This is a genomic window from Bradyrhizobium sp. B120 (genome assembly GCF_049075665.1).
Classification (GTDB): Bacteria; Pseudomonadota; Alphaproteobacteria; order Rhizobiales; family Xanthobacteraceae; genus Bradyrhizobium.
The window spans coordinates 4,320,263-4,371,478 of the sequence record NZ_CP185242.1; the positions used below are offsets into that span (position 1 = coordinate 4,320,263).

Here is a 51,216-nt window from a genome sequence, read left to right on the forward strand (position 1 = left end):
CGCATGCCCGGATCGGCACCTGCGGCTTCGAACGCACCGGTATGCAGGTCTCGATCCAGGGCGACGACGGAAGCGAGCTGAAAGCACGCGAGACCGGCGAGATCTGTGTGATCGGCCCCGGCGTGTTCGCCGGCTATTACGACAACCCCGAGGCCAATGCGAAGGCCTTCCGTGACGGCTGGTTTCGCACCGGCGACCTCGGCCACATGGACGAGGAGGGTTTTGTCTACATCACCGGCCGCGCCTCCGACATGTACATCTCCGGTGGCTCCAACATCTATCCGCGCGAGATCGAGGAGAAGCTTCTGACCCATCCCGCGGTCGGCGAGGTCGCCGTGCTCGGCGTGCCCGATCCGTTCTGGGGCGAGGTCGGTGTCGCCGTCTGCGTCGCGCGCGAGGGCACCGAGGCGGTCGCGGAGGCGGAGCTTGCGGCGTACCTCGCGCCGAAGGTGCCGCGCTACAAGATGCCAAAGCGCTTCTTCTTCTGGGAGGCGCTGCCGAAGTCCGGATACGGCAAGGTGCCGAAGCGGTTGATCCGCGACGAGCTCGAGGCGCGCGGGCTGCTCGAGGTGATTGCCAAATCGACGGGCGCCTGAGGCGATGCGCAGCATCGCCCAGCCCGGCGCTCCCATACCCGAGCGCATCCAATGGGTCGCCGCGCGCGGCCGCGCCTTTTCATTCATGCTGGAGGCCGGCATTCCCTTGCTCGAAGCCGCGCGCCGCGGCTTTGCGGCGGAGGGATTTTCCGGTGGCGTGCTCAGCGCCACGGGCGGCGCGCTCGGGCCGTTCGCCTATGTGATGCCGGCGCTGTCGAAGGACGGCGTCAACGCTGCATTCTACAGCGACACGTTCCGTCCCGATGGCGTGACACTGCTCAAGCTCGCGGCGCTGACCTTTGGCGAACGCGACGGCGCGCCGTTCTTCCATTGCCATGGGTTGTGGACCGAGGCTGACGGCCGCTTCAACGGCGGACACATGCTGCCGGACGAGACCATCGTCGCCGAGCCGTTCGAGGTCAGCGCGTTCGGCGTCGACGGTGCGACGTTCGTCGCCGAGCCCGACAGCGAGACCAATTTCAAGCTGTTCGGTCCGGTCGCCAGCGCGCCGCGCGGGGCGAAGACCACGAGCCATGCCTTCGCGTTGCGGCTGCGGCCGAACCAGGATTTCGCCTGTGCGTTAGAAGGCTTCTGTCGCCAGCACGGTATCCTGCGCGCGCGGCTGCATGGCGGCGTCGGCTCGACCGTCGGCGCGGTTTTCAGCGATGGCCACAGCGTGGTGCCGTTCGCGACCGAGCTTGCGGTGACCGCGGGGCAGATCGCGCCCGACGCCAATCGTCGGGTGCGCGCCAGTCTCGACGTCGCGCTGGTCGACTATCTCGGCGGCATCGCCGAGGGACGCCTGGTGCGCGGCGACAATCCCGTGCTGATGACGATGGAGCTGGTGCTGGAAGTGTTGGAGGAGGCAGAGCGGCCGTAGGGGCGGGCTCGCAGTCTCTCTGAGCGTCGTCCCGGCGTTCGCTGGAGTCGATATCGCGCCGCATCCTCCGCTGTCGTCCCGGCGAAGGCCGGGACCCATAACCACAGGACGTATGGATGGAGCGAGCTGGGGCCACACCGTCGCGCAACAACGGCCTTTTGGGGTAATGGGTCCCGGCCTTCGCCGGGACGACGGGGAGTGTGTAGTGCCGCCCGTGGGGCACACATCCGCATACTGGCGACAGGTAACGGCCGCTCACCGCCGCTTGCGGACATGGATGTTGATGTCGAGGTCGATCGCGCTGACACAGGTCTGCTCGGTGCGGTGCGAGCCGCCCTCGTGCCAGCGGCCCTTGCGCAAGCTGATCGCGCTGACCTGGGCAAGCCGCAGGCAGCGCCATTGCGGCAGCTTGCCCGAACTCTCGCCGGCGAACTGCCACGCCAGCACGACCTCTTCACCGCTTTTGTTGTGGCCGATGATATGCGGGCAGAGCTCACGCGGCCGATCGTCATAGCTGCAGACCACTTGCTGCTCGGTGAGGATCGCCTGGCGGAAAAGCATGTAGCTGCGGCTTGGCATCCGCTCCGCTCATTCGTCGAAGACGCGGAAAACCGCTGCGGCCGTCACCAGCAGCTTGTCGTCGGCGAAGGCTTCCGCATCGACGAAAGCGAAAGTCCGCGTCACCTTCTTCAAGGTCGTGCGGCCGATGATCCAGGGACCCGGCGCGGCGCCGCCGACGAAGCGGGTGTCCAGCGAAACGGTCGCGCATTTGCGTTTGGTTGCCATGAACACCGCACTGCCGAGGGCGGTATCGAGAAAGCCGAGGATCGCCCCGCCATGAATGTAGCCGTAGGGATTGCCGTGCCGATCGTCGCTCTGAAAGCCCCATTCGGGCGCGGCGTCGCCGGTCTCGCGCCAGTAGTAGGGGCCATTGTGGTCGATGAACCCTGGGCGGCTCGGCAGGAGCTTGAACCCTTCCGGAGGCGAGGTTGTCATTTCGGGGATCCCAACAAAGCTTGCTGATTCCGCGTTGTATGCGCGGAAGTTGAACCTAGCATTGTGCGCTGACGTGCGCGCCAGGCCAGTCCGTTTGTTCCCGTTGTGTTCTTGACGGGTTCACCTCTATCTGGGATCGTACTTGGCGCCGCCGCGGCGTGCCGGAAGCAGGACGAATGGCCAGAGGACGACACCGCCCGATCAACATGCCCGCGCCGTATCTCCGGCGCGTCTGGCTCGATCCTGAGCGCATTCCCAATCGCGATGCCTATCCGTTCGTGCTGCCGCTGCTGCGCGACGAATTCGAACTCAGCTTCGATAAGGCGATCACCATCATCGTCGGCGAGAACGGCACCGGCAAGTCGACGCTGCTGGAAGGTATCGCCGTAATGGCCGGCTATGACGATGCCGGCGGCGGCAACGGTTATCGTGCGGTCGACCATGGCAGGGCGCTGGAGAAAATGGGCGGTTCGCTTGCCTCGGCGTTGCGTGCGAGCTGGTTGCCCAAGATCACCAATGGCTGGTTCTTCCGCGCCGAAAGCTTCTTCTCGGTTGCACGATATCTGGACGAGGCAGCGCAGGACGTCGGCGCGTTGCCGCCGGACTTCCTGTCGCATTCCCACGGCGAGGGCTTCCTGCGCTTCTTCGAGGAGCGCTGCCAACGGCAGGGCATCTTCATCTTCGACGAGCCGGAATCCGCGCTGTCGCCGGCACGGCAGATCGAATTTCTCAAGCTGCTGCACCGAATGAACGGCACCGGCCACTGCCAGGTGATCATGGCGACGCATGCGCCGGTCCTGATGGCCTATCCCGACGCGACGCTGCTGCGGCTGAGCAAATACGGGCTCGAGCCGGTCAGCCTGCGGGAGACCGACCACTACCGGCTGATGCGCGAGTTTTGCGACGACCCGAAGGGGTTCGTCGAGGCGGCGATCGAGGAGTGACGCTGATGCCAAGGAGACTTGCCTCCCGGGGAAGCCCGCGGCCGCGACTTCGCTCTGGTGCAAGAATCCAGCCCCCGATCTAGTCTAGAACCTCGAACCATAAACTGCGGCATGCGCCAGGCGGCGCATGACCGACAGACATCGGGAGAGACCAGGGATGAGGTTGACGATCGCGAAGGCCGGCGTGGTGGTGGTGGCATTGGCCGTCTTGGGGGCCGCCTGGGCCCATGGGCCGACCCGCCAGAAGGTACGGGAATCCATCGAGATCGACGCGCCGCAGGCCAAGGTGTGGGCGGTGATCGGCAATTTCCAGGACATGAGCTGGCTTGCCGGTATCGCCAAGACCGAGGGCGAGAAGGGCAACGAGATCGGCGCCACGCGACGGCTGACACTGGCGCCCGGCATTACCATCGACGAGGAGCTCTACAAATACGAGCCCGAGATGATGAGCTATTCGTACCGGATCACGGCTGTCGACGTGAAGGTGCTGCCCGTCACCAATTACTCCTCGACGCTGTCGGTGTCGCCGGCCCCCGGCGGCAAGGCGAAGCTGGAATGGGCCGGCGCGTTCTATCGCGGCTTTCCGAACAACGATCCGCCGCCGGAGCTGAACGACGAGGCCGCGGTGAAGGCGGTGAGCGAGCTCTACCGGGGCGGGCTGGCGGCGCTGAAGAAGAAGATCGAGAGCGGAAGCTGAGAGGGCGTGAACCCTTACCGGTCCGTCCTTGCGAGGAGCGTCAGCGACGAAGCAATCCATGTTTCCGTTCTGCGGCGCTGTGGATTGCTTCGCTTCGCTCGCAATGACGTTGATCCAGTCGCTTGTGTGGGGCCCCTGAGCATGCGCGCGATCGCGCTGCTGGCGCTGCTCGCCGGTCTCAGTGGCGCGCGCGCCGAGGAGGCCTTTGTCACCAACCAGCTCAGCGACGATCTCACGGTGGTCGATCTTTCGACCTCGAACCCGGTTGCGACCATCGCGATCGGCGGCAAGCCCGCGGGTGTTGCCGTCAGCAACGACGGCCGCTTCGCCTATGTGACGAGCCCCGATGCCAAGGCGGTCACGGTGGTCGACGCGTCGGCGCGAAAGGTGGTCGGCCGGGTCGACGTCGGCGGCGGGCCGCTCGGCATCGCGGTGGCGCCCGACGGCGCAACCGTCTATGTCGCCGACTGGTACGCTGCCGCGGTGCGGGAGATCGATACCAAAGAGCAGCGTGTCGTCGCCAGTCTCGCGGTCGGTGCCTCGCCGTCGGGGCTTGCCGTGACGCCGGACGGGCGGCTGCTGCTCTCCGCCGACCGCGACGACGACAGCGTGTCGATCACAGACATTTCCGCGCACGAGCGGCGAGGGATCGTCAAGGTCGGGACCCGTCCGTTCGGTGTCACCATCGATGCCGAAGGCAAGCGCGCCTACACTGCCAATGTCGGCTCCAACGACGTCTCGGTAATCGACATTGCGACCGCGCGCGAGATCGGCCGCGTCCAGGTCGGCCTGCGCCCCTATGCCGTGGCGCTGGCGCAGGGCCGCGGCTTCGTCACCGACCAGTATGACGGCAAGGTCAGCGTGTTCGACCTCGCGACCTTGCAGCCCGTGAAGCGGATCACCGTCGGCGATTACCCCGAGGGCATCGAGGCGACCGCCGACGGCAAGCGGATCGTGGTCGCCAACTGGGAGAGCAACACGCTGAGCGTGATCGATGCCAGCGAGTTGAAAGTGATCGGCGAGGTCAAGGTCGGCGACGGCCCGCGGGCGTTCGGGGCGTTTCTGAGACGGACGGAGTAGGTGCGAGGCAAGGTGCGCAGGGTGGGCTGGCCACCCTACGATTGCTTCGCTTGCCGGGTGACTTGCTCGTCACGATTGGCCTTGGGTATAAGGCAGCCGGACAGGAACCCACCCGATGCCGGTCGATCAAATCCAGCTCAGCAAGTTCTTGAGCTTCGTGCTGCGGCACAAGCCCGATGAGATCGGCTTGACGCTCAGTGCTGACGGCTGGGTCAACATCGATGAGCTGGTTGAAAAAGCCAACGCGGCCGGAACGAGGTTTAGCCGCGCCGACCTGCTCGATGTCGTCGCGACCAGCGACAAGAAGCGGTTTTCGATCTCGGCCGATGGCCGCGATATCCGCGCCGCGCAGGGGCATTCGATATCAGTGGAGCTTGGCTTGCCGCCGCAACAGCCGCTGTCGATCCTGTATCACGGGACCGCGACGCGGTTTGTCGACGCGATCCTGGTGGAAGGCCTGAAGCCGCAGGCACGCCAGCAAGTGCATCTGTCCGCTGATGAAGCGACAGCCCTGCGCGTCGGTCAACGTCACGGCAAGCCCCATATTTTCAAGGTCGATGCAGGCGCGATGCACGGGAAGGGATTCAAGTTTTACCGGGCGGACAATGGCGTATGGCTGACCGACCACGTGCCGCCGCAGTTTCTCGGGCAGTGACGGAGGGCGGATGACGCTTCGCCAATCCGCACGACGACCTCTGCACATCGGCATGCGCCGGTGCTATAATCTCAGCGAACAAGGGAAGACAGGGAGGATGCCATGCATCACACCTTGGTGCCCAGCGACCGCGTCGAGCATGTCTGCGTGTTCGGGCGCGATGGCTCAAAGCTCGGATCGATCGAGCGGCTGATGCTCGACAAGGTGAGCGGAACGGTAGCCTACGCCGTGATCAAGACCGGTGGCGTGCTCAGCAGCCACCACCACTATCCGGTCAAATGGACGGCCTTGAAATTCGATCCCGTGCGCCAGGCCTTCGAGGCCGAGGTGACGCTGGACGATCTGCGCACCGGCCCATCCGAGTTCGACGGCGACGAATTCGACTGGGGCGACCGCTCGCACGCCTATACGCACCCGAATTATTGGGCGGTGTAGCGCGGAGGTGAAGGGGACAGTTGTTGTAGCCCGCATGAGCGAAGCGACATGCGGGAGCCATCCACTTGTTCTGCCCACAGTCCCGGATATCGCTTCGCTCATCCGGGCTACTTGCTCCTGCATTTCTGGTAGCTTTCATCAGCGGCGTATCATCGTTGCTTAGTCAAGGCAGACCCATGCCCCAATTCAAGCCCGCCGGCTGGCCTTCCGTCATACCGCGTATTGTTACGCGCGACCTCACCGGCCTGGCCGAATTCCTGAGAGACGTTTTTGATGCGAAAGGCGAAGTCCGGTCGGGAGCGCCAACGGAAATTCGCATCGGAGACTCGATCATCCTGATCAGCGACGGCGGAGGCGTCCGCGAGGCCATGCCGGCCTTTCTCTATGTGTATGTCGAGAACACGGACGAGACCTATCGGCGGGCGCTCGCGGCCGGCGCCGAATCGATCGAGGCCCCTGCGGATACGCCTTATAGCGACAGGCGCGCGATGGTCCGGGATTCCTGGGCAAACGTCTGGCAGATCGCCACCTACGGCGGGAGATAGGACGTGAGCTGGGCTCGGATTTGGTTTCGACCGCGTGCACGACCATCTCGTGATCGCCTACCTTAAAGCTGATCCGCCATACCCGCGATAATTCCGGCATCTGCTCCCACTCGCCCCAAGCCTTGGCCAAGTCTTTTCGTATGGCTGGGGTCAGCCCTGGAAGCGCACCATCCGGAATCTGCGCAAGCGCCTGTGGTGCAAAGCCCTTGTAGTTGCTGTAGCTGCCCTGCACGGCACACGTCGACCCTCGGTAGCTCGCGACATATGTGTACAGAGGCACTCCTGCTACTCCGCCGCCTCGCTCGCTGAGCTCTTCCGCGGCTTGCTGTTCGCCTTCTTGAGCACCGGCGCCAAAAACTTGCCTGTATAGCTCCTCGGCGCTTTCACGATGTCCTCCGGCGGGCCCCAGGCGACGATCTCGCCGCCGCCGTCGCCGCCTTCGGGGCCGAGGTCGATCACCCAGTCGGCGGTCTTGATGACTTCGAGATTGTGCTCGATCACCACCACCGTGTTGCCCTGGGCGACCAACTCGTGCAGCACCTCGAGCAGCTTGGCGACGTCGTGGAAGTGCAGGCCGGTGGTCGGCTCGTCCAGGATGTAGAGCGTGCGGCCGGTGGCGCGCTTTGACAGCTCCTTGGCGAGCTTGACGCGCTGGGCCTCGCCGCCGGACAGCGTGGTGGCCTGCTGGCCGACATGGATGTAGTCGAGGCCGACGCGGTGCAGGGTCTGGAAGGTCTCGCGCACGCGCGGCACCGCCTTGAAGAACTCGGCGGCTTCCTCGACGGTCATGTCGAGCACGTCGGCGATGCTCTTGCCCTTGAACAGCACCTCGAGGGTCTCGCGGTTGTAGCGCTTGCCCTTGCAGGTGTCGCAGGTGACGTAGACGTCGGGCAGGAAGTGCATCTCGATCTTGATGACGCCGTCGCCCTGGCAGGCCTCGCAGCGGCCGCCCTTGACGTTGAAGGAGAAGCGCCCGGGCTCGTAGCCGCGCGCCTTCGCCTCGGGCAGGCCTGCGAACCATTCGCGGATCGGCGTGAAGGCGCCTGTATAGGTCGCGGGGTTCGAACGCGGGGTGCGGCCGATCGGCGACTGGTCGATGTCGATGATCTTGTCGATGTGCTCGAGGCCCTCGATGCGGTCGTGCGGGGCGGCGCCTTCGCTGGCATTGTTCAGCTTGCGCGCGATCGACTTGTAGAGCGTGTCGATCAGCAAGGTCGACTTGCCGCCACCGGAGACGCCGGTCACGCAGGTGAACAGGCCGAGCGGGATCTCAGCCGAGACGTTCTTCAGATTGTTGCCACGGGCGTTGATGACCTTGATGGTGCGCCGGTGGTTCGGCGGCCGCCGGTCGGGCACCGGGACCGAAAGCTCGCCGGTCAGGTATTTGCCGGTCAGCGAGTTCGGGTTGCGCATGATCTGGTCGGGCGTGCCCTCGGCGACGATGTGGCCGCCATGCATGCCGGCGCCGGGACCGATATCGAGCACGTAGTCGGCGAGGCGGATGGCGTCCTCGTCATGCTCGACCACGACCACGGTATTGCCGAGGTCGCGAAGCCGCTTCAGCGTGTCGAGCAGGCGGGCGTTGTCGCGCTGGTGCAGGCCGATCGACGGCTCGTCCAGCACGTAGAGCACGCCGGTCAGGCCCGAGCCGATCTGCGAGGCCAGGCGGATGCGCTGGCTCTCGCCGCCGGACAGCGTGCCCGACGATCGCGACAGCGTCAGGTAGTTGAGGCCGACGTCGAGCAGGAAGGTCAGGCGCTCGCGGATTTCCTTCAGGATGCGCGCGGCGATCTCGTTCTGCTGCGCATTCAGCGCTTCCGGCACGGTCTCGAACCACTCGCCGGCGCGCCTCACCGAGAGCTCGGAGATCTCGCCGATATGCTTGCCGCCGATCTTGACGCACAGCGCCTCCGGCTTCAGCCGATAGCCGTTGCAGCCGGCGCAGGGCACGTCGGAGAAATACTTGCCGAGCTCCTCGCGCGCCCATTCGCTCTCGGTCTCGCGGTAGCGGCGGTTGATGTTGGTGACGACGCCCTCGAACGGTTTCTTGGTGTCGTAGGAGCGGACGCCGTCCTCATAGGAGAACTTGATCTCGTCGTCGCCGGAGCCGTGCAGCAGCGCGGCCTGCACCTTCTTGGTGAGGTCCTTCCACTTGGTATCGAGCGTGAATTTGTAGTGCTTGCCGAGCGCCGTCAGTGTCTGGATGTAATAGGGCGAGGACGACTTCGCCCAGGGTGCGATCGCGCCCTTGCGCAAGGTCAGCTCCTTGTCGGGGATGACCAGGTCTTCGTCGATATGCTGCTCGACGCCGAGGCCGCCGCAGGCCGGGCACGCGCCATAGGGGTTGTTGAACGAGAACAGGCGCGGCTCGATCTCGGGGATCGTGAAGCCGGAGACCGGGCAGGCGAACTTTTCCGAGAACAGGATGCGCTCGGGGCCGCTCTTGTCGTGGATCTTCGCGGTCTTCTTCTTGTCCTCGGCCGGTGCCGCCGTCGGCGCATCGGCATACTCGATCACCGCGAGGCCCTCGGCGAGCTTCAGCGCAGTCTCAAAGCTTTCCGCGAGGCGCTGGGAGAGGTCGGGGCGCACCACGATGCGGTCGACCACGACGTCGATGTCGTGCGGGAATTTCTTGTCGAGCGCGGGCACCTCCGATAGCTCATGGAAGGTGCCGTCGATCTTGACGCGCTGAAAGCCCTTCTTGAGGTACTCGGCGAGCTCCTTCTTGTACTCGCCCTTGCGGCCACGCACGACCGGCGCCAGCAGATAGAGGCGGGTGCCTTCCGGCAGCGCCAGCACGCGGTCGACCATCTGCGAGACGATCTGGCTCTCGATCGGAAGGCCCGTGGCCGGCGAATAGGGCACGCCGACGCGCGCCCACAGCAGGCGCATGTAGTCGTAGATCTCGGTGACGGTGCCCACGGTGGAGCGCGGGTTCTTCGACGTCGTCTTCTGCTCGATCGAGATCGCCGGCGACAGGCCGTCGATCTGGTCGACATCGGGCTTTTGCATCATCTCAAGGAACTGGCGCGCATAGGCCGACAGCGACTCGACGTAGCGGCGCTGACCCTCGGCGTAGATGGTGTCGAACGCGAGCGACGACTTGCCGGAGCCGGACAGGCCGGTGAACACCACGAGCTTGTCGCGCGGAATCTCGACGTCGATGTTCTTCAGATTGTGTTCGCGCGCGCCGCGGATCGTGATGGCGCGCGATGAGGAGCCGGCGGTCTGTTGGCGCTTCGCCTTGAGCACTTCATCCATAGCGACATTTCCGGGCGCATGATCGGGCGCCTTTTGGGCGCGCATCGCCGGTGCTGCCGGGACCTTGCGCCGATGGGTGAGAAGACTGGAACGTAGGAAGAACGGCCGACAATTTCCAGTGCTGAGTCGCGTCCATCAACGGATAGTTTGCCTGTTGGCAGCAGCCGTCAGCAGGATGCGGTTCCCAGACGCAAAAAGGCCGGCGCGAGGCCGGCCTTTCCGAGACCCTGAGGTCTGTTTTTCGCTCAGTACTTGGCGACGATCGGGCCGCCGAAGTGATAGTTCACGCCGAACTGCACGGTGTGCAGGTTGATGTCGGCAGACGGAATGCCGAAGTAGGTCTCGCCGCCGAGGCTGCGATACAGGTACTCGCCCTTGATCGACCACTGCGGCGCGATGAACGCCTCGATGCCGGCGCCGACCGTCCAGCCGGAGTGGAAGTTGCTCTGCGAGACGCTCACGCCGCCAGCGCTGAGGGTGAGCTTGTTGTCGGCCCAGGCGTAGCCGCCGGTGCCGTAGAACAGCACCTTGTCGACGGCGAAGCCGATGCGGCCGCGCGCGGTGCCGAGCGAGTCGATCTTGCTCGTCGCGGTGATGCCGAAAGCGGTTGCGGACGCATTGACGTCAGCCCAGGCGCCGTCAGCCTCGAGGCCGTACACGATGTTGCCGGCCTGCCAATTGTAGCCGATGGTGCCGCCGCCGAAGCCGCCTTCCATCTTCGGGTTGCCGGAGTCCTCGCTGGCATAGCCACCGAAGCCGCCGATGTAGAAGCCGGTCCAGTTGTAGATCGCGGCCGGCGGCGGAGCCTTCACGTAAGGCGCGCGTGCCGCCATATCGGCGGCCATTGCCGGTGCAATTGCGCTGAGGGCAAACATGCCGGCCGATGCCAGCAAAACATTCCTGATTTTCAAAGTCCCAGTCCCATTTTCTTGTTGTCCCTTCAAACATTGAAGGGAACGTCACAGCAGTGTCGTGTGACGCTCGCGCGTTTCTACATAGAAATCTCGGAAGTTGTGTATCCGTGAAACCACAATGCACGGAAAATGGCTCGGCGAGCGCGCGCTTGCCCGCAAGAAAAAAGCCGGCGCAGGGCCGGCTCTTGTGTTCGCTGTGCAGGTGCGGCGTGCGACCGCCGGTAGCTCAGTATTTCGCTGATACGACCGGGCTCGGCGGGTTGAAGTGGTAATTGATGCCGAGCTTGACGGTGTGGAACGTGTCCTTCCACTCCGAGCGATCGTTGATCGCGGGCGTGTACTGGATCGGCGCGACCTTGCCGAGATCGATGTAGTTGTACTCGAGCTTGGCCGACCAGTTGGCGGCGAACATGTATTCGACCCCGGCGCCGACGGTCCATCCCCAGCGCGTGTCGCTGGCCGAGACCGAGGGCGGCGCGAGCCCGGCATTGTAACGATGCAGGATATCGCCGACCGCGGCGCCGCCGCTCGCGAACCACAGCGTGGCACCGTCGGCGTAGCCGAGCCGGCCCTTGATGTCGCCGAAGCTGCGCAGCTCGGTGGTGTAGCTGTCGAGCACGCTCGGCGGTCCGACATTGATCACGCTGGAGCGGCCGTTGACGGCGGACCAGTGGTAATCGCCTTCGACGCCGAACACGACGGGGCCGGTCTGGACATTGTAGCCGATCACGCCGCCGAAAAAGCCGCCGCTGGTGTTGTAGGTTTGGGTGCCGATGAACGCCGCATCGTTCGGTGCGCCGAGATAGGTCTCGTTGCTGGTGCCCCAGCCGCCGCCGCCCTGGGCGCCGAGATAGAAGCCGTTCCAGCTGGTCGCGGGCGTCACAACCTGCGGCGTTGGGGAATGTGCGGCGAGGTCAGCCGCCGATACGGACGAAACGCTCAGCGCGGCGAGGCCGGCTGCGGCAACACAAAGCTGCTTCATGGAATCCATCCCGCTTCGAATCGATCAAGTGCGGGACAAGGCTACCATTCCAGGTTGCAATCGAGCGTGTTGCGCCCGCAACACCAGTAGCATTTTGATTTTATTGCATATTTTACGATTTATTAAGATTTAACCACGTTTGATTCGTGGCGGTGACCCGGCGCGCTCGGCTGCGCAACAAGGCGGCCACGCAAACAAAAAGGCCGGCGTGAAGCCGGCCTTTCGTCTGGATCAAATCCGTGTCGCGCGATCAGTAGCGCGCAACCACCGGGCCACCCCACTTGTAGTTCACGCGGACGGTGACGAGGTCGACGTCCTGGCGATCGCGGATGCTGCTGAACAGCGCGCCGGTCGGGGTGGTGAGGTTGTAGGTCTTGTCCTGCATGAACAGGTGGTCGTACTCGACACCAGCGGTCCAGTTCGGCGCGAAGCCGACTTCGATGCCGGCGCCGATGGTGCCGCCCCAGCGGGTGTCGCTCGTGCGGCCGGCAAGCACGCCGGTCGGCGTGAAGTAGGTGCTGAAGCGGTTGTCGGTCAGCGCCGCACCGCCCTTGGCGTAGAGCAGCACGTTGTTGACGGCGTAGCCGATCTGGCCGGTGAACAGGCCGAACGCGTCGATCTTGGTCTGGTTGGTGAACAGGCCCGGGAAGATCGCGCTGTTGTTGCTGCCCTTCAGGTCAGCCCAGTCGCCCTGCGCTTCGAGGCCGAACACCCAGGTGCCCGACTGCCAGCGATAGCCGATCTGGCCACCGGCAACGCCGCCGGTCGCATCATGGCAACCATCCGAGCCGAGCAGGATGCCGCCCGGGATCTGGTCCCAGCAATTGTGGCTCGAGCCCCAGCCGCCGTTGGCGCCGATGTAGAAGCCGCTCCAGTCATAGACGGCGGCGATCATCGGCGGCGGCGCCTTGGTGTAGGGGCGCGCAGCAAGATCGGCGGCCGCGGCCGGCGCAGCGAACGCAATCAGGACAACCGTAGCGAGCAAAAACTTCTTCATAATCAAACCCCCAGCTTCCCCATCGGCTTCCAAAGGTCCCGAAGCGCGATCTCAGACGCGAGCGCCCGTCTGATGGCTGGTACCTATATCCTGATTCAACCGGAAGCGCCGTCTCCCAAATGCAACACTCGGGGAAGAAGTGTCGACAAAGCAAGGCGTTGATTTAACTTACATTTTCATAAGGCGTCGGAGCCCGCTGGTGACCGGCAGCGAAATCGGCGGCCGCGCCATCGCCATCGGCCGCTTCTACGGCTGGTTGTGGCGAACAAAACTGGAACGGTGTCGGCTTCAATGCTATATCTTGAATATCGTGGATAACCGCGCGACGGCGAGGGCATCGAGCCGGCACCGGCCGTATAGGTCATTCGCGACGCCTGCAAGTAAGTGGCGATGGTTGAGAGTGGCGGCCGATGTCCGGCGCCCGGTTTTTGAGTGGAGATGATGCGATGGCGGGAAGCGTGAACAAGGTGATCCTGGTTGGAAACCTCGGCAAGGATCCGGAGATCCGGCGGACGCAGGACGGCCGTCCGATCGCCAATCTTTCCATCGCCACCTCGGAAACCTGGCGCGACAAGGGCACCGGCGAGCGCAAGGAAAAGACCGAGTGGCACCGCGTCGTGATCTTCAACGAGGGCCTCTGCAAGGTCGCCGAGCAGTACCTGAAGAAGGGCGCCAAGGTGTACATCGAGGGTCAGTTGCAGACCCGCAAATGGACCGACCAGAGCGGCGTCGAGAAGTACTCGACCGAGGTGGTGCTGCAGGGCTTCAACTCCAACCTCACCATGCTCGACGGGCGGGGCGGCGGAGGCGGCAGCTTCGCCGATGATGGCGGCGGCAGCGATTTCGGCTCGTCCGGTCCGGTCAGCTCGGCACCGCGCCGTGCGGTCGCCGCCGGCGGCGGCAGCCGCAACAGCGACATGGACGACGACATCCCGTTCTGACCGCCAGCCGCGGTTTCGACGATTCCGTCAGGCGCCGTTCCGGTGAAGATTCATTTCCCGGAGCGGCGGTATAATGCGGCAAGGGTGGGTTCTTGTGTGGATTATGAGGATAACCTCATATCCATCTGATCATATTTCACTAACATCCGGTGGATCGCGCGAGTTCCTCAGACTTTGACACAGGCTAATGTGAATGATATTTACATTGGCCTGCGGCGAGTGACGCCTCGCCGTGAGCTTCACTCGAGGGCTGCCATCATGAGCCTCGCGCCATTGCTCGACGCTGCGCCTGCGATCCCGCTCCATGCCTTTGCCGCGATGGCTGCGTTCGTGCTCGGCTCCATCCAGCTCGCCGCACCGAAGGGCACGCTGCCGCACCGGACGCTGGGCTGGATCTGGGTGATCCTGATGCTGGTCGTCGCCGGGAGCTCGTTCTGGATCCACCAGATCCAGCTGGTGGGCCCGTGGAGTCCGATCCACCTGCTGTCGATCTTCTCGCTGGTCATGCTGGTGCTCGGCGTGACGGCCGCGCGGAGCCACAACGTCCGCCGTCACAAGTTCACGATGATCGGCATTTTCTTCGGCGCGCTGGTGATTGCCGGCCTGTTCACCTTCGTGCCCGGGCGGATCATGCACGCAGTGGTGTTCGGGCACTGAGGGAAGCGAAATCGCGAATGGTGAGCGGCGAATAACGTACCGGGAACCCGTGTTCCATGCGCAATTCGCCGCTCACGATTCGCTTCCCGGGCCAAGCCGCGGCCGAAGCCGCAAACAAGCCCGTAAGTACATGAAAAAACGAAGGGAAAAACGGCTTGCCGGAGCCGCGCAAGGGTGGTTATCAGGCCCCTGATGGTCTATATGATTCCCTAGCAGAACTGACCGGATTTCCCCTTTGTCCGAACCCGAAGACGACAAGCCCGGCGAGCCGCCGGTGCCCTCAGATATTCGTCCCGTTTCCATTCTCGACGAGATGAAGAAGTCCTACCTCGATTACGCGATGAGCGTGATCGTGTCCCGTGCGTTGCCCGATGCGCGCGACGGGCTCAAGCCGGTGCACCGGCGCATCCTCTATTCGATGCATGAGCAGGGACACACGCCGGACAAGAAATACGTGAAGTCCGCGCGCGTCGTCGGCGACGTGATCGGTAAATATCATCCGCATGGCGACCAGTCGATTTACGACGCGATGGTCCGCATGGCGCAGGACTTCTCGCTGCGCGTGCCGCTGATCGACGGCCAGGGCAATTTCGGCTCGGTCGACGGCGACCCGCCGGCGGCCTATCGATATACCGAGGCACGGCTGACCAAGGCGGCGCTTGCCGTTCTGGCCGACATCGACATGGACACCGTCGATTTCCAGCCGAACTACGACAACTCGGAGAAGGAGCCGGCGGTTCTGCCGGCCCGCTTCCCGAACCTCCTGGTCAATGGCGCCGGCGGCATCGCCGTCGGCATGGCGACCAACATCCCGCCGCACAATCTCGGCGAGGTCGTCGACGCCTGCGTGGCGCTGATCGACAATCCGGCGCTCACGATCGACGAGTTGATCGACATCATTCCCGGACCGGACTTCCCGACCGGCGGCATCATCCTGGGCCGCCAGGGCATCCGCTCGGCCTACCATCTCGGCCGCGGCTCGATCGTGATGCGCGGCAAGGTGGCGATCGACACCATCAGGAAGGATCGCGAAGCGATCATCATCACCGAGATTCCCTATCAGGTGAACAAGGCGACGATGGTCGAGCGCATCGCCGATCTCGTCAAAGAGAAGAAGATCGAGGGCATCGGCGACCTGCGCGACGAGTCCGATCGTGACGGCTATCGCGTCGTCATCGAGCTGAAGCGCGAAGCGGTGCCCGACGTGGTGCTGAACCAGCTCTACCGGTTCACGCCGCTGCAGACGAATTTCCCAGCCAACATCCTGGCGCTGGATTCCGGCCGTCCGCAGACGATGAATCTGAAGGACCTGCTCACCATCTTCGTCGCGTTCCGCGAGCAGGTGGTGACCCGGCGGACCAAGTTCCTGCTCGGCAAGGCCCGTGATCGCGCCCACATTTTGGTCGGCCTTGCGATCGCCGTCGCCAACATCGATGAGATGATCCGTGTCATCCGAACCTCGCCCGATCCGAACACCGCGCGCGAGGCCCTGATGTCGCGCGACTGGCCGGCGCGCGACGTCGAGGCGATGATCACGCTGATCGACGATCCCCGGCATCGCATCAACGATGACGGCACGCTCCGGCTGTCGATGGAGCAGGCCAGGGCCATCCTCGATCTCCGGCTGCAGCGCCTGACCGCACTGGGGCGGGACGAAATATCCGAGGAGCTCGACAAGCTCGCGGCCGAGATCGCCGACTATCTCGACATCCTGCGCTCGCGTGCCCGCGTGCAGGGCATCGTCAAGACCGAGCTCGCCGAGGTGAAGCAGCAGTTCGCCACCCCGCGCAAGACCGTGATCATCGAGCAGGAAGGCGAGGTCGAGGACGAGGACCTGATCCAGCGCGAGGACATGGTCGTCACCGTGTCGCATGCGGGCTACGTCAAGCGCGTGCCGCTGTCGACCTACCGGGCGCAGCGCCGCGGCGGCAAGGGCCGCGCCGGCATGCAGACCCGCGACGAGGATTTCGTCTCGCGGCTGTTCGTGGCCTCGACCCACACGCCGGTGCTGTTCTTCTCGTCGCGCGGCCAGGTCTACAAGGAGAAGGTCTGGCGGCTGCCGATGGCGGCTCCCAACGCGCGCGGCAAGGCGCTGATCAACATCCTGCCGCTGGAGCAGGGCGAGCGCATCACCACCATCATGCCGCTGCCGGAGGATGAATCCTCCTGGGGCAATCTCGACGTGATGTTCGCGACCACCAGCGGCACCGTTCGCCGCAACAAGCTGTCCGATTTCGTCGACGTCCGCCGCTCCGGCATCATCGCCATGAAGCTCGGCGAGGGCGAGGCGATCGTCGACGTGCAGATCTGCACCGAGCGCGACGACGTGCTGCTGACCGCCGCCGGCGGGCAGTGCATCCGCTTCCCGGTCACCGATGTGCGCGTCTTCACCGGCCGCACCTCGATGGGCGTGCGCGGCATCGCGCTGGCCGAGGCCGACAAGCTGATCTCGCTGGCGATCCTGCGCCATGTCGAGACCACCTCGGACGAGCGCTCAGCCTACCTGAAGATGCGCCGTGCGGTGGCCGGCGAGGCGACGGCCGAGGAGCCCACGGATGCCGAGGGCGAGGAGATGACGAACGCGATCCAGCTGTCGCAGGAGCGCTACGCCGAGCTGTCGGCGGCCGAGCAGGTGGTGCTCACCGTCTCCGTCAACGGCTTCGGCAAGCGGACCTCGTCCTACGAGTACCGCACCACCGGCCGCGGCGGCAAAGGCATCGTCGCGATGAGCGTCAACAACCGCAACGGCAACCTGGTGGCGTCGTTCCCGGTCGAGGACGCCGACCAGATCATGCTGGTCACCGACAAGGGGCAGCTGATCCGTTGCCCGGTGGCCGACATCCGCGTCGCCGGCCGCTCGACCCAGGGCGTGATCGTGTTCGATACCGCCGAGGACGAGCATGTGGTCTCGGTCGAGCACATTCCGGAGGAAGAGAACGGCGCGAACGGGAACGGCGAGTAGGGCCGTTCCCGAACGTGGTTCGTTGCATGCGGCTCGAGGTTGGGGCCCCACCAGGTTGATGCCTGATTGCCTGTGCGTTTCGGGCCGCGCCTTCGCGTCGTTTGGCCGAGATTCGAGAACGTGCGTCTCTGTTCGAAGGGCGCCCCGTTCAGGGCGCCTGGGGGGCAGACAGCATTTTGAACAGAACGCTATCGCCGTCTCGTTGCGCTGTTTCGCGTGACGTCGCGTAGCCGTGCACGAGCTCCAAATCGCCTTCGGAAACATGCCATTTCCAGCGAGTGGGCTCTTTCTGCGCACTCACGATAACCTCCAGGAGGCGAACGCGGGTTTGTTTGGCCATCTTGCCGACATGCGTCTTGGTTGGCTCGCTTGCGAGCGCGCCCAATCTGGTCGCGCAGGAGTTATTTCTTCTTCCTCGGCGGGGGAGGATTGATCTCGGCGATCTTGCGCAGGCAATCGGCTTCGGTGTCGTGCGGGCCGGTCACGAATGTTCCGCTGACTTTTGTGGAATACCAACCTGACGTCACGCCGAGGCGCACGGACTCTTCAATCTTGACGTGACGAGGCGAGAGATTTTGCATGAAGGTCTTTCGGTGAGTGCGTTTGAGTCTGTCTCGAACGCACGGGGGAGGCTTTCAACCATCCGACTGGAACATTCGTCGGGTTCGCCTCGCGCTGGCAAGCCGCGCCAGCCGGCAAGCGTCGTCGTTCCTGCGCGCGATTGCTGCAAATAGCCAGCACTTTCTCGCGCTATACGGGTATTTGTCCGATCAGGCAGATCGTACCTTGTATTCGACCGCATCGTCGCCATGTCGATAGGACAAACAGGGAATGTATTTCGAATGAAGCTTCGCGTCGGATTCGAAATGCACTACGAGTTCCCCCAGCCGACGCCCATGATCATGGTGCTGGGCACGCATTTCACGCGCGCGTCCGATATCATCGTCCCCGACCACCTGACCACCACCCCCGCGGTGCCGATCACGCCGTATCGCGACGGGTTCGGCAATTGGTGCAGCCGTATCGTTGCGCCGGCCGGTCCGATGCGCCTGGCGGCCGACGGCGTCGTGCGCGACAGCGGCGCGCCTGATCCGGTGTTTGCTTCGGCCGGCCAGCACGCGGTCGAGGACTTGCCGGCGGACACGCTGGTCTATCTGCTGGGCAGCCGCTATTGCGAGACCGACCGGCTTTCAGAAATCGCGTGGAAGCTGTTCGAGGGCACGCCGCCGGGCTGGCCGCGGGTCCAGGCCATTTGCGACTTCGTCCATCGCCACATCGCTTTCGGCTACGAGCACGCCCGGGCCACCAAGACGGCGCGGGAGGTGTTCGACGAAGGCAAGGGCGTGTGCCGCGACTACGCGCATCTCGCGATTGCCTTCTGCCGCTGCATGAACATTCCGGCGCGCTATTGCACCGGCTATCTCAGCGACATCGGCACCCCGCTGCCTTGGGCGGCTGGCGATTTCGCCGGCTGGTTCGAGGCCTATCTCGGCGGCCGCTGGCATATGTTCGATCCGCGCAACAACGTGCCGAGGATCGGCCGGGTTCTGATCGCACAGGGACGGGATGCCTCCGACGTTCCGATTACCCAGACGTTTGGGCCAAACACGCTGATCTCGTTCAAGGTCTGGACCGACGAGGCCGCTTCATGACGGATGATCCCCAAGTCCTCAGCTCGCAAGAGTTCGCCTCCCTGGTCGAGGTCGGCAAGGGCGAAGCGCAACGGGAGATTCCCCAGTTGCACGGGGAGCGCCTTGTCGGTCTCGGCTACGCAGTCAGACGGCTCGGTGAACTCGGCCTGACCGCATCCGGCGTTCGTCGTCTCGCGGCGGGCGAATAGACCGGTCCAGGCCCTCGGAGGTCCGTGTCCGACTGGGGGTCCCGGATTGTGCTTCGCTGCATCCGGGCTACGCGAGCCGCTCGATCAAATCTCGATCTCGGTGCCGAACTCCACGACCTGACCGGTCGGCACGCCGAAGAACGCCGCGGAGCGCTCGGCATTGCGCTGCAGGAAGGCGAACAGCGATTCCCGCCACACCCACATGCCCGGAACGTCCTCGCGCGGGATGATGGTTTCACGGCCGATGTAGTAGGTCACGTCAGAGAGATCGATGCCGGGCAGCTTGCCCTGCCGGCAGGCGAGCTGCAGCCCTTCGTAGATCGTCGGGTACTGCATGAAGCCGTAGTGCAGGATGATCCGGGTGATGCCCGGGCTGATCTCGTTGACGTCGGCGCGTTCCTCGTCGGGAATCCGCGGCCGCTCCTCGATCTGCACGGTGACCAACAGCACGCGCTGATGCAGCACGTGATTGTGCTTGACGAACTGGGTCAGTGCGAGCGGCACGCCGTTGGGGGCCGAGGCCAGGAACACCGCGGTGCCGGGCAGGCGGGCGCTGCACTTGTTGACCGCAGTCTCGATCAGATCCTCCTCGGGCTGGCGCAGCTTGCCGCGCGCCCTTTCGACCAGCTTGACGCCGCCGCGCCAGGTCATCATCAGGAACGCCACCGCGGCCGCCAGCAGCAGCGGGAACCAGCCGCCCTCGAACAGTTTCTCGGTGTTCGCCGCAAAGAAGATCGCGTCGATGATGAAGAAGAAGCCATTCACCGCGATCACGATGATCGGCGAGTAGCCCCACTGGATCGCGACCAGCGCAGCGAGCAGCGTGGTGATCGCCATCAACAGCGACACGGCGATGCCGTAGGCGCCGGCCAGCGCGTCCGAGGTGCCGAAGGCGAGCACCGCGCCGAGCGTACCCGCCGCAAGCAGCCAGTTCACCAGCGGCACGTAGATCTGTCCGATCGCATCGCTCGTGGTGTGCCGGATATGCATCCGCGGCAGGAAGCCGAGCTGGATCGACTGCTGGGTCAGCGAGAAAACGCCGGAGATGATGGCCTGCGAGGCGATCACGGTGGCAACGGTCGCGAGCAGGACGAGCGGGTAATGCGCCCAGTCGGGGGCGAGCTGGAAGAACGGGTTGTCGATCGAGCCCGGGTCGTTGATCAGTTCACCGGCCTGGCCGAAATAGTTCAGCACCAGCGCGGGCAGGCAGATCGCGAACCAGGCGAGCCGGATCGGAAAGCGGCCGAAATGCCCCATGTCGGCATACATCGCCTCACCGCCGGTGACCGCGAGGAACGCGGCGCCGAGGATCGCAAAGCTGACGTGGAAATCCTGATGGATCAGGAAGTCGAACGCATAGAACGGGCTCAGCGCCACCAGCACGCCGGGCGCCTTGACGATACCGTGAATGCCGAGCGCTGCGAGCACCGTGAACCAGAACAGCATCACCGGGCCGAAGATCTTGCCGATGAAGCCCGTGCCCTGCTTCTGCATGAAGAACAGGCCGATCAGGATCACGACGGTGAGCGGCACAACCGCCGGCGCCAGCGAGGGAGCGTCGACCTTGAGGCCTTCGATCGCCGACAGCACGGAAATGGCCGGCGTGATTGCGCCGTCGCCGTAGAGCAGGGCGGCGCCGATGAGGCCAACGACAAGCAAATGGGCGCGCCAGGTACCGGGCGCCGCGTTGCGCGCCGAGAGCAGCGCCAGCAGCGCGACGATGCCACCTTCGCCGCGGTTGTCCGCGCGCAGGATCAGCATGGCGTATTTGACTGAAATGATGAGGATCAGCGCCCACAGGATCAGCGAGACCGTGCCCAGCACCGCAGCTTGGCTGAGTGGCCCGCCATGGGCGGCGGCCTTGGCGGCTTCCTTCAGGGCGTAGAGGGGGCTGGTGCCGATGTCGCCATAGACGACACCCAGGGCACCGAGCGTGACGGCAACCGGAATCGGACTGCTTGGAGGATGGCCAGAAGAAACGATGGCGGGCGTACTGGTCACGGCAATCCCCCGATGGCTTGCGCCCGCCGGGTGATCCGGTCGGGCGCCTTAGACGATAGTCTGCGACGGGACGTCGCAAATTACCATTGGGTTTTGTGTGACGGACGGAAGTGACGCCTTGATGGGTCAGAAGTGACTACGGCGTGCGGTCGGCGGTGACGAGGCGGGCTTCGCGAACCACCGTCTTGTTGCCGGCGCTGCGCAGGCAGGAGGCCTCGAAATTCGGCCAGGCCTGCTGGGAGCAGTCCTTGCCGACCGGATGGATGTCGAGACGGTCGCTCTTGGCGAGCGGCTGCGGGGTGGAGGCTGCGACCTGCGGCGCAAAGCCCGGCAGAACGGTGAGCGCGGCGGCGATGAACGCGGCAACGCTGATAGCGGAAAGTGCCTTGATCATGACGGTCCCCATATGATCGGGCCCCCCGGGCCCGTCGTTTCGTTGTCCAATGTCTACCGGCCGCGCGTTTCCTGGTGTCTTCGCCAGGGTGGAAAATGGTTTCATCGCGGGCCGGTTTTGTTTCGTCCGCCAACGGCCGACGAAACATTCACCCACGTAGACGCTGGCATCCCAGGACTCGTTCACTGGACGAGGGGGTATTTATTTCGCGCGACCGGCGGAACCCGGGCGGCTTGCCGGGGAGAGCCGGGCGGGTTAGGAGGGACCATGTCCCGTATCGCGATCTATCCCGGCTCCTTCGATCCCGTCACCAACGGCCATCTGGACGTGGTGAAACAAGCCGTCTTCCTCTGCGACCGCCTGATCGTCGCCATTGGCGTCCATCCCGGCAAGAAGCCGCTGTTCTCCACCGAGGAACGGCTGGCCATGGTCCATGAGGTGTTCGACCCGATTGCCCAAAAGGCGGGCTGCGCCTTCGAGGCCTCGACCTATGACAACCTCACGGTCGCGGCCGCGCGCGCGGCCAAGGCCACGCTGATGATTCGCGGTCTGCGCGACGGCACCGATCTCGACTACGAGATGCAGCTCGCCGGCATGAACGAGGCGATGGCGCCCGAGGTGCATACCGTGTTCGTTCCGGCGTCGGTCGCGGTCCGCCCGATCACCGCCACACTGGTGCGCCAAATCGCCCAGATGGGCGGCGACTTCTCTGCATTCGTGCCGTCATCAGTCGCCGCTAGCCTGAAGGCCAAGTTCGCCGGCTGATGCCGGCAGCCTGCCACACCCAGAACGTCCAGAGGTCCGGAGTTTCCATGATCCGCATTCTTGCATTCGTTGCCGCGTTGCTTTGCGTCGTGCCTGCGGTCGCGCAGCCGCTGCCTGCCAATCTCGACAAGGCCAATGCGATCGTGATCGACACCACCAAGGGCCGCATCGTCATCAAGCTGCGCACCGACATCGCGCCCCAGCATGCCGAGCGCATCAAGCAGCTGGCGCGCGAGGGCTTCTACAACAATGTGCCGTTCCATCGCGTGATGGATGGCTTCATGGCGCAGACCGGCGACGGCCAGAACTTCAACGGCACCGGCGGCTCGAAATATCCGAACCTGAAGCAGGAATTCTCCCAGGTCCCGTTCAAGCGCGGCATCGTCGGCATGGCCCGGCGCGGCGACTCCGTCGACAGCGCCAATTCGCAGTTCTTCATCATGTTCGCCGACGGATCGAGCCTCAATGGCCAGTACACCGTGATCGGCGAGGTGGTGTCGGGCATGGACGTGGTCGACAAGCTGAAGAAGGCTCCCGCGGGCTCTCCCGGCGGCGCCGTCACCGATCCCGACAAGATGGTGAAGGTGCAGGTCGCATCCGACATCAAGTGATCGACGATGGCGGCGCGCAGCAAACCACTTGCCTGGTTCGCCGCGCCGCTGGTGCTGTGGCTCGCGCTGACCGGATCGGTGGCAGCCGAGCCGGAGCAACTCAATACGATCAGGGACGTTGTTCTGGCGATCCATCGCTGCTGGCGGCCGCCGCCGGCGGAAAAGGCCGGGCCGATCGACATTACCGTCATTGTCAGCTTCAACCGTGAGGGCGCGATCCTCGGGCATCCCAGGATCAGCTATGAATCGCAGGAGGCGACCGACAACGACCGGATTGCGTACCGGGTCGCCGTGATGGATGCGTTGCAACGCTGCACGCCGATGCCATTTACCGAGAGCCTGGGTGGCGCGGTTGCGGGCCGCCCATTCGCGATCCCGTTCAGGAATAAGAAATATCCACCCCGAAGCCAGGAGAAGCGAGCATGGCTGCTACCGAAAATACTCTGATCCTCGAAACCACCCAGGGCCCGGTCACGATCGAGATGCGCCCGGATCTCGCACCCGGTCACGTCGCGCGGATCAAGGAGCTGGTGCGCGAAGGCTTCTACGACGGCATCGTGTTCCATCGCGTGATCGACGGCTTCATGGCGCAGACCGGCTGCCCGCAGGGCACCGGCATGGGCGGCTCCGGCAAGAAGCTGAAGGCCGAGTTCAACAAGGAGCCGCATGTCCGCGGCACCGCCTCGATGGCGCGCGCCGCCAATCCGGATTCCGGCGACAGCCAGTTCTTCATCTGCTTCGACGACGCCTCGTTCCTCAACGGCCAGTACACGGTCTGGGGCAAGGTCACCGAGGGCATGGAGAACGTCGACAAGATCAAGCGCGGCGAGCCGGTGAAGGATCCGGACAAGATCGTCAAGGCGCGCATGGCCGCCGACGCGGCGTAAAATCAAGGTCGTCATGCCCGGGCTTGACCCGGGCATCCATCTTTCGAAAACGCTTTTCCGTAAGTGATGGATTGCCGGGTCATAGGCGAGCGGAAGCGACGCCGTTCTTCGAACGGCTATGCCCGGCAATGACTGTCCCCACGATGCGCACCGATCTCTTCGATTTCGAACTGCCGCCCGAGAGCATCGCGCTTCGCCCCGCGAGCCCGCGCGATTCCGCGCGGATGTTGGTGGTGCATCCGGACGGCGTGCTGCGCGGCGCCACGATCGCGGACCTGCCGCATTGGCTGGAGGCGGGCGATCAGATCGTGGTCAACGACACCAAGGTGATCGCGGCCCAGCTCAAGGGCCGCCGGATCGGGCGCGAGACCGAGCCGAAGATCGAGGCGACCCTGATCAAGCGGCTCGACGGCTCGCGCTGGCAGGCGCTGGTGAAGCCGGCGAAGAAGCTTGCGCCCGGCGACACCATCCGCTTCGGCAATGAGGGCAAGGTCTGCCTGCTCGGCAATCTCGATGCAGAGGTCGAGGCCAAGGGGCAGGAGGGCGAGGTGACGCTGTCATTCTCGTTCCATGGTCCGGTGCTCGACCAGGCCATCGCCGATGTCGGCGCCACGCCACTGCCGCCCTACATCGCCTCCAAACGCACGCCCGACGAACAGGACGTCAGCGACTACCAGACCATGTTCGCCGCCAACGAAGGCGCGGTCGCCGCACCGACGGCGGGGCTGCATTTCACGCCGGCGCTCGAGGCCACGCTGAAGAGCCGCGGCGTCGAGTTGCATCGGCTGACGTTGCATGTCGGGGCAGGGACGTTCCTGCCGGTGAAGGCCGATGAGACCTCCGACCACAAGATGCATGCCGAATGGGGCTGCATCACCGCCGAGACCGCTGCTGCCCTGAATGCCGCGCGCGCAAAGGGCGGCCGGATCGTCGCGATCGGCACCACGTCGCTGCGGCTACTCGAAAGCGCGGCAAATGCCGACGGCACCATTCAGCCGTTCGCGGCGGAAACCTCGATCTTCATCACGCCGGGCTATCGCTTCCGCGCGGTCGATATCCTGCTGACGAACTTCCATCTGCCGCGTTCGACGCTGTTCATGCTGGTCTCGGCCTTCTCCGGCCTGGAGACGATGCAGGCCGCTTACGCGCACGCGATCAGCGACGGCTACCGGTTCTATTCATACGGCGATGCGTGTTTGCTCTTTCGGGCGGGCGGATAGTTCAGCGGGCACAACTAGATGACCGTCACCCTGAGGTGGCCGCTTCTTCAGCGGCCCTCGAAGGGCGACGGCCCGACTGGGGCCGTGCATCCTTCGAGGCTCGCTCCGCTCGCACCTCCAGCGACAATGGCTACGCCATTGCGCGGGGATGACGGGTTGACGAGCTTCCAGCTCACGCCATCGCGCGTTCGGGCAGCAGCTCGGCGATCTGCACCGCGTTCAATGCGGCACCCTTGAGCAGTTGATCGGCTGCGACGAACATCGAGATCGAGTGCCCGGAGGGATCGCTGAGATCCTTGCGGATGCGGCCGACCAGCACGTCGTCCTGGCCGGACGCATCGATCGGCATCGGGAAGTAATTCTTCGCGCGATCGTCGACGATCGTGACGCCCGGCGCCTGCGCCATGATCGCGCGCACCTGATCCTCGGTGATCGGCTTCTCGCATTCGAAGGTGATCGCCTCGCAATGCGCGCGCAGCACCGGCACCCGCACGCAGGTGACGCCGACCGCGATCTTGTCGTCCTCGAAGATCTTGTGGGTCTCCTTGATGACCTTGGTCTCTTCGTCGTTGTAGCCGGTCTCCGGATCGATGGCCGTGTTGTGGTTGAACAGGTTGAAGGCGTAGGGGTGCGGCATCACCTTCGGGGTGTAGACCTGTCCATTGAGATTGGCGCGGGTGGATTCGACGAGCTCCTCCATCGCGGCTGCTCCCGCGCCGCTTGCGGCCTGGTAGGTCGAGATGATCACGCGCTTGATGCGGTTCTTGCGGTGGATCGGCCATAGCGGCACCAGTGCGGTGATGGCGGCGCAGTTCGGGTTGGCGATGATGCCCTTGTGGTCGCGGATGCGGTTGGCATTGATCTCGGGGATCACCAGCGGCACGTTCGGATCCATCCGGAAGGCCGACGAGTTGTCGACCACCACGGCGCCGGACTTCACGGCGACAGGCGCGAACTTCTTCGAGATGCCGCTGCCGGCCGAGAACAGCGCGATGTCGACGCCCTCGAAGGCGCGCTCGGTCAGCTCCTCGATCACGACCGGCTTGCCGCGGAAGCTGACGGTCTTGCCGGCCGAGCGGGCGCTCGCCAGCGCCTTCAGCTTGCCGACGCGGAAGCCGCGCTTGTCCATGGTGGCGATGAATTCGGCGCCGACTGCGCCGGTGACGCCGACAATCGCGACGACGGGATCGTTACTCACTTTATCCTCCATTCGAATTTGAGCATGACGCGGGCAACAAAAAAGCCCCGGACCTTCATCAGGCGGGGCTTCGGGTAGAGATGATGCTGTACGACCGACTATGCGCGCACGCCTCCCGAGGCCCCAGAGGGCTTGGTGGTTTTGGTCGTGCGTTTGGTCGCGGTGATCATGGCTCGGACTTATGCGGCAGAGATCGGCGTCCGTCAACGGCTTTTGGGCGAAAACCTGGCAAGGGAAAACCTGGCAGCGCCCGCGCCGCTCTCAGCGCCGGCGCGCGCCGGGCGGCTCGAGGATCACCTCTTTCAGGTCGCTGCCCGTCAGCACAACGATGATGAAATTGAGCTTGCCGCGCTCGCGCATCAAGCCGCCGCTGATCGCCTTGCCCGAGGTCGTGTGCTCGGCGACACGCACCGCATCGGCGAGCCGATGCCGCAGCGCCCTGAGCACGACAAGGTTGTCGCGATCCTCGGCGCCGAGGGAGGCCAGCGGCGAAGGGGGCTCGCCGCCGACCACTTGGCCGGTCGAGGCGTCGATCGCATGCTGCCAGATGCGGTTCTGCTGCATGGTCTTGACCCGATAGACTGCGGGATCCGACGCGCCGTCGAAGCTGATGTCGGCGGTGATCGAGCCTGAGTGCAGCGCCTCCGCAATCGCCATCGCCTTGCGCAGCGAGATCTGGGCGGACTGGAAGCTCTCGAGCTCGCGGCGAACCGCATGCACGTCGAGCGCGCTGTCACTGTCCTGCGGGGTCAGCGCGGCGGCAGCCGAGCTCGTGATCGCATGGGCCGGCGACGCGAAGGGCAGCGCCAGCAGAGCGGTTGCAAGCAGCCGCGCTCCCAATGCCCAATGCCTCAGTGCGCGCAATCGTCCTGTCCTCATCGTCGAACCTGTATTGAACATGTGCACGCGTATGACCCGTGTTCGCAGAGCGAGGGGCGGGCCGAGAAAGGTGCGGCCGACCTCTGTTAGTCAGAGGCCGGCCGCCGAACGTTCAGGCGGAGCGATGGCGGCAGCTCCGTCGTGACGATCGAAGTTACAAGGCGACGCAGAACCCTTGGGGGGCGATCCGGGCTGAGCGTCTCTTTGCAACTAAACAATACGGTTTCGTTCTGTTTATTCAAGACTCATCACGGCAACGTGTAAGACGACGAAACGATCCTATAAAACGGTCAGCGCGGCGGCCGGCGACGCGCCTTGGCGGCGTCACGCAGCCGATCCCGCGGTCCCACGGCACCGGCGAGGAACAGCCGGATCGAGACTTCCATCCGCGTCACGGCGGCTTTCATGTCGATCAGAATCCCGAATGTCGCCATCCGGTGGGTGTGGCCGACCACCATGTTGAGGAAGGTCTCGGCCGCGATCGTGGTGTCCTCGAGGTCGAGGGCGCCATTGTCGACCAGATGGTCGAAGAAATCCGCCGTGGTCGACACCGCCTTCGACCAGCCTTCGTCGACGGCAAGCTTGGCGACCTCGGGGAAATTGATCGCCTGCGCGGTCAGGATCCGGCTGAAGGCGATCGAGTCGGCGCTGCAGTTCAGCACCAACAGCTGGCGCCCGAGCTCGATCAGTCGTTCCTCGACCGAACCATCGCAGCTACCGCCGGCCTGCGCTTCGGCCGCCGCGGCGGCGAGCGGGGCCAGCCAGCGGGCAATTTCGCGCCTGAGCACCGCGGTGAACAGGCCGCGCTTGTCGCCGTACTGTCCGTAGACGGTGGGCTTGCTGACGCGGGCGGCCTCGGCCACGGCGTCGATCGATGTCGCATCGAAGCCGCGCTCGAGGAACAGGCGCGTGGCGACCTCGATCAGCCGCTGGTCGCGCTCGATCGCAGCATCCCGGGTCGGCCGGCCGCCACGTGACTTGATCACGCCGCGCTTGGCCATCTTGGCCTTGGTTGCCGTCAATCCCATTGCCCATTCATCTCGTTGTGCGTTCGGACGGGTCTGTCCGGTCTATAACCCGCGCGATGCGGATTCGTCCATTCGGTGGTACCGGGGGCTGGCCCGCTTTAAGGCGGCGTCGCGGTCCAGGCCTGCCCCGCAGCGGCCTTCTCGTAGCCGTACTGGTAGAGCGCGCGCATATAGGCGGTGTCGAAGCCCTGGGTTTCCGGCGCCGGATAGTCGCGCTCGATGTAGGACAGATGGAAGCCCAGCCGGTTGCGCCGGGCGAAATCATAGGTCGAGAGAATGACCGAGCGCGTCTGCGCCTGGGTGATCGCGGAAATGCTGCGTGAGGCGACGTCGATTGTCGAGTTCGACACCAGCTCGAAGTTGCCTTCGAGCTTCTTGTTGACGAGGATGTAGATGTTCATGCGGCCATCGGCGGGCCAGGCACGCTCGCGGAACAGCAGTGCGTCCGGCAGCGTCAGGACCGGCGCGGTCACGCCGCCGTCGACATGCATCTCCTGGAAGCGGCGGCCCTGGCCTTCGGCATCGATCATGATCGGCGGAAACACCAGCGGGATGCTGGCGGAGGCCGCCATCACGTCGCGAAACAGCTGTAGCGCCTCCGGCGTTCCGACGGCGGCGATCCGTCCCATGTCCCAGATCACCGTGCGCTGGGTATCGAGATCGGTGGTGACGATCAGGAGCTTTCGGCCCTTGGCGTTTTCGCGTGCCACCTCGCTCAGGACGTCCTGGCCGACGTAACGCGCCACCAGCTCGCGCAGCCGCTTGTTGCCGAACAGACCGGAGCCGAACAGCACCCGCATCAGGCTCGGGTCCTGCAGCAGGCTTTCGGCGATCCCGGACGTGTAGACCTCCCTCAGCGTATCGTCGTAGCGCGGGCCGAGGAACGCAAAGGGCGCGATCAACCCGCCGGTGCTGACACCGGAGACGACCGAGAAGCTCGGGCGGTTGCCGGCCGCGGTCCAGCCGTTGAGGACGCCGACGCCATAGGCGCCGTCGGCGCCGCCGCCGGAGAGGGCGAGATAGGTCTTGATCGGGGCAACGGCGTTCCTCTCGAGCCGGAATTTGGACGCCGGCTCGTCGGCGTAGCGGCGCAACCCGTCGAGATCGAGCACCCGCGCATTGGCGGCGTCGGCCGCCGTGTAAGGCATCCGCGGCAGCGAGCTGCAGGCCGCCAGCGCGAAGGCGAGCCCGCACAGCAGCACCGCTTGCCGGATCGCATGAACGGTTGTCATCCGATGGCGGACGCCGTCAGGCCGGGCACTGCAGGGTGGAAACATTTCGGCCAGTCAGGTTTCACTCGGATTGCAGTCGCGGCGGGAACGATCCGCCGCCTTATTCTCGACATAAAACGATACGGTTTCGTTTTGTTTAACCGAAGGACTGTTCCGGGGCAAGCGTCCGCCCGGCGGTTGGCGTTCACGAAGTCGCGCGGAAGCCGTTACCCGACGGGTTGATCGGGCACCGGCGACACGCAATAAGCAGCCGCATGAATCTTCCCAATCATTTCGAACTGCTGGCCACTGACGGCGCCGCCCGCACCGGGCGCCTGACCACGCCGCATGGCGTCGTCCGGACGCCCGCATTCATGCCGGTCGGCACCGCCGGGGCGATGAAGGGCATGCATTGGCGCGAGGTGCGCGATGCCGGCGCCGATATCGTGCTCGGCAACACCTATCACCTGATGCTGCGGCCGGGCGCCGAGCGGATCGCGGGACTTGGCGGCCTGCAGCGCTTCACCGGCTGGGGTGGGCCGATGCTGACGGATTCCGGCGGCTTCCAGGTGATGTCGCTCTCGGAGCTGCGCAAGGTGACCGAGAAGGCCGTGACCTTCCGCTCGCATATCGACGGCGCCAAGGTCGAGCTGTCGCCGGAGCGCTCGATCGAGGTGCAGCGGCTGCTCGGCTCCGACATCGCGATGCAGATGGACGAGTGCGTGCGGCTGCCGGCCGAGCGCGCCGACATCGAGCGCGCGATGCAGCTGTCGCTGCGCTGGGCCGAACGCTCCAAGCGTGCCTTCGAGAGCGCACCGGACGGTTACATGCTGTTCGGCATCGTGCAGGGCGGCGACATCCCCGATCTCCGCCACGCCAGCGCGCGCGGGCTGACCGACATTGGCTTTCACGGCTACGCGATCGGCGGGCTGGCGGTCGGCGAGCCGCAGGCGGTGATGCTGTCGATGATCGAGGAGACCGCGCCGGCGCTGCCGTCCGATCGGCCGCGCTATCTGATGGGCGTCGGCACGCCGGAGGACATTCTGGAGGCGGTGGCGCGCGGCGTCGACATGTTCGACTGCGTGATGCCGACCCGCAACGGGCGGCACGGCATGGCGTTCACCCGGTTCGGGCAGATCAATCTGCGCAACGCCCGGCACATCGACGATCCGCGTCCGCTCGACGAAGAGAGCACGTGGCCGGCAGCGCGCAACACTTCGCGCGCCTATCTGCACCATCTGGTACGTGCCGGCGAAACACTTGGGGCAATGCTGCTGTCCGAAATCAACGTCGCCTATTACCAGGAGCTGATGCAGGGCATCCGCGACGCGGTGGCAAACGGCACCTTCGAGGAATTTAAAACGAAAACGCGCGCCGGTTGGGCGCGCGGTGACATCGCTCCGAGGTGAGCCTAAGTGATCAGTTGCACACGATCGGTTTCACCGTGTGCTTGGTTACGAACCCGTAACCGCAATTGTCGCAGGTCCAGAGATAGCTGATCAAATTGTCGAACAGGTACGCGGACGCTTCTGCCGCTACCATGGAGTCAGCACACACAGGACAGGTCGGCAAATCGCTGCCGCGCGGATCGGGTCTGGACGCTGCGGTCGACCGGACTTCAGCAAGTGCTGGCATGTGCGCCTCCCTTTGCGTTCTGAGCTGCACCTGACGAAAGTATATAGACGCACTTGTTTGACCTTGTCGCAACACAAATGCGTAGGTTTTACGTTATTTGCGTAGGTTCTTATCTTGCGATGCAACGAATTGCCGCCTCGGCGGTTTCTCACTTGCGCGTCATGATGCGCTGCATCTAATGAGAGAAGACCGCATATTTCCAGCATATCCCGCAGCAGGAGCCGCTTGATGGACGCGCCGTCGACAACGAGTGCAGTGCAACCCGGACGCGGCCGCGTCTTTGACTCCATCGTCGATGCGATCGGCTCGACGCCGATCGTGCGGCTGCGCAGACTGCCGCAGGCAAGCGGCGTCAACGCGACGATCCTCGCCAAGCTGGAATACTTCAATCCGGCGGCCAGCGTGAAGGACCGCATCGGTGCGGCGATGATCGTGGCGATGGAGAAGGCCGGCATCATCAACGCCGACACGGTGCTGATCGAGCCGACCTCGGGCAATACCGGAATCGCGCTCGCCTATGTCGCGGCATCGCGCGGCTATCGGCTGAAGCTTGTGATGCCGGAATCGATGTCGATCGAGCGGCGGCGGATGCTCGCCTTCCTCGGCGCAGAGATCGTGCTGACCCCGGCGGCGCAGGGCATGAAGGGCTCGATCGCGACCGCGGAAGAACTCGTGCGCACGACCCCCAACGCCGTCATGCCGCAGCAGTTCAAGAACCTTGCCAATCCCGAAATCCATCGCCGCACCACCGCGGAGGAGATCTGGAACGACACCGGCGGCAACATCGATTATTTCGTCGCCGGCGTCGGCACCGGCGGCACCATCACCGGCGTCGGGCAGGTGCTGAAGCCGCGCAAGCCGTCATTGCGCGTCGTCGCGGTGGAGCCGGAGGAGAGCCCGGTGCTGTCGGGCGGCCAGCATACGCCGCACAAGATTCAGGGCATCGGCGCGGGCTTCATCCCTGACATCCTCGATCGCTCGGTGATCGACGAGATCGTCAAGGTCAACAGCGCGACCGCGATCGAGACCGCGCGCGCGCTGGCGCGCAACGAAGGAATTCCCGGCGGCATCTCGTCAGGGGCGGCGATCGCGGCCGCCTTGCAGATCGGCAAGCGGCCGGAGGCTGCGGGCAAGACCATCCTGGCGATTGTGCCGTCATTCTCGGAGCGCTATCTCTCGACGGTGCTGTTTGAAGGAATCTAGGACATGGCCGACCAGCCGAGACGACCGCGAACCCTGAACGATGCCCGTAGCGAAGCCGAGGCGGCGTTCAAACGGGCCACAACCAAGGTCGCGGACGCGCTGCCAAAGACTGCGGCCGTCCCGGTCCCCGGCGTCCGGGAGCAGGTCACGCTGAGGATCGATCAGGACGTGCTGGCTTATTTCCAGGAGGGCGGCCCTGGCTGGCAGGACCGCATCAACGCGGCGCTGCGCAAGGCCGCCGGGAAGTAACGCGCTTTCGAAGCAGAGAAGCCCGGCATGATCCCCGGGCTTTGTGATCGAGCGGCAGCGGTGTAGCGCTGCGCGGTGGTCATCTTGCGCGCGCCGGCAGCTTTGCCCCGGGCTTCAGGTTCAGGAGGTTGCCGGCCAGAATCATGGCGGCGCCAAGCACCGTATAGGCGTCGAGCCGCTCGGCATAAATCAGCCACCCGACGATCGCAGTCAGCGGCACCCGGACGAAATCCATCGGGATCACGACGGTTGCATCGGCATGGAGCAGGGCGCGCGCCATGCAGTAATGCGAGAAGGTGCCGCAGAATGCGATCACCGCAAGCCAGCCCCAGGTGGATAGCGGCGGCCAGGTCCAGACATAGAGCGCAGGCCCGATGCTGGCGAGCGACTGCACCACCAGCATCCAGAAGATGATCGTCAGCGCCTGCTCGGTTCGCGTCAGCGATTTGACCACGACGATCGAGACCCCGAAGCCCATGGCCGCGGCGAGCGCGATCAGCTGGCCCGGATTGATCGCACCGGTCGCCGGCCGCACGATCACGATGACGCCGACCAGACCAAGCACGATCGCGACGATCTTCCAGGATGTCATGCGTTCGCCGAGGAAGCCCGCCGCGAGGATCGCGGTCCAGATCGGCATCGTGAACTCGATCGCGACCACTTGGCCGATCGGGATCAGTGTCAGCGCATAGAACCAGCCAAGCTGCGCGCAGAAATGGATCAGGTTGCGCGCGATGTGGACGTGCACGCGTGCCGTCTTCACGATCGAAAAGCCGCCATTGATGTGGATCAACGGATACAGCATCACGAAGCCGAGCACGCCGCGCACGGCCATCAGCTGGAAGACGTTGACCTCGCGCGTCGCCTCGCGGCCTGCCACCGCCACGATCAGCATCAGCGCGAGCCAACCTGACATCCACAGTGCTGCGCGGGTCTTTGAGTGCGTGCGATCCATGATCGGAATGCGATGAGGAGGGATTCCCGGTATCGGCGAGCCGCTACGAATTTGCAACGCGCAATTCTGCCGATGCGTGGTGCGCCAGCCGCGTGATCTCTGCTAAGCAGGCATCACTAATCATATCAGGAGAATCTGCCCATGCGTGTCTTGCAACCGGCCGAGTGGTCGAAACCCCGCGGCTTCTCGCACGGTGTCGCGTTCGATGCCCCGGGGAAATGGATTGTCTTGGCTGGACAGACCGGCGGCGACGAGAAGGGCGAGTACGCGCCCGAGATGGCTGCACAGGTCGGCACGGCACTGAAGCGGATCATCAAGCTGTTGAACGAAGCCGGCGCCGGTCCCGAGCACATCGTCCGCCTGACCTGGTACCTGACCAGCCGCAGCGAATACGAGGCCGCGGGCCCTGGCATCGGCGCGGCGTGGAAGGACACGCTTGGACGCAATTTCCCGCCGTCCACGCTGCTCTATATCGACGGGTTGGTCGATCAGCGCGCCAAGGTCGAGATCGAGGTCACGGCATTCATTCCCGCAGCATAGGACCTTCAGCGATGAACAAGAGCAACATGCGAAAGGCGCCTGAGCTCCTCAAGGGGTTCGCGACCGGGTGGCCGGAGCAACAACCGGATATCATGGTGATCTCCATGACGACGGACAAAGGCGTGCACGACTTTGCGGTCACCAAGGATCAGGCGCTGTTGATCGCCCGCACCATCCAGCAGACCGCCGAGAATCTTGGCAAGCCACGCACTGCGTAGCGAGCGCATGGCGAATGAAAAACGCCCCCGAGATTTGGGTCCCGGGGGCGTTGTTGTCTGAAGGCCGGTTACTTCGTCAGCGTGATGTTGGCGCCGCGGAACTGGCTGTCGGCCCTGATCGTGACGGACTGCTTGTTGCCGCTGGTGCGCATCGAAATGTCGGCGTTGAAGCCGGGCGCGCTGGCAACGACCTGGAAATTGCCGCCGCCGCCGCGACCTTGCAGATCGCCGCTGACATTGCGGCTGGACTCGCTCCAGGAACCGGTAACCGCGCTACCCTCGGCCTGCACGTCGGCCGCCAGGTTGAACTTGTAGGCGTCGCTGGCGCAGGTGAGGCTCATGGTCATCCTGGGCCCACCGACGTGATAGGTCGCACGGCAGCGGATCCGCTCGCTGGAGCCGTCGTCGAGGGTAACCGAGCCGGCGCCCGACCAGGTGCCCGCCATGCCGGCGAACGGGCCGGACTGGGCATGGCCTGCGGTGCTTGCTAATGCCGTCACGAAAAACGCGACGGCTGCAAATGCTGGCCGCCGCGCGATAGCGAAGAAACTCGATACGCTGGTGATCTTACTGACGGGATGCTTCCCATCGGCCGCTGCACGGTACGCCAGCTGATGCCCCATTCCACTTCCCCGATCCGGAGTTGCCACTGAGTTGTCCGTTCGCATATGCACCATTGATCGAGACTCGCACAAGGCCCCCGCTGCCGACGGTGCCGGAGATCGTCGCGCCGGGCGCGGTGATCTTTCCTTCCGAAACGGTCAGGGTGGAGCTGGACGACGGCTCGCAGCTACCGGTCTTGGTGACGACGGTGACGTTCCAGAGGCCGTCATAAGGCTGCTGCGCGGAGGCGGGAGCAGCGGTGAGGGCGGCAGCCGAGGCGACCGAAGTGACCAAAATCAGGTCGCGAATGCGGATCGAACGCATGAATCAAATCCCTGTAATTTCGTGTGATGACGCGGCTTATCCTGTCACAATGTGTTCAAAATTTGCTGCGTCGCGGGAGCCCCGAATGTTCCTGTGAACTCAAACACATCATAGTGAATCTGGTTCCGGGCCAGGAACGAAGAATTTGTTCCGTCGTTTGATCGTCTGAGGTATTTAGATACCAAATTGCGGATTAGTGCTTGCCAGGGCTGAGGTTAGGCGCCTTGGTCGCAAACTGCTCATCCTGGGGCTTGGCCGGCAGCGCGCCATTGACCTTGCCGTAGTCGATGACCTCACCGAGCAGGCGCAGCCCGAGCGGTGCCAGCGCACGCTCCCAGAGCTCGCGGGCCGTCTCGCCCTTCTTGACGAACACCCAGTCCTGGGCGGCGATCGCGCCGGCGTCCATGCGGTCGGCGAGGTGATAGATGCTGCCGCCGGCGATTGGATCGCCTTCCTTGATGGTCCACTCCACCGCTGCGATGCCGCGGTGACGCGGCAGCAGCGAGGGGTGGTACCCGATGCCGCCAAGCTTGGCCACGGCAAGCGCCTCCTTGCTGACGCGGGCGTGGCTGTGGGCGGTCACGATCAGCTCGGTGCCCGGCGCGATCTCGGCGGCCGTCACCAGCTTGGGATCCGCCTGGACAATGACCTCGATGCCGGCCGCCCTTGCCGCTGCCGCCAGCCGGTCCTCGCCGTCATGGACGACCACCCTGACCAGCGTGACGTGGTGCTCGCGCAGCATGTTCAGGGTCGTCACGCCGAAATGGCGGGAACCGACAAGGGTAATGCGCATGGGATCAATTCCGTGGGGGTTACGCGGGATTTGCTTGGGCTGCCGCTATGCCGATAGCACACCGCGGTCGCCTGGTTCGTTGTCCTGCCCGTTATCAACAGGCCGGCCGGCTGGCAACCTCAGGCCGCCGGCGGCTTGCTCGCCAGCACCTTGTCGATGCGCCGGCCGTCGAGATCGACAATCTCGAAATCCCAGCCCTGCGCAGTGGTCTTCGCACCGGTATCGGGGATCGCGCCGAACGCATGCAGCAGGAAGCCGGCGGCGGTCTGGTACGGCCGCGGCGAGGGCAGCGCGATGCCGAGCAGTTCGCTGAATTCGAGCGCCGGCATCCACCCCGAGATCAGATAGGAGCCGTCGTCGCACCTGACATAGGCGGGCTCGGCCGGGCCTTCCTCGGTATGGAAGGCGCCGACGATGGCCTCGAGGATGTCGGCGCTGGTCACGACGCCCTGGAAGGTGCCGTATTCGTCGTGCACAAGGCCGATATGCACCGCGGAATCGCGCAGGATCGCGACCACGTCGCGGGCGTCGACGGTCTCCGGAATGATCGGCGCATCGCGCGTCAGCGCGCGGACGTCGGGCGTCTGGCCGGCGAGGTAGACGTCGAGCACGTCCTTGGCCTGCACGATGCCGAGCGCATGATCGCGGTTGCCGTCGAACACCACGCAGCGCGAGTGACTGCTCTTTTGCAGCGCCGCCAGGATCTCGGGTGCAGGCGCGGCGAGGTCGATCAGGCTGACCTCGTGGCGCGGCGTCATGACGGCGCCGACCGGCAGATCGCCAAGGCGCATCACGCCGGCGATCATCTCCTTTTCGCCGGGCTCCAGCACGCCGGCGTTTTCGGCTTCCACCACCAGGGTCTTGATCTCGTCCTCGCTGACGCGGTCCTGCGCATCCTCGCGATGGCCCAACAGCCACAGCAACGATTTGCCGGAGCGGTCGAGCAGCCACACCACCGGCAGCGACAATTTCGCCATCACCGTCATCGCCGGCGCGGCCCGCACCGCGATCGCCTCGGGATCGCGCAGCGCGATCTGCTTCGGCACCAGTTCGCCGACGATCAGCGAGGCATAGGTGATCACGCCGACCACGATGGCGACACCGGCAGCGTCGGCGACGTTGGCCGCCACTCCAACCTCGAACAGCCATTGCGACAGGCGCTGGCCGAGCGTCGCGCCCGAGAAGGCACCCGACAGCACGCCGATCAGCGTGATGCCGATCTGCACCGTGGAGAGGAATTTGCCGGGATCGGAGGCCAGCGCAAGCGCGCGGCGCGAACCGCTGACGCCGCGTTCGACCAACGCCGCGAGGCGCGCCGGACGGGAGGAGACGATCGCGAGCTCCGACATCGACAACAGACCGTTGACGACGATCAAGACCGCCACGATCGCAAGTTCCAGATATAACACGGGAGTCCCTGAGGTTTGGCGGCATGGCCGCTCTGCGACGCCCTATATAGGCATAGCGGGGCCGTTTTGCTGTGCCTTGTCGGGCGCCCCTGCACAAGCAGAGGGTGCGTATGGCGCGCATGCAGCAGGAGATCGCGGCATTTGGCGCGCTGGCGCTTGTGACACCGGCGCGTTTTCTTCCCCCGAGCTGCAATCCGGTGCGCTGGAAAACGCTCCTAGGCGAGTATCCGCAGCTCAGGTCTGACGAACGTCTTGCCCGATGCAGAAGGCTGACTCAGCATTTGTTTGGCAGCGGCTTGCAGCTGCACGCGTAAATCGGCGTTGCATTGCTTCATCTGGTTGCGCAGTTCGCGTCGGGAGAAGGCGGTGAGCGAGGGGTCCGCAAGCTGTTGCCAGGCGGTGCGGAGCCATTCCTGCAGCTCGCGAATGTTCTGATCCAAAGTCTTCTGATCCAGGACGCTGGGCTGGGTCATGCAGCCAAATCCCACGAAGTGATCAGTTGCAAAGTAACGCTGATTCGCGTCGCTTCACCTAGCGCTATGTTGCGCAGGCGCGTGTTCGGCAGGGGAGATCGGATGCGGCAGGCGCACCGTTGCCCGGCTCAGCGCGCCTTGCCTGGGCCGGTGCGCAGGAAATCCAGCGCGATCGGCAGCGCGAGGAACAGCGCGGCCATCATCGAAAGCTCACGCGTTTGCGTGGCGGTCAGGCCGAGATCGTGTTGGGCGAGATAGGCGAGCATGATCGCTGTGTAGGCGGCGACGCAGATCGCGACGGCGATGCTCCCGAAATCGGTCTTGCTGTCGGTCTCATCGTTCACGGCGGCACCACGTCGTTGCGGGAGTGGTGTAGCGCGGCTCAACCTCCATCAACTATGAGCTGGTTCACGGCGCGAAACGGGCGATCGGCTTCGCTCGTCGCAGCGATCGATCAGGCGGGCTCGCGGCACGAAGCCTAGCGAGGGAGCTTGCGTTCCGGCTGGCTTTCCTGCGGAAGCTTGACCGGGACGTGGGGCGATGTGCTCACCACGCGCGGGCTGCCGTCGGAATGGGTCTGGCCGTTGAGCAATGTCTCGAGAACCAAAAAGAATTTTTCAGAAAGCATGGGCGTAGCCCTCGTCGTCTAATGTCCTTATGTCGCGGCATCCGGCGGAAAATTCGATCAATTAAAAGCGAGTCGCGCCGCCATGGCGATGCTGCGGCGCGGGGTCTGCCCTGTGCAATCCGGGAGATTACCGGCGCCGAAGTCCTCAGCCTGCGCGCCGATAGTTGCCAAATTCCTAACGGCGGCTGGCGCAGCCCGTGATTGCGTCACACCGTTCCTTCAAGGATCGACGTTAACGAGAGCGGCATGGATCGGGACCAGGACATCGACGAGGGATTTGGGTCGGCGCTGCGCCGCAGCTACGGCCGGTTCGCCTGGTGGATCGTGCGGCTTAACCGCGTGCTCGAGCCGTCGCGCGCGGCCGAGCCGCCGCGCACCCAATTGCCGCCGCGCGCCGCCGTCCCGCCACGGCGATCCCTCCCGCCGCGCCCGGAATAGACCTCACCATAATACCGCCGCCTCCTGTATCGGCCGTTCGGCCGGACTGCTATGCATGCGCCATCCGCGGACCCCAAAGGTTCGCCGTTTTTGACGATGCGGCCGCGCGGCGGCGCAAGCGACGAGAAGGGACAGACACAATGATCGAGACGGTTGGCATCATCGGCGCCGGAACCATGGGCAACGGTATCGCGCAGATCTGCGCGGCTGCGGGGCTTGCCGTGACCATGGTGGATATCTCGGACGCGGCGGTGCAACGCGGCTTGAAGACGGTCGGGTCCAGTCTCGATCGCCTAGTCTCCAAGGTGAAGATGACGGCGGCCGATCGCGATGCGACTCTCGCGCGGATCAACGCGACCACCGACAAGTCCAAGCTTGCCGCCTGCGACCTGGTGATCGAAGCCGCCACCGAGAACGAGGAGTTGAAGGTCAAGATCCTCAGGGATCTCTGCGCCGGGCTGAAGCCGAGCGCGCTGGTCGCGACCAACACCTCGTCGATCTCGATAACCCGCCTTGCGGCCTCGACCGATCGTCCCGACCGCTTCATCGGGATGCACTTCTTCAATCCGGTCCCGGTGATGGCGCTGCTCGAGCTGATCCGCGGCCTGCAGACTTCGGACGACACGGTCGCCAAGGCCGAAGCGTTTGCCAAGCGTATCGGCAAGGTCGCGATCACCGCGAAGAACAGCCCGGGCTTTGCGGTGAACCGCATCCTGTGCCCGATGATCAACGAGGCGATCTTTGCGCTGCAGGAAGGCATTGCGACCGCGGAAGAGATCGATGCCGGCATGAAGCTCGGCTGCAACCATCCGATCGGCCCGCTCGCGCTTGCCGACCTGATCGGGCTCGACACCATGCTGTCGGTGATGGAGGTGTTCTACACCGGCTTCAACGATCCCAAATACCGGCCGGCGCCGCTGCTGAAGGAGATGGTCGATGCCGGCCACCTCGGCCGCAAGACCGGGCAGGGGTTCTACAGCTACAGCAAGTGAAATCTGCGCGCGCCTGACCCCGTAGTCATCCGGGATGGATCGCGCGGGCAAGCTCGCGTAACCACAACGCCTGATCCGCCACTGAGGCGGGGGACATCAGACACGAGGCCCGGGCTCCTAGGCACACCGGGCCTCGTGTTTTTTGTGGGTCCCGCGCTCATCCAGGGCGCCCTGGCCTCCGATGCGCTCCTCCGCGCTCGGGTCACACCTTCTTGAGGCGGTGAGCGGAAACCTCGCAGATCTTCCCGGCGTACCTAAATCAACGGCTGGGTGCCGATCGAGGAAGGAAGCAGGATCATGCGCAGGTCGAATTGGGCAATTCTGGCGTTCGCGGCGCTCGGAACGAGCTGGATTGTCGGCTCCGCACAGCCGGCGGCGGCCGATCCCTACGACTATCCCTGGTGCATCCAGGGCAGGGATGAGGGATACCCCGGCTATTGCGGCTACCAGACCTACGAGCAGTGCCAGGCGTCGGCGTCAGGCCGCGATGCCTATTGCGGCATCAATCCCCGTGTTGCGTTCAGCCAGCAGCGGATATCGCCGCGGGCCCCCCGCTAAGCGGTACGAGCATGTCGGCCGGGCGGCCATCAGGCATGATGGTTGCATTGCCGATGGTCGGAGAATTCACCCTGCGTTGGAGAGCACATGGGCGAGATCATCAGGTTCATCTCGAAGTCTGAACTGGAGCGCGCGCGTCTGATTCGCGAGGCCCGGGCCAATTACGAGCGCATCTTTCCATCGGCCGATTCGACTGATGTGCAAGGCGCCGCGGTCGAGGGCGACGGCAGCGAGGCGTCGTCGAAGCCGTAGCCACCGGTATTGCGCGCGAGAGGATGCGGACGCTGCGATGGGGAAACGGAACTGGCGGCAGCTGTGGCAGACGTTGTGGCAGACTTGGACGATCGACAAGCCGGCCGCGCTTGGCGACTGGCTCTGGCAGGTTCTGGTCGTTGAGCTCGCGGCCCTGCTGGATCGGCTGACATTGCGGAAGCTGATCGCGCTGATCCCGGTCGTCATCGTGATCGGTGCCTATCTGCACCGGATTCCGCTTCCTCCCGAATTGATACTGGTCGGCGATGTGCTGGCCTATATCGACGTCTTCTCGATGATCTTCCTGATCGGCCTGTTCACGCGCGTGGCGACTGTCATGGCCGTGGTCAGACAGACCATCGAGCTCGCTCAAAGCCTCGCGCGGCGTGTGCCGATGGCGCTACGCCGGTTTGACACGCGTCATCGTCGCGCCAAGGACCGCCCGCGCCGCGGGCGCCTCACCGGTGCGAGGACCGACGATGATGAGCCCTCTGTCGTTGCGGGGCTGGCATGGGCTTAGATCGAGGCGATGCGGCGGTGAGGAACGCAATTGCGCCAGCTATCGCGGCCGTCGGACCTGTTCGTCGCTGTCGTCGGCCACGGGCCGGGCAGGGCTACTCGCGGAAGAGCCGTCCTGAGAGCCGTCCGGGCTACGCCGGTGCGAGCTGGAGAGATCGGTTGCGCTTTGCCGGGAGCGATGAAACGCGATCCCCATCTGGAAACTCCAGACACCGAACAACACCGCGCCGGCCACACAGGCGGCCACAAAGGCCCAATCGCGTTTCTTCATCTGATACAACAATGCCAACTCAAGGACACACCGGCCACATGCCTGCGCCAACCACTCCACCAAATGCCTCGCCACCGCAATCCGCGCGAAGATGCCCCAACATCGCGGCCAAGACGTTGCTGCGTCCCAAGCAAGACTCACGCATAGTGATGCGATCGGGCGTGCTTGTCGATCCGCGCAGCGCGCACCGCACTGGTCACGGAGCAGTGATTACCAAATCACGCATCCAGCAACACTCCGACCAGATCATCCCGCGTCCGCAACAATCTTGCCAAACTTTCACTAGGTCATTGGCGCACTGAGTTCGAAGATGCAGATGAAAGCGGACGAATCGCAATGACCGAACTTGAGGAGCTTCGCTACTTCGAGCACCAGTGCCTGGAGATGGCCAAGCAGTCCACGTTGCCGGATGCTCGACGCGCGCTCCAGATCCTGGCACGCAACTACGCTACAGCTGCCGAAATCCTCGAACGGCGCGCACAATCCGCCAACACGGCGCTCGCCCAACTGTTTCGATGCCTGAGGCTCTGATCCGATTGAGAGGCTGACAAGCGCGCGGTGCGACCGCCCATGCGAAGCAGCCGGCTTGCTCGGCCACGGCGGCGGTGAGATTGGTGAGCGCGCCGGCTTCGGGACGACCGTAGTCCCGCCATTGTCGCCAACATCGAGCGCGTGAACACGCAGGACGAGGCTGCCATCAGAAGCTCCATCTGGGGGCATAGAGCCGTCGGCAGTCCAAGAGGTGTTGCGATGTTCGCGCTGACTTTTCTGGGAACGTCGGCAAGCGTGCCGTCGCCCGAACGCAACCACCCTGGCATTCTCGTCGAGGCAGTCGGCAGTCGTATCCTGGTCGATTGCGGCGAGGGAACGCAGCGTCAGCTGCTGCGGAGTGGCGCCGGCTTTCGACGGCTTGATCACCTCCTGCTGACGCATGCGCATTTCGATCATGTGCTCGGCATTCCCGGGCTGTTTTCGACCCTACGGTTGCGGCAAAGTTCGGATGCGATGACAATTCATGGCGGGCCCGGCACGCTCGATGTCGTCGTCCGCATGCTGGCAGGGCTTTGGGGCGAAGGCCGAGCGCCGATCCCGCTTGACCTCGCGCCATTGACCGAGGGACGAGTCCTCGACGCAGGCGAATTCACCATCGATTGTTTTCCGGTCCGCCACCGGGACACGGACAGTTTCGCTTTCTCCTTTCAGAGCGCGATCCGCCGGCATCTCCTCCCGGACCGGCTGCTGGCGCTGCGCGTTCCTGATGGGCCCGTTCGCAGGGAGCTCGCGGAGGGAAGGCAGGTGACGTTGGACGACGGCCGCACCATCGATCCGGAGCAGGTGCTTGGTCCGGCCGAGGGACGAAGGAAGCTCGTCATTGTCGGCGATACCGAAACCACCGAGGGGCTGGACGATCACGTCAGAGACGCCGACGTGTTGGTGATCGAAGCGACGTTTCTCGCGCGCGACGCGGCCACCGCGCGCGAGTACGGGCATTTGACAGCCACCGAAGCCGCCGCGCTTGCGGCGCGGAGCGCGGTCAAGCAGCTCGTCCTCACGCACATCTCGGGCCGCTACCCGGACGAGGACATTCTGGTGGAGGCGACGGGGACCTTCCCGAACAGCCGGCTAGCCAACGACTTCGACCGCATCATGATCTGAGCGCTGCCAGCCTCTATGGTCTCGGTGATTGGAACGCGTCGAGGTTCCTCGACATCGCACCGTGGATCGCATCGAACTCACCACGATGTTGAACAGGCGTTCAGGAAAGTTCCGAACTTGTTCCTGCAACATGCGCGGACGCCGGTCGTTATCACGGGGACTGAAAAGGAGGATGCCATGACGAAGCTTACTTACGCTCTTGCCGCGGTTGCGGCACTCTCGATAGCGGCACCGACCATTGCCAGCGCGCAGGGTGTCGGCGTCTATTTCGGCAGCGGCCACGGCTACTACGGCGATCGATATGATGGTCCGCGCATCGTGTACCGGGATCACGACCGCGGTTGGCACCGCGGCTGGTACCATCACCGCGACTACTACCGCGACCGTGGCGTCGTGATCCGTGGTCGTGACTGGGATGACGACTAACGGGTGCCGGACGCACCACGCGTAACCAAGAGGGCCTCGCTTCGGCGGGGCCCTTCTTTGTCGGCGAGCTCCATCAAAAGGGGGCCGCCGCCGCACCAACAAGGTTTCATTAACCCGACTCACCCACGCTCTCGCTGGGCCATCTGGATGGGCCGCTTGCAGAAGGCCGCCACGACAAGCTCCGTGGTGGCCTTTTGCGTTCCGAGAGTGCTGAGGGAGACGACCGATGGACTACGGCGCCTTCACCGACGCCAGCCTGAAGATGATGTACGAAGCCGTCCGCGGCGCGCTCAAGGCCGACGATGAATTCGAGGCCAACGGCGAAGATCCAAAATTCCGCGTCCGCGCGACGCCCGAATGGAAACGCCACGCCGGCAGTCTCGAGGCCGAGATGCTGAAGCGAGGGCTGCAGCTCGACATCATCGACTGGACGGGCGGCCAGGGCGAGCTGCCGCTGACGGTGGGGCCGTGAACATTTTGCTCAGTTGCGGGATGCGGCGGGCACGTTGGCATGTGCTCTAGAAGAGATGCCGGGTATCCGCGGCGATCTCATCACGCTTGAGTGGGCTACTCTCCGCAAAGAACAGCTGCATCTTTGCCGCGAATTTGCGGGCAACTTCCGGCGGGATTTCGAGCGGCTTTCGCTTAAGCGTTGCCAAAAGACAAGCGTTCCGCGCTGGCTTTGTGAATATGGAGACGATGGCCGTAGAAACACGGGAATCTCAGGCGGCGAGAATAGGGTAAAATGCAGATGTGCGATAAGCGCTTCGAGGAGTTTTTACGTGCAAGTCATACGGAATGGATTTTTATCGCTTCTGGCCTTGGGAGCATTGACCCTGGAAGGTCACGCTCAAACTGTGGTGGCAGCATTGGAGTGCGATTTTCCGCCAGCTTCAAGTGATGATTGGAACATGGCCGCGGCGACGCTGCAGTATTTCGTTGATCCCGCAGGAGGCTGGAAGGTGGAGCAGGATTCCTTCTCCTTCGATGGCCCGACAAACATTACCATCGGTGGAAAAGATCGCGCAGCTTCGCTTTCGATCACTATTTCTCGACAGTCAGGCAAAGCGACCAAGACCCTGTCGTCGGAACGGAAGTCCCTTACGATCAGCGGGGAATGCAGAAAGATGGACTCTTCCGGACGTAAGTTTTAGGCGAACCCGTCGGCTCAAATGCGCGAGCCGGCGAGCGGAAATGCCCCTAACCCGAAACACCCTTCGCGAAGTTGAGGCAATGAGAGAGCAAAGCTCAACCTATCCTTTGGGAATGGGTTTCCCTCCCGCAGGGCCTATCGGCTTGGGACCGGCCAGGGGCGGAGGGCTGATGGATGGAAAAGGAATCTGATCTGTTTCGTTGGTTGATTTTTCCGGTTCTTTCGCAGGGCGAACCTCATCATCCAATGATGGGCAAATCTTCTCCCAGCCTGGACTAAAAGCCGTGTCCAGAAAATCGATCTGATCTGTTCCGAAGGTCTGCACAATCCGCTGTCTGCTGCAGGCGGAGACGATTGCGCTTTTTGTTTCCTTGCCTAGTGGACCATTCAGCGAATAGCGCACGGTTACCGGCGCGCCGCAGCGATTGACGACAGTCCACGTTTGCAAAGTGCCGTCCTTGGTCTTGGTGGGGCCGGTGAGGCAGCTTTGTGCATGGGCCGTTGCGGCAAGGACGCAAGGGACAAGCCAAACTGCAACGGCCTTGGCAAGTTTCATGTGCAGGCTCCTGAGTCGCACCGAACTCAAAGGTCGGCGCATTGTTCACGAACGGAGAACCACCGAAACAATCCGTGTGCTCATGTTTGCGCGGATTGCCGGCGCTGTTGCCGCGACGATACAGAGATACCCGTGCAACGATGCTAACCAACCTGCGTCTGAACCAAGACGGGGGTTGTGTCGTGTCGGGATCCGATCACTGGAACGGTGCAAATCGACTCTACTCGTCTGCCGAAGCGCCGCAGCTGCGCGATGAGCAGCAGCAGTTCGACCGCTATCACAAATTCGACGATGCCATCTCGCGATCGGCGCAGAGTGTCTCGAGAAACCTAATCTGGGATCGCTACAACCCGCCGGTTCGTTGATCTGGTCAGCGGCCGGGTAGTTCAGCGTAAGGTATTGAACTAGTTTGGTGAGCGCGGAGGGACTCGAACCCTCGACCCCATGATTAAAAGTTACAGGCGTGCACACAAGTTAAGTCCTTTCAAAGCCGCCGATATCTCGAAAACAACCGTAAATAACTGAACAAGCAAAGATTCTGCCTGTTGCTGTGGGTTGTCAACTTTTTCCTTGCGTTGACCCGTGGCTGTGTGCATAGAGTGTGCACATAGACCACGTAACGATTTGGTGTGCACGGAGCGGGGCATGCAGGTCAAGATCAGCAAGACGCAGGTTGACCGAATGACGGCGGGGGAAATCCTCGCCGACAAAGAGGTGAAGGGCTTTGTGGCCCGGAAGCTGGACAGCGGCGCCGTCACCTACGGCTATCGGTACCGGGACAAGATGACCGGCAAGCAGCGTTGGCTGGGGCTGGGCCTGCACGGCAACATTACGGCCGACAAGGCCCGAGACCTCGCCAAAAAGGCGGCCGGCGAAGTCGCCAACAAGCAGGATCCGGTTGCCGAGATCGAAGAAGCCAGGGCTGAGGCCAAGAGGGAGAAGGCCGCAGCGGTCAACACGGTCAATTCCGTCATTGACGCTTTCATCAAGCGCCACGCCAGCAACCTGCGCAGTGCCGACCAGATCGAGCACGCCTTTGACGCCTATGTCCGAAAGCCGCTGGGCGCCAAGTCGATCTATGACGTGAAGCGCAGCGAGATAGTCACCATGCTGGACGGCGTTGAGGACGAGGCCGGCCCGGTGATGGCTGACCGGGTGCTGGCCCATGTCCGCAAGGCTTTTAATTGGCAGGCAGCTCGAGACGACGAATTTAAGTCGCCGATCGTTCGCGGCATGGCCCGGACCAAACCCAAGGAGCGCGCCCGGAAGCGGGCCTTGACGGACGAGGAGATCAGAGACGTTTGGAAGGCCCTGGAGACCGCGGAGGTCCCCGTTTGCTATCCGCGCTACGTCAAATCGCTCCTCGTCACGGCGACGCGGCGTAACGAATCCTCGGAGATGAATTCCGCCGAGATCGACGGCGACCTGTGGACGATCCCAGGCGAGCGCTACAAGACGAAGCTGGATCACGTTGTTCCGCTCACTGACAAGGCCAAGGCCCTGATCGGCGCCAAGCCCGAAGGCTTCAAGGGCAATTCGTGGTTTGTGTTCTCGACCACCGAAGGCAAGCGGCCGTTCAGTGGCTTCTCAAAGGCCAAGAAGGACCTGGACGCCGAGATCGCCAAGATCCGGAAGGCGGACAAGCGGGATGCTATGCCGCGCTGGACGTTGCACGACCTGCGCCGCACGGCGCGCTCACTGATGAGCCGCGCCAAGGTGCCTGCCGACCATGCCGAGCGCGTGTTGGGCCACGTCATCGGCGGAGTGCGCGAGACCTACGATCGCTATGAGTATCTGGACGAGAAACGCGACGCGCTGGAGAAGCTGGCGGGGTTGATTGAACTGATCCTGAAGCCGCCGGCAGACAATATTCTCAATTTTCAGGACGCGCGTGCATGAAGCGCGGTCGCAAGGCAATTTTGACCGATATCCAGCGTTGGGGTGTCGGAGGCTTTTGCGAGGACGAATGGCGGAAGCTTTGCGAGAAGCAGACGTTTGATCGGCATGATGCTCTTCCCCACATGAAGCAGGTACGAGAAGCTCAGCAAAAGATCACGCGTGCCAGGTTCAAGTACGAGAGACAAATCCATTCCGAAAAGATCGACGTCGCGATTGCTCGGGCGCGATCCAATCGTCTGGCTCGCATCATCACGGTTCGGCGCCCGTATGCCGAGGCTGCTCCGATCTTGGGACGTGCGATTTTCTGGTGTTGGCAAAAGTATAAGAAGCGCATCAGTCGGCAGTACGCGCGCGATTGTTGGGACTCATTTCGGGAGTGCGAAGCCGCAATAGTCCGCGCATCAGGTCAGTTAATAGATTGATATCGCTTATATAAGCACGTTTATTTCGGCGAATCACCAAATTGGAAAAACGTGATCTTTGTAGAGATGAGCCACTATCAACCAACTATCGAGGCTCATCGATGGAATCTCTCAGTAAGCAACATCGGCCCCCGGTCGATGTTAAAGGCGCCGCTGCCTATACCGGCTTCGGCGAAGGGTATCTCAACAAGCTTCGCTGCAAGGGCGGTGGCCCGATCTTCATCAAGAAGGCCGGCGTCGTTCGATACGATCCCGATGACCTGGATCTGTGGCTCGCCGCGCTGAAGCGCAAATCGACCTCTGACGTTCGGGAGGTCGCGGCCTAATGACCCTCAAAGCAGAGAAGGCCGGCGCTCGGGGGAGCACCGACCTTCGGAAACCTGTTCTGGCGAACAGCTCGGACACTACCCTCCGCACCCTTCGCGCGCAATACTTGGCCGAAATCTTCGCTATGCCGGCTGATACGGCCGTCACGATCGCTGACCTCGCATTCGGGGGAGCGACGCATGATTAAATCGTACATCTCCCAGGCGGACTTCATCGCCAGCCAGCTCCATCACAATGGAACGGACGGCTACAGCACGGACGATCTGCAAGCTCTTGGCGCGTCATTGGAGCGCGCTAGTAACCTTGCCTACGCGGCAGTCCTGCGCCGGCGCGACGAGGAATGCAAAACCAGTTCAAAGGCGTCTGACGCACCAGTGCGCGGGCTGCTCGACGGATTGCGGCCCTCCAACGAGGGGGAAGACGAAGCATGAGCCGCGAACGTCTCCCCAATCGTCGCCCCAGCGAAACGCAGGAATTCGAGCGCGACGGCATCCGCATTACCCTCACTGTGGGCTATCGGCCGAATGGCGAGGTTGGCGAAATCTTCCTGAACGCGGATCGGTCAGACAGCATGCTCGACGTGCTAATGTCCGATGCTGCGATCATCGCCAGCATTGCGCTCCAATATGGCGTTTCGATACGTCAGCTTGCGCACGCCATCAAGCGTGACAGGTTTGGCATCGCCTCATCGCCGATCGGCGCTGCTCTTGACCGCATCTCCAGCCCGGAGGTGCTTTGATGAGACGCAGCAGAGCGAAGCCCGAGGATGCAATCCAGCGAGCCATTTTCCAGCATCTGAAGGCCCGCAAGGCCCCAGGCACATTCGCTTTCCACGTTCCGAATGGCGGCAAGCGAAAGCCTATTGAGGCCTCGATACTAAAGGGGCTCGGCGTCGTGGCTGGTGTGCCCGACATTGTCGCAATCCGCGGCGGACGTGCGTTCGGCCTGGAGCTGAAGGCAGAGGGGGGCAAGCCGTCTGACAAGCAAAAGGAAACGATGGCCGAGATGGAGATTGCCGGTGCCACAGTGGCGCTGGCTACCGGACTAGATGCTGCGATCCGCCAGCTCGAGGAATGGGGATTGCTCATCGGGAGGGTGGCATGAGTAAGCTTTCATTGAAGCCACTTCCCAGCGCACACAATGTCGTCAATCGCAGGGAGTGGGTCCTAGCTCGCGCTCGATGTCTGAGTGCCGGCATGCGTCTGATTTTGTGCGAGATCGACGAGATAGGCATCGCATTGCGTCATGATTGGATAACCGCCGACCAGGCGGCGTCCGATCTTGCCGCTCTTGAGCAATTGCCGGTGCACGTGGCCGCGATCTTTCTGACGGGGGCACAGGAATGATGCCCCAGCTCAAGATCATCAACCCCGTGCTTTGGCGGGACCAGCCCGTTCCGGAGCGGGAATGGATCGTGAGGGACTGGATCCCCGCCAAGACGGTTTCGCTGCTATCGGGCGACGGAGCAGTGGGTAAGTCTACGCTTGCTCTCCAGCTCGGCGCAGCGCGCGCGCTCGATCGGGACTGGATAGGCACCATGCCGGCGGCAGGCCGTACGCTGTATTTGTCTGCCGAAGATGACGCGAACGAACTGCACAGGCGCTTAGATGCCATCAGAGTGCACTACGGCGTGACGTTTGACGATCTCTCCGATTTGGAGATGGTAGACCTCGTTGGCGAGAATGCCGTTTTAGGCGAGATCGCCAAGACAGGGATAATCAATCCTACGCCGGTGTTCGATGCCGTGGTTTCGATCGTCGAAAGAAGGCAAGCCGATCTTGTCATCGTTGACGCGCTTGCTGACGCCTTTGCGGGCGATGAAAACAACCGAAGCCAAGCCCGGCAATTCATCGGAATGCTCAAACGTCCAGCTCGAGCCTATGGCTGCGCGTTCCTGTGTCTCGCCCATCCATCGCTTTATGGTTTGAATACAGGGACGGGTTCATCGGGCTCGACAGCATGGAATAACAGCGTTCGCTCTCGATTGTATTTTGAGCCCGCGAAAGCAACTAACGGAACCGAACCTGACCCGAGTTTGCGCTCGCTCTCAGTTCAGAAAACCAACTATGGCCCAAAGGGCAGGCCGATCACATTGCGATGGACTGCCGGCGCCTATGTGCCTGAAGGCGGAGCATTCTCTCTCGACCGGATGGCACTCAAGGCGAAGGCAGAAACGACGTTTCTGGACCTGTTAAGACAGTTCAACACCCAAGGCCAAGACGTATCAGCCAAGCCTTGCTCTACCTATGCGCCGAAGGTGTTTGCAGAACATCCAAAGGCCGAGGGCATTGGCAAAGCGCTCTTTGTGAGCGCGATGCAAAATCTGCTCGATAGCAAGAAAGTGAAAATTGAAACGACGGGATCGCCGTCCCGCCAGCGTTCCCGGCTCGTCATTGAGGATATAGCAGCATGACCGAACCTGAGATTTTCCCGCCTCCCGTCATCCCGAAGGGCAGGCCGGCGTTCACCGAAGAGATTTTCCAGCAGATCCTCGACCGCATGACCGAGGGCGAGGGCCTCTCGGAGATTTGCCGAGACCCAGAGCTGCCCAGTAAGACGACATTCCTTCGCTGGGTGGAAAAGGACACCGGCCGTCAGCGAGCTTACCAGGGGGCCCGGGAAGCCCTCATGGACCACTATGCGGAGGAAATCCGGCATATCGCATGGAACGACTCGGAAGACACCATCAAGCGGGAGGGGAAGCCGGACCTGTGTAACCACGAATGGATCAACCGATCCCGCCTCAAGGTCGATACCCTCAAGTTCCTGATGGCGAAGCTGCACCCGAAGCGGTACGGCGACAAAACGGAGCTATTGGTTGCGAACGACGTGGATGCGCCTCGATCCTACGACGTCAAGGCCATCTGTTGGGTGCACGTCTATCCGATGCTGCGGGCAGACGGGTCGATGATCAAGCCGGACACGCCGGAGTATCACGAGGAGATCCAGCGAGCAGCGCGGGAAGCACACGCCCAGGGTTTGCGAGAGACCACCGTTGGCATCCGGCTCGATACCGATCGGCCGCCACCGCCGGCTCAGGTCACGTTCCAGCCCGATCCAATCCCAGACCTGACCGCGGAAGCATGGTCACTGCTGAGCCAAGTGCTGCGGCTCGTGAAGCAGACAATCCCCTCCGACGAT

At 63.7% G+C, this 51,216-nt stretch carries 65 protein-coding genes (2 of these 65 only partly in view); 43 read left to right on the top strand and 22 right to left on the bottom strand.

Going from position 1 to position 51,216, the window contains the following annotated elements:
* Both ACOIX3_RS19625 and ACOIX3_RS19630 read left to right on the top strand, forming a co-directional pair.
* Positions 1–596, top strand: the end of a protein-coding gene (locus tag ACOIX3_RS19625; protein ID WP_420971463.1) for an acyl-CoA synthetase. 1,045 nt of this gene lie to the left of the window's left edge; only the last 596 of its 1,641 coding nucleotides appear in the window; the start codon falls outside the window, past its left edge; its stop codon occupies positions 594–596.
* A gap of 4 nt (positions 597–600) precedes the next feature.
* The gene (locus ACOIX3_RS19630; protein WP_420971464.1) at positions 601–1,476 is read left to right on the top strand and encodes a PCC domain-containing protein; all 876 of its coding nucleotides are present in this window, start codon (positions 601–603) and stop codon (positions 1,474–1,476) included.
* Positions 1,477–1,731: 255 nt separating this feature from the next.
* Here ACOIX3_RS19630 and ACOIX3_RS19635 read toward each other — a convergent pair whose 3' ends face one another.
* Positions 1,732–2,055 (bottom strand): hypothetical protein, encoded by a 324-nt coding sequence (locus ACOIX3_RS19635; protein ID WP_420971465.1) that lies wholly within the window; start codon positions 2,053–2,055, stop codon positions 1,732–1,734.
* 9 nt (positions 2,056–2,064) lie between these two features.
* Positions 2,065–2,472: a PaaI family thioesterase gene (locus tag ACOIX3_RS19640; protein ID WP_420971466.1), complete on the bottom strand. Its 408-nt coding sequence runs from the start codon at positions 2,470–2,472 to the stop codon at positions 2,065–2,067.
* A 176-nt stretch (positions 2,473–2,648) separates the two neighbouring features.
* Between ACOIX3_RS19640 and ACOIX3_RS19645 the strand changes: the two genes are divergently transcribed.
* The 6 genes from ACOIX3_RS19645 (at position 2,649) to ACOIX3_RS19670 (ending at position 6,828) form a co-directional block, all read left to right on the top strand.
* Positions 2,649–3,416 carry an AAA family ATPase gene (locus tag ACOIX3_RS19645; RefSeq protein ID WP_420971467.1) on the top strand — a complete coding sequence of 256 codons (768 nt, stop codon included), beginning with the start codon at positions 2,649–2,651 and terminating at the stop codon, positions 3,414–3,416.
* Between the two features lie 157 nt (positions 3,417–3,573).
* Entirely contained in the window at positions 3,574–4,113 is a 540-nt protein-coding gene (locus ACOIX3_RS19650; protein ID WP_420971468.1) for an SRPBCC family protein, read from the top strand.
* 141 nt (positions 4,114–4,254) lie between these two features.
* Entirely contained in the window at positions 4,255–5,193 is a 939-nt protein-coding gene (locus ACOIX3_RS19655) for a cytochrome D1 domain-containing protein (protein WP_420971469.1), read from the top strand.
* 115 nt (positions 5,194–5,308) lie between these two features.
* Positions 5,309–5,848 (top strand): RNA 2'-phosphotransferase, encoded by a 540-nt coding sequence (locus tag ACOIX3_RS19660; protein WP_420971470.1) that lies wholly within the window; start codon positions 5,309–5,311, stop codon positions 5,846–5,848.
* A 102-nt stretch (positions 5,849–5,950) separates the two neighbouring features.
* A complete protein-coding gene (locus tag ACOIX3_RS19665; RefSeq protein ID WP_420971471.1) occupies positions 5,951–6,283 on the top strand; it encodes a PRC-barrel domain-containing protein in 333 nt (110 codons plus the stop codon).
* A gap of 176 nt (positions 6,284–6,459) precedes the next feature.
* The gene (locus tag ACOIX3_RS19670) at positions 6,460–6,828 is read left to right on the top strand and encodes a VOC family protein (RefSeq protein ID WP_420971472.1); all 369 of its coding nucleotides are present in this window, start codon (positions 6,460–6,462) and stop codon (positions 6,826–6,828) included.
* 285 nt (positions 6,829–7,113) lie between these two features.
* Here ACOIX3_RS19670 and uvrA read toward each other — a convergent pair whose 3' ends face one another.
* The 4 genes from uvrA to ACOIX3_RS19690 all read right to left on the bottom strand — a co-directional run bounded on the left by uvrA (position 7,114) and on the right by ACOIX3_RS19690 (position 12,982).
* Entirely contained in the window at positions 7,114–10,089 is a 2,976-nt protein-coding gene (gene uvrA / locus ACOIX3_RS19675) for an excinuclease ABC subunit UvrA (RefSeq protein WP_420971473.1), read from the bottom strand.
* A gap of 245 nt (positions 10,090–10,334) precedes the next feature.
* On the bottom strand, positions 10,335–10,964 hold the full coding sequence (locus tag ACOIX3_RS19680; RefSeq protein ID WP_420971474.1) for an outer membrane protein: 630 nt from the start codon (positions 10,962–10,964) through the stop codon (positions 10,335–10,337).
* Between the two features lie 265 nt (positions 10,965–11,229).
* Positions 11,230–11,985, bottom strand: coding sequence for an outer membrane protein (locus tag ACOIX3_RS19685; protein WP_420971475.1), 756 nt, complete (start codon positions 11,983–11,985; stop codon positions 11,230–11,232).
* Positions 11,986–12,235: 250 nt separating this feature from the next.
* Positions 12,236–12,982 (bottom strand): outer membrane protein, encoded by a 747-nt coding sequence (locus ACOIX3_RS19690; RefSeq protein ID WP_420971476.1) that lies wholly within the window; start codon positions 12,980–12,982, stop codon positions 12,236–12,238.
* Positions 12,983–13,428: 446 nt separating this feature from the next.
* Between ACOIX3_RS19690 and ACOIX3_RS19695 the strand changes: the two genes are divergently transcribed.
* The 3 genes from ACOIX3_RS19695 to gyrA all read left to right on the top strand — a co-directional run bounded on the left by ACOIX3_RS19695 (position 13,429) and on the right by gyrA (position 17,542).
* Positions 13,429–13,923, top strand: a complete 495-nt coding sequence (locus ACOIX3_RS19695; protein WP_097672149.1) for a single-stranded DNA-binding protein — start codon at positions 13,429–13,431, stop codon at positions 13,921–13,923.
* 258 nt (positions 13,924–14,181) lie between these two features.
* Positions 14,182–14,580 carry a DUF2306 domain-containing protein gene (locus ACOIX3_RS19700; protein ID WP_342722075.1) on the top strand — a complete coding sequence of 133 codons (399 nt, stop codon included), beginning with the start codon at positions 14,182–14,184 and terminating at the stop codon, positions 14,578–14,580.
* 235 nt (positions 14,581–14,815) lie between these two features.
* A complete protein-coding gene (gene gyrA, locus ACOIX3_RS19705; protein ID WP_420971477.1) occupies positions 14,816–17,542 on the top strand; it encodes a DNA gyrase subunit A in 2,727 nt (908 codons plus the stop codon).
* 401 nt (positions 17,543–17,943) lie between these two features.
* Here the strand turns inward: gyrA and ACOIX3_RS19710 are convergent, their stop codons facing one another.
* Complete coding sequence (locus tag ACOIX3_RS19710; RefSeq protein ID WP_173643488.1) at positions 17,944–18,123, bottom strand: hypothetical protein; 180 nt, start codon at positions 18,121–18,123, stop codon at positions 17,944–17,946.
* A gap of 261 nt (positions 18,124–18,384) precedes the next feature.
* On the opposite strand from ACOIX3_RS19710, the gene ACOIX3_RS19715 reads away from it, so the two are divergent.
* Positions 18,385–19,194, top strand: a complete 810-nt coding sequence (locus tag ACOIX3_RS19715) for a transglutaminase-like domain-containing protein (protein ID WP_420971478.1) — start codon at positions 18,385–18,387, stop codon at positions 19,192–19,194.
* On the top strand, positions 19,191–19,382 hold the full coding sequence (locus ACOIX3_RS19720; RefSeq protein ID WP_420971479.1) for a hypothetical protein: 192 nt from the start codon (positions 19,191–19,193) through the stop codon (positions 19,380–19,382). Before ACOIX3_RS19715 ends, ACOIX3_RS19720 begins: the two co-directional genes overlap by 4 nt.
* Before the next feature lie 84 nt (positions 19,383–19,466).
* Here ACOIX3_RS19720 and ACOIX3_RS19725 read toward each other — a convergent pair whose 3' ends face one another.
* Complete coding sequence (locus ACOIX3_RS19725; protein WP_420971759.1) at positions 19,467–21,365, bottom strand: potassium transporter Kup; 1,899 nt, start codon at positions 21,363–21,365, stop codon at positions 19,467–19,469.
* A gap of 154 nt (positions 21,366–21,519) precedes the next feature.
* Positions 21,520–21,777 (bottom strand): hypothetical protein, encoded by a 258-nt coding sequence (locus tag ACOIX3_RS19730; RefSeq protein ID WP_420971480.1) that lies wholly within the window; start codon positions 21,775–21,777, stop codon positions 21,520–21,522.
* Between the two features lie 267 nt (positions 21,778–22,044).
* Between ACOIX3_RS19730 and coaD the strand changes: the two genes are divergently transcribed.
* The 5 genes from coaD (at position 22,045) to queA (ending at position 25,260) form a co-directional block, all read left to right on the top strand.
* Positions 22,045–22,542: a pantetheine-phosphate adenylyltransferase gene (gene coaD / locus ACOIX3_RS19735; protein ID WP_375783139.1), complete on the top strand. Its 498-nt coding sequence runs from the start codon at positions 22,045–22,047 to the stop codon at positions 22,540–22,542.
* A gap of 47 nt (positions 22,543–22,589) precedes the next feature.
* The gene (locus ACOIX3_RS19740) at positions 22,590–23,153 is read left to right on the top strand and encodes a peptidylprolyl isomerase (protein ID WP_420971481.1); all 564 of its coding nucleotides are present in this window, start codon (positions 22,590–22,592) and stop codon (positions 23,151–23,153) included.
* Between the two features lie 6 nt (positions 23,154–23,159).
* Positions 23,160–23,600, top strand: a complete 441-nt coding sequence (locus ACOIX3_RS19745; protein WP_420971482.1) for a hypothetical protein — start codon at positions 23,160–23,162, stop codon at positions 23,598–23,600.
* Positions 23,576–24,040 (top strand): peptidylprolyl isomerase, encoded by a 465-nt coding sequence (locus ACOIX3_RS19750; protein WP_016846097.1) that lies wholly within the window; start codon positions 23,576–23,578, stop codon positions 24,038–24,040. The genes ACOIX3_RS19745 and ACOIX3_RS19750 overlap by 25 nt, the downstream gene beginning before the upstream one ends.
* Positions 24,041–24,183: 143 nt before the next feature.
* Positions 24,184–25,260 (top strand): tRNA preQ1(34) S-adenosylmethionine ribosyltransferase-isomerase QueA, encoded by a 1,077-nt coding sequence (gene queA, locus ACOIX3_RS19755; RefSeq protein ID WP_420971760.1) that lies wholly within the window; start codon positions 24,184–24,186, stop codon positions 25,258–25,260.
* A gap of 172 nt (positions 25,261–25,432) precedes the next feature.
* Here queA and ACOIX3_RS19760 read toward each other — a convergent pair whose 3' ends face one another.
* From ACOIX3_RS19760 to ACOIX3_RS19775, 4 genes are all read right to left on the bottom strand, one after another.
* Entirely contained in the window at positions 25,433–26,470 is a 1,038-nt protein-coding gene (locus tag ACOIX3_RS19760) for an aspartate-semialdehyde dehydrogenase (protein WP_420971483.1), read from the bottom strand.
* Positions 26,471–26,719: 249 nt separating this feature from the next.
* Positions 26,720–27,322, bottom strand: coding sequence for a PepSY domain-containing protein (locus tag ACOIX3_RS19765; protein ID WP_420971484.1), 603 nt, complete (start codon positions 27,320–27,322; stop codon positions 26,720–26,722).
* 305 nt (positions 27,323–27,627) lie between these two features.
* Positions 27,628–28,365 carry a TetR/AcrR family transcriptional regulator gene (locus tag ACOIX3_RS19770; RefSeq protein ID WP_420971485.1) on the bottom strand — a complete coding sequence of 246 codons (738 nt, stop codon included), beginning with the start codon at positions 28,363–28,365 and terminating at the stop codon, positions 27,628–27,630.
* A 98-nt stretch (positions 28,366–28,463) separates the two neighbouring features.
* Positions 28,464–29,597, bottom strand: coding sequence for a patatin-like phospholipase family protein (locus tag ACOIX3_RS19775; RefSeq protein WP_420971486.1), 1,134 nt, complete (start codon positions 29,595–29,597; stop codon positions 28,464–28,466).
* A gap of 254 nt (positions 29,598–29,851) precedes the next feature.
* Here ACOIX3_RS19775 and tgt point away from each other — a divergent pair, with 254 nt between their 5' ends.
* A complete protein-coding gene (tgt, locus tag ACOIX3_RS19780) occupies positions 29,852–30,985 on the top strand; it encodes a tRNA guanosine(34) transglycosylase Tgt (protein ID WP_420971487.1) in 1,134 nt (377 codons plus the stop codon).
* 10 nt (positions 30,986–30,995) lie between these two features.
* Here the strand turns inward: tgt and ACOIX3_RS19785 are convergent, their stop codons facing one another.
* On the bottom strand, positions 30,996–31,211 hold the full coding sequence (locus ACOIX3_RS19785; RefSeq protein ID WP_050400485.1) for a hypothetical protein: 216 nt from the start codon (positions 31,209–31,211) through the stop codon (positions 30,996–30,998).
* A 228-nt stretch (positions 31,212–31,439) separates the two neighbouring features.
* On the opposite strand from ACOIX3_RS19785, the gene cysK reads away from it, so the two are divergent.
* Both cysK and ACOIX3_RS19795 read left to right on the top strand, forming a co-directional pair.
* A complete protein-coding gene (gene cysK / locus ACOIX3_RS19790; RefSeq protein WP_375780966.1) occupies positions 31,440–32,414 on the top strand; it encodes a cysteine synthase A in 975 nt (324 codons plus the stop codon).
* A 3-nt stretch (positions 32,415–32,417) separates the two neighbouring features.
* A complete protein-coding gene (locus ACOIX3_RS19795; protein ID WP_092114100.1) occupies positions 32,418–32,663 on the top strand; it encodes a BrnA antitoxin family protein in 246 nt (81 codons plus the stop codon).
* Positions 32,664–32,742: 79 nt separating this feature from the next.
* Here the strand turns inward: ACOIX3_RS19795 and ACOIX3_RS19800 are convergent, their stop codons facing one another.
* Positions 32,743–33,618: a DMT family transporter gene (locus ACOIX3_RS19800; RefSeq protein ID WP_420971488.1), complete on the bottom strand. Its 876-nt coding sequence runs from the start codon at positions 33,616–33,618 to the stop codon at positions 32,743–32,745.
* 141 nt (positions 33,619–33,759) lie between these two features.
* Between ACOIX3_RS19800 and ACOIX3_RS19805 the strand changes: the two genes are divergently transcribed.
* Both ACOIX3_RS19805 and ACOIX3_RS19810 read left to right on the top strand, forming a co-directional pair.
* Positions 33,760–34,158 carry a RidA family protein gene (locus ACOIX3_RS19805; protein ID WP_420971489.1) on the top strand — a complete coding sequence of 133 codons (399 nt, stop codon included), beginning with the start codon at positions 33,760–33,762 and terminating at the stop codon, positions 34,156–34,158.
* An 11-nt stretch (positions 34,159–34,169) separates the two neighbouring features.
* Positions 34,170–34,376, top strand: a complete 207-nt coding sequence (locus ACOIX3_RS19810; protein ID WP_420971490.1) for a hypothetical protein — start codon at positions 34,170–34,172, stop codon at positions 34,374–34,376.
* Between the two features lie 68 nt (positions 34,377–34,444).
* On the opposite strand, the gene ACOIX3_RS19815 is transcribed toward ACOIX3_RS19810, so the two are convergent.
* The 6 genes from ACOIX3_RS19815 to ACOIX3_RS19840 form a co-directional block, all read right to left on the bottom strand.
* Positions 34,445–34,822, bottom strand: a complete 378-nt coding sequence (locus ACOIX3_RS19815; protein WP_420971761.1) for a hypothetical protein — start codon at positions 34,820–34,822, stop codon at positions 34,445–34,447.
* Positions 34,823–34,943: 121 nt separating this feature from the next.
* Positions 34,944–35,303, bottom strand: a complete 360-nt coding sequence (locus tag ACOIX3_RS19820; RefSeq protein WP_244549451.1) for a hypothetical protein — start codon at positions 35,301–35,303, stop codon at positions 34,944–34,946.
* Positions 35,304–35,496: 193 nt separating this feature from the next.
* Positions 35,497–36,096 carry a formyltransferase family protein gene (locus tag ACOIX3_RS19825; RefSeq protein ID WP_420971491.1) on the bottom strand — a complete coding sequence of 200 codons (600 nt, stop codon included), beginning with the start codon at positions 36,094–36,096 and terminating at the stop codon, positions 35,497–35,499.
* 119 nt (positions 36,097–36,215) lie between these two features.
* Positions 36,216–37,505, bottom strand: a complete 1,290-nt coding sequence (locus tag ACOIX3_RS19830; RefSeq protein ID WP_420971492.1) for a hemolysin family protein — start codon at positions 37,503–37,505, stop codon at positions 36,216–36,218.
* 215 nt (positions 37,506–37,720) lie between these two features.
* Positions 37,721–37,978 (bottom strand): hypothetical protein, encoded by a 258-nt coding sequence (locus ACOIX3_RS19835; protein WP_420971493.1) that lies wholly within the window; start codon positions 37,976–37,978, stop codon positions 37,721–37,723.
* Between the two features lie 128 nt (positions 37,979–38,106).
* Positions 38,107–38,322: a hypothetical protein gene (locus ACOIX3_RS19840; protein WP_420971494.1), complete on the bottom strand. Its 216-nt coding sequence runs from the start codon at positions 38,320–38,322 to the stop codon at positions 38,107–38,109.
* Between the two features lie 530 nt (positions 38,323–38,852).
* Here ACOIX3_RS19840 and ACOIX3_RS19845 point away from each other — a divergent pair.
* The 10 genes from ACOIX3_RS19845 to ACOIX3_RS19890 all read left to right on the top strand — a co-directional run bounded on the left by ACOIX3_RS19845 (position 38,853) and on the right by ACOIX3_RS19890 (position 44,872).
* The gene (locus ACOIX3_RS19845) at positions 38,853–39,044 is read left to right on the top strand and encodes a hypothetical protein (RefSeq protein ID WP_420971495.1); all 192 of its coding nucleotides are present in this window, start codon (positions 38,853–38,855) and stop codon (positions 39,042–39,044) included.
* 140 nt (positions 39,045–39,184) lie between these two features.
* On the top strand, positions 39,185–40,036 hold the full coding sequence (locus ACOIX3_RS19850; RefSeq protein WP_420971496.1) for a 3-hydroxybutyryl-CoA dehydrogenase: 852 nt from the start codon (positions 39,185–39,187) through the stop codon (positions 40,034–40,036).
* Positions 40,037–40,333: 297 nt separating this feature from the next.
* Positions 40,334–40,594 carry a DUF3551 domain-containing protein gene (locus ACOIX3_RS19855; RefSeq protein WP_420971497.1) on the top strand — a complete coding sequence of 87 codons (261 nt, stop codon included), beginning with the start codon at positions 40,334–40,336 and terminating at the stop codon, positions 40,592–40,594.
* Between the two features lie 87 nt (positions 40,595–40,681).
* Positions 40,682–40,846, top strand: a complete 165-nt coding sequence (locus ACOIX3_RS19860) for a hypothetical protein (RefSeq protein ID WP_420971498.1) — start codon at positions 40,682–40,684, stop codon at positions 40,844–40,846.
* A gap of 37 nt (positions 40,847–40,883) precedes the next feature.
* Positions 40,884–41,366, top strand: coding sequence for a hypothetical protein (locus tag ACOIX3_RS19865; protein ID WP_420971499.1), 483 nt, complete (start codon positions 40,884–40,886; stop codon positions 41,364–41,366).
* A 606-nt stretch (positions 41,367–41,972) separates the two neighbouring features.
* On the top strand, positions 41,973–42,167 hold the full coding sequence (locus tag ACOIX3_RS19870) for a hypothetical protein (protein ID WP_092114120.1): 195 nt from the start codon (positions 41,973–41,975) through the stop codon (positions 42,165–42,167).
* A 219-nt stretch (positions 42,168–42,386) separates the two neighbouring features.
* Positions 42,387–43,292, top strand: a complete 906-nt coding sequence (locus ACOIX3_RS19875; protein ID WP_420971500.1) for a ribonuclease Z — start codon at positions 42,387–42,389, stop codon at positions 43,290–43,292.
* 177 nt (positions 43,293–43,469) lie between these two features.
* Positions 43,470–43,718: a hypothetical protein gene (locus ACOIX3_RS19880; RefSeq protein WP_420971501.1), complete on the top strand. Its 249-nt coding sequence runs from the start codon at positions 43,470–43,472 to the stop codon at positions 43,716–43,718.
* A 226-nt stretch (positions 43,719–43,944) separates the two neighbouring features.
* Positions 43,945–44,190 (top strand): hypothetical protein, encoded by a 246-nt coding sequence (locus ACOIX3_RS19885; RefSeq protein ID WP_420971502.1) that lies wholly within the window; start codon positions 43,945–43,947, stop codon positions 44,188–44,190.
* Between the two features lie 310 nt (positions 44,191–44,500).
* Entirely contained in the window at positions 44,501–44,872 is a 372-nt protein-coding gene (locus ACOIX3_RS19890) for a hypothetical protein (protein WP_420971503.1), read from the top strand.
* 99 nt (positions 44,873–44,971) lie between these two features.
* On the opposite strand, the gene ACOIX3_RS19895 is transcribed toward ACOIX3_RS19890, so the two are convergent.
* The gene (locus ACOIX3_RS19895) at positions 44,972–45,427 is read right to left on the bottom strand and encodes a hypothetical protein (protein WP_420971504.1); all 456 of its coding nucleotides are present in this window, start codon (positions 45,425–45,427) and stop codon (positions 44,972–44,974) included.
* A gap of 182 nt (positions 45,428–45,609) precedes the next feature.
* Here ACOIX3_RS19895 and ACOIX3_RS19900 point away from each other — a divergent pair, with 182 nt between their 5' ends.
* The 10 genes from ACOIX3_RS19900 to ACOIX3_RS19945 form a co-directional block, all read left to right on the top strand.
* The gene (locus ACOIX3_RS19900; RefSeq protein ID WP_420971505.1) at positions 45,610–45,792 is read left to right on the top strand and encodes a hypothetical protein; all 183 of its coding nucleotides are present in this window, start codon (positions 45,610–45,612) and stop codon (positions 45,790–45,792) included.
* A gap of 280 nt (positions 45,793–46,072) precedes the next feature.
* Positions 46,073–47,326 (top strand): tyrosine-type recombinase/integrase, encoded by a 1,254-nt coding sequence (locus ACOIX3_RS19905; protein WP_420971506.1) that lies wholly within the window; start codon positions 46,073–46,075, stop codon positions 47,324–47,326.
* A complete protein-coding gene (locus ACOIX3_RS19910) occupies positions 47,323–47,748 on the top strand; it encodes a hypothetical protein (protein WP_420971507.1) in 426 nt (141 codons plus the stop codon). Before ACOIX3_RS19905 ends, ACOIX3_RS19910 begins: the two co-directional genes overlap by 4 nt.
* Positions 47,749–47,849: 101 nt before the next feature.
* Positions 47,850–48,074 carry a helix-turn-helix transcriptional regulator gene (locus ACOIX3_RS19915; protein WP_420971508.1) on the top strand — a complete coding sequence of 75 codons (225 nt, stop codon included), beginning with the start codon at positions 47,850–47,852 and terminating at the stop codon, positions 48,072–48,074.
* Positions 48,075–48,254: 180 nt separating this feature from the next.
* The gene (locus tag ACOIX3_RS19920) at positions 48,255–48,506 is read left to right on the top strand and encodes a hypothetical protein (RefSeq protein ID WP_420971509.1); all 252 of its coding nucleotides are present in this window, start codon (positions 48,255–48,257) and stop codon (positions 48,504–48,506) included.
* The gene (locus ACOIX3_RS19925; protein ID WP_420971510.1) at positions 48,503–48,814 is read left to right on the top strand and encodes a hypothetical protein; all 312 of its coding nucleotides are present in this window, start codon (positions 48,503–48,505) and stop codon (positions 48,812–48,814) included. The genes ACOIX3_RS19920 and ACOIX3_RS19925 overlap by 4 nt, the downstream gene beginning before the upstream one ends.
* On the top strand, positions 48,814–49,179 hold the full coding sequence (locus ACOIX3_RS19930) for a VRR-NUC domain-containing protein (protein ID WP_420971511.1): 366 nt from the start codon (positions 48,814–48,816) through the stop codon (positions 49,177–49,179). Before ACOIX3_RS19925 ends, ACOIX3_RS19930 begins: the two co-directional genes overlap by 1 nt.
* Entirely contained in the window at positions 49,176–49,421 is a 246-nt protein-coding gene (locus ACOIX3_RS19935) for a hypothetical protein (protein ID WP_420971512.1), read from the top strand. Before ACOIX3_RS19930 ends, ACOIX3_RS19935 begins: the two co-directional genes overlap by 4 nt.
* The gene (locus ACOIX3_RS19940; protein WP_420971513.1) at positions 49,418–50,488 is read left to right on the top strand and encodes an AAA family ATPase; all 1,071 of its coding nucleotides are present in this window, start codon (positions 49,418–49,420) and stop codon (positions 50,486–50,488) included. Before ACOIX3_RS19935 ends, ACOIX3_RS19940 begins: the two co-directional genes overlap by 4 nt.
* Positions 50,485–51,216, top strand: the 5' portion of a protein-coding gene (locus ACOIX3_RS19945; protein WP_420971514.1) for a hypothetical protein. The gene runs 99 nt beyond the window's last position; 732 of the gene's 831 nt are visible here — the first part of the coding sequence; the start codon lies at positions 50,485–50,487; its stop codon lies off the right edge, out of view. The genes ACOIX3_RS19940 and ACOIX3_RS19945 overlap by 4 nt, the downstream gene beginning before the upstream one ends.

What these genes read in the sequence shown, in the direction of transcription:
- ACOIX3_RS19630 (WP_420971464.1), top strand. Translation starts at nt 601, where the DNA reads ATGCGCAGCATCGCCCAGCCCGGCGCTCCCATACCCGAGCGCATCCAA.
- ACOIX3_RS19635 (WP_420971465.1), bottom strand. Translation starts at nt 2,055, where the DNA reads ATGCCAAGCCGCAGCTACATGCTTTTCCGCCAGGCGATCCTCACCGAG.
- ACOIX3_RS19640 (WP_420971466.1), bottom strand. Translation starts at nt 2,472, where the DNA reads ATGACAACCTCGCCTCCGGAAGGGTTCAAGCTCCTGCCGAGCCGCCCA.
- ACOIX3_RS19645 (WP_420971467.1), top strand. Translation starts at nt 2,649, where the DNA reads ATGGCCAGAGGACGACACCGCCCGATCAACATGCCCGCGCCGTATCTC.
- ACOIX3_RS19650 (WP_420971468.1), top strand. Translation starts at nt 3,574, where the DNA reads ATGAGGTTGACGATCGCGAAGGCCGGCGTGGTGGTGGTGGCATTGGCC.
- ACOIX3_RS19655 (WP_420971469.1), top strand. Translation starts at nt 4,255, where the DNA reads ATGCGCGCGATCGCGCTGCTGGCGCTGCTCGCCGGTCTCAGTGGCGCG.
- ACOIX3_RS19660 (WP_420971470.1), top strand. Translation starts at nt 5,309, where the DNA reads ATGCCGGTCGATCAAATCCAGCTCAGCAAGTTCTTGAGCTTCGTGCTG.
- ACOIX3_RS19665 (WP_420971471.1), top strand. Translation starts at nt 5,951, where the DNA reads ATGCATCACACCTTGGTGCCCAGCGACCGCGTCGAGCATGTCTGCGTG.
- ACOIX3_RS19670 (WP_420971472.1), top strand. Translation starts at nt 6,460, where the DNA reads ATGCCCCAATTCAAGCCCGCCGGCTGGCCTTCCGTCATACCGCGTATT.
- uvrA (WP_420971473.1), bottom strand. Translation starts at nt 10,089, where the DNA reads ATGGATGAAGTGCTCAAGGCGAAGCGCCAACAGACCGCCGGCTCCTCA.
- ACOIX3_RS19680 (WP_420971474.1), bottom strand. Translation starts at nt 10,964, where the DNA reads ATGTTTGCCCTCAGCGCAATTGCACCGGCAATGGCCGCCGATATGGCG.
- ACOIX3_RS19685 (WP_420971475.1), bottom strand. Translation starts at nt 11,985, where the DNA reads ATGAAGCAGCTTTGTGTTGCCGCAGCCGGCCTCGCCGCGCTGAGCGTT.
- ACOIX3_RS19690 (WP_420971476.1), bottom strand. Translation starts at nt 12,982, where the DNA reads ATGAAGAAGTTTTTGCTCGCTACGGTTGTCCTGATTGCGTTCGCTGCG.
- ACOIX3_RS19695 (WP_097672149.1), top strand. Translation starts at nt 13,429, where the DNA reads ATGGCGGGAAGCGTGAACAAGGTGATCCTGGTTGGAAACCTCGGCAAG.
- ACOIX3_RS19700 (WP_342722075.1), top strand. Translation starts at nt 14,182, where the DNA reads ATGAGCCTCGCGCCATTGCTCGACGCTGCGCCTGCGATCCCGCTCCAT.
- ACOIX3_RS19710 (WP_173643488.1), bottom strand. Translation starts at nt 18,123, where the DNA reads ATGCAAAATCTCTCGCCTCGTCACGTCAAGATTGAAGAGTCCGTGCGC.
- ACOIX3_RS19715 (WP_420971478.1), top strand. Translation starts at nt 18,385, where the DNA reads ATGAAGCTTCGCGTCGGATTCGAAATGCACTACGAGTTCCCCCAGCCG.
- ACOIX3_RS19720 (WP_420971479.1), top strand. Translation starts at nt 19,191, where the DNA reads ATGACGGATGATCCCCAAGTCCTCAGCTCGCAAGAGTTCGCCTCCCTG.
- ACOIX3_RS19730 (WP_420971480.1), bottom strand. Translation starts at nt 21,777, where the DNA reads ATGATCAAGGCACTTTCCGCTATCAGCGTTGCCGCGTTCATCGCCGCC.
- coaD (WP_375783139.1), top strand. Translation starts at nt 22,045, where the DNA reads ATGTCCCGTATCGCGATCTATCCCGGCTCCTTCGATCCCGTCACCAAC.
- ACOIX3_RS19740 (WP_420971481.1), top strand. Translation starts at nt 22,590, where the DNA reads ATGATCCGCATTCTTGCATTCGTTGCCGCGTTGCTTTGCGTCGTGCCT.
- ACOIX3_RS19745 (WP_420971482.1), top strand. Translation starts at nt 23,160, where the DNA reads ATGGCGGCGCGCAGCAAACCACTTGCCTGGTTCGCCGCGCCGCTGGTG.
- ACOIX3_RS19750 (WP_016846097.1), top strand. Translation starts at nt 23,576, where the DNA reads ATGGCTGCTACCGAAAATACTCTGATCCTCGAAACCACCCAGGGCCCG.
- queA (WP_420971760.1), top strand. Translation starts at nt 24,184, where the DNA reads ATGCGCACCGATCTCTTCGATTTCGAACTGCCGCCCGAGAGCATCGCG.
- ACOIX3_RS19760 (WP_420971483.1), bottom strand. Translation starts at nt 26,470, where the DNA reads ATGGAGGATAAAGTGAGTAACGATCCCGTCGTCGCGATTGTCGGCGTC.
- ACOIX3_RS19770 (WP_420971485.1), bottom strand. Translation starts at nt 28,365, where the DNA reads ATGGGATTGACGGCAACCAAGGCCAAGATGGCCAAGCGCGGCGTGATC.
- ACOIX3_RS19775 (WP_420971486.1), bottom strand. Translation starts at nt 29,597, where the DNA reads ATGACAACCGTTCATGCGATCCGGCAAGCGGTGCTGCTGTGCGGGCTC.
- tgt (WP_420971487.1), top strand. Translation starts at nt 29,852, where the DNA reads ATGAATCTTCCCAATCATTTCGAACTGCTGGCCACTGACGGCGCCGCC.
- ACOIX3_RS19785 (WP_050400485.1), bottom strand. Translation starts at nt 31,211, where the DNA reads ATGCCAGCACTTGCTGAAGTCCGGTCGACCGCAGCGTCCAGACCCGAT.
- cysK (WP_375780966.1), top strand. Translation starts at nt 31,440, where the DNA reads ATGGACGCGCCGTCGACAACGAGTGCAGTGCAACCCGGACGCGGCCGC.
- ACOIX3_RS19795 (WP_092114100.1), top strand. Translation starts at nt 32,418, where the DNA reads ATGGCCGACCAGCCGAGACGACCGCGAACCCTGAACGATGCCCGTAGC.
- ACOIX3_RS19800 (WP_420971488.1), bottom strand. Translation starts at nt 33,618, where the DNA reads ATGGATCGCACGCACTCAAAGACCCGCGCAGCACTGTGGATGTCAGGT.
- ACOIX3_RS19805 (WP_420971489.1), top strand. Translation starts at nt 33,760, where the DNA reads ATGCGTGTCTTGCAACCGGCCGAGTGGTCGAAACCCCGCGGCTTCTCG.
- ACOIX3_RS19810 (WP_420971490.1), top strand. Translation starts at nt 34,170, where the DNA reads ATGAACAAGAGCAACATGCGAAAGGCGCCTGAGCTCCTCAAGGGGTTC.
- ACOIX3_RS19815 (WP_420971761.1), bottom strand. Translation starts at nt 34,822, where the DNA reads ATGGCGGGCACCTGGTCGGGCGCCGGCTCGGTTACCCTCGACGACGGC.
- ACOIX3_RS19820 (WP_244549451.1), bottom strand. Translation starts at nt 35,303, where the DNA reads ATGCGTTCGATCCGCATTCGCGACCTGATTTTGGTCACTTCGGTCGCC.
- ACOIX3_RS19825 (WP_420971491.1), bottom strand. Translation starts at nt 36,096, where the DNA reads ATGCGCATTACCCTTGTCGGTTCCCGCCATTTCGGCGTGACGACCCTG.
- ACOIX3_RS19835 (WP_420971493.1), bottom strand. Translation starts at nt 37,978, where the DNA reads ATGACCCAGCCCAGCGTCCTGGATCAGAAGACTTTGGATCAGAACATT.
- ACOIX3_RS19845 (WP_420971495.1), top strand. Translation starts at nt 38,853, where the DNA reads ATGGATCGGGACCAGGACATCGACGAGGGATTTGGGTCGGCGCTGCGC.
- ACOIX3_RS19850 (WP_420971496.1), top strand. Translation starts at nt 39,185, where the DNA reads ATGATCGAGACGGTTGGCATCATCGGCGCCGGAACCATGGGCAACGGT.
- ACOIX3_RS19855 (WP_420971497.1), top strand. Translation starts at nt 40,334, where the DNA reads ATGCGCAGGTCGAATTGGGCAATTCTGGCGTTCGCGGCGCTCGGAACG.
- ACOIX3_RS19860 (WP_420971498.1), top strand. Translation starts at nt 40,682, where the DNA reads ATGGGCGAGATCATCAGGTTCATCTCGAAGTCTGAACTGGAGCGCGCG.
- ACOIX3_RS19865 (WP_420971499.1), top strand. Translation starts at nt 40,884, where the DNA reads ATGGGGAAACGGAACTGGCGGCAGCTGTGGCAGACGTTGTGGCAGACT.
- ACOIX3_RS19870 (WP_092114120.1), top strand. Translation starts at nt 41,973, where the DNA reads ATGACCGAACTTGAGGAGCTTCGCTACTTCGAGCACCAGTGCCTGGAG.
- ACOIX3_RS19875 (WP_420971500.1), top strand. Translation starts at nt 42,387, where the DNA reads ATGTTCGCGCTGACTTTTCTGGGAACGTCGGCAAGCGTGCCGTCGCCC.
- ACOIX3_RS19880 (WP_420971501.1), top strand. Translation starts at nt 43,470, where the DNA reads ATGACGAAGCTTACTTACGCTCTTGCCGCGGTTGCGGCACTCTCGATA.
- ACOIX3_RS19885 (WP_420971502.1), top strand. Translation starts at nt 43,945, where the DNA reads ATGGACTACGGCGCCTTCACCGACGCCAGCCTGAAGATGATGTACGAA.
- ACOIX3_RS19895 (WP_420971504.1), bottom strand. Translation starts at nt 45,427, where the DNA reads ATGAAACTTGCCAAGGCCGTTGCAGTTTGGCTTGTCCCTTGCGTCCTT.
- ACOIX3_RS19905 (WP_420971506.1), top strand. Translation starts at nt 46,073, where the DNA reads ATGCAGGTCAAGATCAGCAAGACGCAGGTTGACCGAATGACGGCGGGG.
- ACOIX3_RS19910 (WP_420971507.1), top strand. Translation starts at nt 47,323, where the DNA reads ATGAAGCGCGGTCGCAAGGCAATTTTGACCGATATCCAGCGTTGGGGT.
- ACOIX3_RS19915 (WP_420971508.1), top strand. Translation starts at nt 47,850, where the DNA reads ATGGAATCTCTCAGTAAGCAACATCGGCCCCCGGTCGATGTTAAAGGC.
- ACOIX3_RS19920 (WP_420971509.1), top strand. Translation starts at nt 48,255, where the DNA reads ATGATTAAATCGTACATCTCCCAGGCGGACTTCATCGCCAGCCAGCTC.
- ACOIX3_RS19925 (WP_420971510.1), top strand. Translation starts at nt 48,503, where the DNA reads ATGAGCCGCGAACGTCTCCCCAATCGTCGCCCCAGCGAAACGCAGGAA.
- ACOIX3_RS19930 (WP_420971511.1), top strand. Translation starts at nt 48,814, where the DNA reads ATGAGACGCAGCAGAGCGAAGCCCGAGGATGCAATCCAGCGAGCCATT.
- ACOIX3_RS19935 (WP_420971512.1), top strand. Translation starts at nt 49,176, where the DNA reads ATGAGTAAGCTTTCATTGAAGCCACTTCCCAGCGCACACAATGTCGTC.
- ACOIX3_RS19940 (WP_420971513.1), top strand. Translation starts at nt 49,418, where the DNA reads ATGATGCCCCAGCTCAAGATCATCAACCCCGTGCTTTGGCGGGACCAG.